The organism is Denitratisoma sp. DHT3, assembly GCF_007833355.1.
In the GTDB taxonomy this organism is placed as follows: Bacteria; Pseudomonadota; Gammaproteobacteria; order Burkholderiales; family Rhodocyclaceae; genus Denitratisoma.
In genome coordinates this window covers 3,233,226-3,289,912 of record NZ_CP020914.1, presented here as the reverse complement: position 1 = coordinate 3,289,912, position 56,687 = coordinate 3,233,226, and the positions used below count along the sequence as shown (strand labels likewise).

Sequence of the window (56,687 nt, the reverse complement as noted above, 5' to 3'; positions counted from 1 at the left end):
CAGCTTCGTCGAGAAGGTGGTGGCCGAGCACGGCGACGTCGATGACGTCTTCGTCTACGGCGTGCCGGCGGCTTCCGGCGCCCCCGGCGAGCGCGACGTGGTCGCCGCCGTGGTGCCCCGCGACTCGGCCAGCTTCGATCCGCGCGCGGTGTTCGCCCATTGCCGGCAGGGTCTGGAACCGAATTTCGTGCCCAGCTATCTCCAGGTGGTGGACGAGATTCCGAAGACAGCCTCGGAAAAGCCGCAGGAGCGTTTCCTGCTGGAATTGTTCGCCCTCGATGCGCCGGGCGTCCACCGGGAACGATGAGCGGCGCGGGGCTTCCCTTCGCCCCCTCCCCCAACCCCTCTCCCGACGGGAGAGGGGAGCCTCCAGAAGTCGCCATGCGGCTTTCACGTGAATGACGATGTACGTCGAATTGCAGCGTTCCGGCGACGGCCCGCTGCTGGCGCCCCTGCCGCCGGCGACCCTCGCCGCGCTCTGCCGCCGCGCGTTCGGCCCCATGGAACCCATGGCGGCGGCGGAATTGCTGCGCTCCGGCCGTTTCAACACCACCTACCGGATCACCCTGGGCAGCGGCCGCACCGTGATCCTGCGCGTCGCCCCGCCGTCCACGGCGCACCTGTTTTCCCATGAACGCGGCCTGCTGCGCCGCGAATACGCGGTGCAGCCGGTGCTCCGGGAGGCGGTGCGCCAGGTGCCGCGCCTGCTGTTCCAGGATTTCTCGCAACAACTGCTGGCACGGGACTACGTGTTCCTCGAATGTCTTCCCGGCCGCCTCTGGGACGAGCTGCAAGGCAGCCTCTCGCCGCGCCGGAACGAGGCGCTGTGGCGCCAGTTGGGCGGCCTGGTGCGCGCCATCCACGACCGCGCCGGCGCGGCCTACGGCCGGCCCGGCGCCGAGGCCGGCTTCGCCTGCTGGAGCGCCGCCGTGCTGGCGGACATCGACGGCCTGATCGGCGATTTGCGGCAACTCGGGCTGGACACGGCGGCGGCCGAGGTGTTCCGCGCCCAGGTGCTCGCCCACGAATCGGCGCTCGACCGCTGCGGTCCGCCGCGCCTGCTGCACGGCGACCTGTGGCCGAAGAACATCCTGATCGATCCGACGGGCGAAGTCCCCGTCATCACCGGGCTGCTGGACGCGGAACGGGCCCGCTGGGGCGATCCTGCGGCGGAATGGATCTTCGGCTTCCTGGCGATACCGGAGGCCTTCTGGACCGCCTATGGCGCCAATCTCTCGGGCCCGGCGCTGGCGCCGGAAGCCCTGCCGCGCCGGCACATCTACAACGGACGCGGCGCCCTGCAACTGATGCTGGAAGCCTGGCGCTGGCGACTCGACGACGGCTTCGCCCGGCGCATCCTGGCGGAGAGCATCGACGGCTTGCGGGCGACGACCCGGCCGCCGATACGGAACCGGGATGCGGGCGACGGCAGGAGCGCCACCGCGCCGCGCTCAGGTTGCACGCCCCCGCCGCTGGTGCCCGCCCTGCCGTGACTCAATGCGGGAGATAGGCGCCGCCATTCACGTCCAATGCAGCGCCGGTCACCATGCTCGAATAATCGGAAGCGAGGAAGATCACCGGCTTGGCGCATTCGGTATCGGTCGGAATGATGTTCAGCGCGTGCATCCTGGCGATCTCCCCCTTGATGGCGTCCTCGGGCACGCCCAGGGTTTCGGCCTGGCGCTTGACGTGGCCCTCGACCGCCGGCCCCCACATCCAGCCGATGAACGCCGAGTTGATGCGGATGCCGGCCGGGCCGTATTCGAGCGCCAGATGAGCGGTGGCGCTGGCCAGTGCCGCCTTGGAGGCCGCATAGTCGATCTGGCCCAGCATCGGCTTGTGCACCGTCATGGTGTTCACCATCACCACCGAGCCGCCACCCTGCCGCTTCATGATCGGCAGCACCGCCTGGGTCAGGGTGAGGGTGCCGAACAGATTCACCTTGAAAGCCTGCTCCCAGTCCGCCAGCGAACTGCCCTCGAACGGCGCTTGCGTGCCGCCGTGATAGGCGCTGTTGATCAACGCATCGATGCGCCCGAAGCGCTCCATGGTCCGCTCCACGACCCGCGCCACGTCGTCGGCATTGCTGATGTCCGCCGGCGTCTTCAGCACCTCGCAGCCGGGAATCTCGCTCCCGATCAGGCGTTCCGTTTCGTCGAGCCGCTCCGCGGTCCGCGCCAGCAGCACGACCTTGGCACCCTGGCGGGCCGCCTCCTGCGCGAGCTTCACGCCCAGGCCGGGGCCGATTCCGCTGACGATCGTCACTTTGTCCTTGAGCAGCATGATGAGTCTCTCCTGTTGTCCTGAAAATCCCGGTTTGAATTTGAACCACGGCGATGTGCTCCAACGCTCGTGTCATCGCATCCATCAGTAGCAACCTTCAGCGGCAAATAGCCTTCACCTGCTGATACAGCCCCGGCAGATCGCCCTGAATCGTCTTCCAGACGATTTCCAGATCCACCTTGTCGTAGCCGTGCGAGACACGGTTACGCATCGTGTACATGACGAGCCAGGGGATGTCGTCGTGCTGGGCCGCGAACTCCGGCGCTACGCGCTGAATGTTGTTCGACGCCTCGCCGATGATCTCGATGTTGCGGATCACCGCGTCCTGCACCAGTTCGCTGTTCAGGAATGTGGTCTCATCCATGTCCGCCGTATAGCGGTCGATGCGCTCGATGGCCTTCAGGATGTGGCTGAGATAGTCGGGGACGCGCAGGAGCTTGGTCATACCGGCACCGCCTCGGCCAGTACTACGCTGCGGAATTTGTCAGGCAGCGCCCTGGGCGTCAGCACATCGACCGACACGCCAAGCAGGCGTTGCAGTTCGACTTGAATGGCGGCCACGTCCATCAGCGTCGTCTCCGGCGTCGGGTCGACGAGGATGTCAAGATCGCTGCTGTCCGTGTCCTGCCCGCGCAGCACGGAACCGAACACCCGAGCGTTGCGGGCGCGGTGAGACTCGACCACACGCCGAATGGCGGCACGGTTCGCAGCCAAGGCTTCAGATGGCTTCATGCGTTCTCCCACGACATAATCCAGTCCATGATAGAGCAACGCCGGGCACAGCAGACAACAACGGAATCCGGTTTCACATCAGGATGATGGGAGACGGTTCAGACACCGGAAACGCACTCGAATCCGAATCTATTTCCTCACGGACCATTGAAAACAATGCGGCCGCCAGCGGCCGGACGCCGAGGCAATCTCGTGATCAACAGACAGCCCCGGCCGCGTGGCGGCCGGCCCGGCGGCCGCTGAAAACGCAGTCCGCCAGCGAGAGGCCGCTGATGTAGGTGTGGGAACAGATGCCGACCGCGCTGCGGCCCGCCGCATACAGCCCGGCGATGGTGCTGCCGTCCTCCCGCAGCACCCGGCCGCTGGCCTCGTCCACCCTCAGACCGCCCAGGGTCAGGGAAAAGCAGGGGTTGCCGGCGGCGCCGATGCTGACCTCCACGGCGTGCCAGGGCCCTTCGGCGAGCACGCTGCGATAGCCGTCCGGCTTGCGGAATTCGTCCTCGCGGCCGTCCTCGATGCGCTGGTTGTATCCGGCCAGGGTCCGCGCCAGTTCCGCCGCGTCGATGCCGAGGCTCGCCGCGAGGCCGTCCAGCGTCGGCGCCGATGTCCGGCAGCGCGCGAGGTACAGCCAGCCCATGATCTTCTGGGCGACGGGCATTGGCTGCTTCATATCGTTGCGCACCTTGTCCAGGGTTTTCTGGTCCAGGATCAGCCAGCCCCGCCCCGCCGTCTGCTCGATCATCCGGTCGGCCACCGTCGCCCCGTACAGCGCCTCGTTGCAGATGCGGCGCCCGTCCGGCCCCACCAGCACGGCATTGAGGAAATGCACCGGCGGCGCATAGAAGCGCCAATAGGTGAGCCGGTCCATCTGGCCGACGGCGCCGCCCATGCTCTGGCCCAGCTTGATGCCGCTGCCGTGGCACTCCTCGCCCAGGGGCATCGGCGAGTAGACCTTGCCCCGCGTCGCCTCCGCCACCATCTCGCGATTGAAGACGAAACCGCCGCTGGCGAGAATCAGCCCCCGGCGGGCCCTGACCGTGAACGTCGCGCCGCCGCCGCCGAAGTGGCGCGCCAGGCGGCGGATGGCGCCGCCGGTGCCCGGCATGCCCATCATGAAACCGTTGGCGACGCGATTGATGAGGCGGCGAACGCTCAAGAGCGGGCCGCCGACCCGCCGGCAGCGCAGGCCCAGCAGCCTCCCCTGGGCATCGGTCAGCAGTTGGAACGCTTCGCAGTGATCGATGACGCCGACCCGCTCCCGCAGGCGCCCCTTGAGCGTGCCGATCAACGCCTTCATCAGTCCGTGGCCGGTGGCGTAGCCGCTGGCCTGGACGATGTGGCCGCGCGGCGCGGGATCGGCCTTGTCCGAGAACGGCGCATAAGCCTCGTTGCCGGAGTAGTACAGCCCCCAGGCACCGCCGGGAAAGGAATTCTTCTGGGTCATCAGGTGGCTGGAGAAGCGCGCACCCTGGGCTTCGAGCCAGGCCAGGTTGGCGGCGCTGCCGTCGCAGAAATCGCGCAGCGTGCCGTCGGCGACGATGCCCGCCACCTGCTCCTTCAGGTAGCGGAACATGTTGTCGGGATCGTCCTCGATGCCGGCCTCCCTCTGCTGGCTCGTGCCGCCGCCGGCATACACCACGCCGCCGGAAATCGCCGACGCGCCGCCACCGTTGAGCCGGTCCAGCACCAGCACGCCGGCCCCCTGGTCCGCCGCCTCGATGGCCGCCGCCGCGCCGGCGGCACCCAGTCCCACCACCACGACATCCGCCGTCCGGTCCCAGGCGATGTCATCCGCCGCGACGGCGGGCGCCTCGACAAAATCAAAAGTGTTGCGTACGTTCATCCTTCAAACCTCGCTTGGTCGCCGGCTATGCCGGTGAGTGGGTCTTGAGCCAGTCCTTCAGGGCGGCGTTCATGCGCGTTTGCCAGCCCTTGCCGGTAGCCTTGAAGGCTGCCACCACGTCGGCGTCGTAACGCACGGTCAGCGCCTGCTTGGGGGTTTCCGCCTTCGGGCGGCCACGGGAAAGCGCCTTTCGCAGTGCGGCAGCGCCCTCTTGCGTCGACACCGGCCGCTCACCGATTTTCCACTCCCCCTGCTCGAAGAAGTCATCCGTCAACTCCGGCGCGTCGTCCGGATCAATCCAGGGCTTGGGCGAATTTTTCGATTTCGCGTTCATCGGCTTTCATCATGCTGACCCGGGCCCCGCTCGGTGAGGGTCTTGGCGCACTTGTCCGGATCGAAATCGATCTGCATGCCGATTATTGTAGTTACAGAAAATGAGGCGATCAAAGATTTTCTGTAACTACAACAACCGCAATGCCAATGCCTGAGCAAGCGAGGGCAAGGAAGTTGCCCGATTGGGCCGGCCCGCCCCCTTCCCCGCGGGGCCGCCGCTATTTCATGAAGCGCGCGACGCCCGCCCTGAATTTGTCGCCGTAAGGTGCCCGCATGCCGAACACGCTGGACAGGTCCACCCGGGTCTGACGGTAGATCGACTTGGCGTGGGAGAACTGTCGGAAGCCGTCGCGGCCGTGGTAGGCCCCCATGCCGCTGGGGCCGACACCGCCGAAAGGCAGGTTCTCGCAGGCGGCATGGGCGCCGATGTCGTTGATCGCCACGCCGCCGGAGATCGTCCGCTTCAACACCCGCTCCACCTCCGGGCCGGAAGCCGGGCCGAAGTAGTACAGCGCCAGCGGCCGGTCGTGGCGGTTGATGTAGTCGATGGCTTCGTCCATCTGGCGGTAGGTCTTGATCGGCAGCAGCGGACCGAAGATCTCCTCCCGCATGATCAGGCGCTCGTCGTCCGGGTTGATGAACAGGCGCGGCATCATCTTGTGCTGGCCTTCGGGCTGGACGGCGAAGGACTCGCCGGCCGGATTGATCTCCACGCACTGGACGCCGGCCGCCAGCGCATCGTCCACATAGCGGTCGAGGCGGTCGAAGTGGCGCTTGTTGACGACCGAGGTGTAATCCGGGTTTGCCAGCAGCGTGGGAAAGAGCTTCGCCGCCGCCTGCTGCAGGGCCTGGATCATCGCCTCCAGGCGCTCCTCCGGCACCAGCAGATAATCCGCGTTGATGCAGGTCTGCCCGGCGTTGGACAGCTTGAAATCCATGATCTTCACCGCCGCGTCGGCGAGATCGGCTTCGCGGCTGATGATCACCGGCGACTTGCCGCCCAGTTCCAGGGTCAGCGGCACCAGATTCTTCGCCGCCGCCGCCATCACGTGCTTGGCGATGGCGCCGGCGCCGGTGAACACGAGGTGGTCGAAAGGCAGCTCGGCGAAGGCCGCGCTCACCTCGGCACCGCCGGTCGCCACGGCGATTTCCCTCTCGTCGAAATAGCGCGGGAACAGCGTGGCGAACTGGTCGGCGACGCGGGGCGTGAATTCCGAGGGCTTCACCATCGCCCGGTTGCCCGCCGCCAATGCGCCGATCAGGGGGCCCATGGCGAGATAGATGGGAAAGTTCCAGGGCACGATCACCCCGACGGAGCCGAGCGGCTGATACTGGATCCAGGCCCGCCCGCCGAGCAGCGTCTGCAGCCAGGGCAGGGACCGCTTCTCGTCCTTCATCCACGCCCCGATATGCTTGTGCGTGGCCCGCACCTCAGCGATGGGCACCGCGATTTCGGTCAGGCGTGCGTGCTCCATGGATCGATGGCCGAAGTCCGCGCAGAGGGAATCCAGCAGCGCCTGCTGGTTTTCCCGCAACAGCGCGGCCAGGCGATCGAGGCGGTCGAGGCGGGTCTTGGCGTCCGGCAGCCCGGCAGCCAGAAAGTCGGCCTTCTGCCGATCCAGGGTCTGGCGCATTTGATCCGGTGTCATTGCGATGCTCCTTATTGGTTCTCAGGAAAACGAAGGACCGCCCCGAGTTTTCCTTACCCTCTCGATGGGGTGTGGAAACGGGATGCGTCGTTTCCCGGGGGTAGTCAAATTCCGCCGAAAGGCAGGTCCCCCGAGGGCTTCAGCGAGGCCGTGCCGTGGCGCGCCTCCAGTTGGGCGAGGTCCCAGGCCAGCAGGCGCCGCAGCAGTTCCGTCAATGCCAGGAACAGCGGCATGGGCTGCATGGTGCGCAGCTTGTCCTCCATGATCGGCAGCCAGCGCCCCGGATGGCGGGCGATGAAGTCGCGCCGCGCCAGGCGATAGGCGACGGCGGATTCGCCCCGCGCCTCCAGCAGGTGTTCGCCGTAGGCCAGGAAATGGAGGAAATTCAATTCGGTGGTGAGGTGGTCCGGCAGTTCCTTCTGCTCTTCGGTCAGGGTCAGGCCGAAATGGGTGTAGAAGCGCACCGCCTCTTCCATCACCTTCATCTGCGGCCCGTATTGCAGGCCACCATTGAGGGAGCAGCCAGTACCATGGGCGCCGGCGTCGAACAGCCGGGTGTATTCGACGGCCAGGTCATCCAACGCAGCGGCGGGGTCGGCCAAGGCGTCGATGTTCAACTCCTGCAGCAGCGCCGGCGCCACGGCATCGCACAGGCGCTTCACCTGCGCCAGCAGGGCACCGCTCCTGAGACTTCCCACCAGTTCGGCGTCCGGGTAGGCGAAGCACTCACCCAGCAGACCGTAGAGATAGCTGCAAGCGGCGGCCGGCGATGCCAGGCCGTCGATGATTTCGGTGTCGGCCACGGCGTTCAAAATACGATCACTCCCCGTGCATTGAGGCCGGACTTCAGATCATCGAAGGCCTGCGGCGCCTCGTCGATGCGGTAGGTGCGGGTGATCATCGCGTCGAGGTCGAGGCGCTTGGCCAGATAGAGTTCCAGCAGGTTGGGCATATCCACCTTGAAGTTGGTGTTGCCGTACATGCAGCCGACCACGGTCTTGGCGTCGGCGGAGAAGCCGCAGGCATTGAGGGGAAAACTCTCGGTGTAGTGGCCGATGCCGATCACGCAGACCGTGCCGCCGCGCCGCGTGGCCGCGTAGGCCTGTTCCATCACGGGCACCTTGCCCGTCACCTCGAAGCTGTAGTCGACGCCCCAGCCCCCGGTCAATTCCTTGATCGCCGCGACGGGATCGTCCTTGGCATTCACCGTGTGGGTGGCACCGAAATGGCGGGCGTATTCCAGTTTGGAGTCCAGCATGTCCACCGCGATGATGCGCTTGGCGCCCACCAGGCGCGCGCCCTGGATCGCCGACAGGCCGACGCCGCCGCAGCCGAACACCGCCACCGTGGCGCCGGCCCTCACCTTGGCGGTATTGACCACGGCGCCGACGCCGGTCATCACGCTGCATCCCACCAGGGCCGCCCGGTCGAGGGGGATGCCGCGATCGATCTTCATCGCGCTGATCGCCGGCACCACCGCGTATTCGGCCATGCAGCCGAGCATCGCCATGGCGCCGATCTCCCGGCTGCCCAGATGCAATCGGGTGCTGCCGTCCAGCATCCGTCCCTCGGGCGAACCGGCGGCGCAAAGATGGGGCTCGTGGTGGTCGCAGAAAAAGCATTCGCCACAGGCGGGAATGAAGGACAGCACCACGTGGTCCCCCACCGCCAGCGAAGTGACACCGGGACCCACCGCCTGCACCACGCCCGCGCCCTCATGGCCCAAAACCAGAGGCACGGGCATCGGAATCGTGCCGTTGAGCACGGAAACGTCGGTGTAGCAGACGCCCGCCGCCGCCATCCTGACCATCACCTCGCCGGCGCGCGGCGGGTCCAGGGTGACGTCCTCGACGCTCAGTTTTCCGTAGTCCAGGGCTAGGGCGGCTTTCATGGCGAACCTTTCGGAGGCGGTGGGTGTGGTGGATGGGCTGAGGTCACCCGCGAAAACCGCGGGTGCCGGGAAGGCCGGCGTCAGGTCTCGGACGCCAGCATCTGCACGACGGATTGCTTCAGGGCGACGAGTTCGCGCTTGAAGGTCGGCCGCCGATGGGTGATCAGGCGCATCAGCGACAGGCCCTGCAAGGTCGCCAGGGTGAAGTTGCGGGCGGTCTCCAGCTTGGGCACGGGGAGGTCGAACTCGCCGAAAAACTTGTCCCAGACGATGCTCATCTGTTTGTAGGAGAGGTCCTCCTGCTGGCCGATGATCTTGGCGTTGCTGCTGGCCCGGTTGTGGATGATCAATTCGTTGAAGGCGAAGGCCGCCGGCTCGTTGATGTATTTCCAGGTAACGTCGACCAATGTCTCGACCCGCTCCGGCAGGGTGGCGCCGGCCTTCTTCAAGGCCGCGTCGAGAAGTCCGCGGTACATCTCGGCATTGCGCTCGACGACCGCGAACAGCACGGAGTCCTTGTCGCCGAACTGGTGGGCGATCGCGCCCCAGGTGACGCCCGAGCGCGCCGCGATGCGCGCCGCGGTGGTGTTGTGCAGCCCTTCCTCGACGATGCAGTCGATGGCCGCCTGGATCACCTTCTCCCGGGTGGTGGCGCTGCGCTCTTCCTGGGTCCGACGGCGGCCGAGCGGCCTCCTGCCCGATTCCACTGTAGTCATTTTCGTTCCAACCTCGCCAATGAACATTGCAAGCCGTCGATTTTAAATGGCACCGATGGCGGCCGCCGCCACCGCGCTCGACGACTTGGAACCCCCGCGCTGCTCTTGCATGGCCGATGGAACGTCATGCTATACTCGCCGAAAAAACAAAGCAAGTGCACGGGATGTTTTTGTGACGGGGTATGGAGGAGGAGATAAAAAATGAATGCCACACAACAGCTTTTCGACCTGACCGGCAAGGTCGCCCTCGTCACCGGCGGCAGCCGCGGTCTGGGCAAGGCCATCGCCCTCGGTTTCGCGGCGGCGGGCGCGGACGTGATCGTCACCAGCCGTACCCTGTCTTCGCTGCAGGAAGTCGCCGGGCAGATCGAGGCCATGGGGCGCCGCTCGCTGGCGATCGCCTGCGACGTGAGCCAATGGGCGGAAGTGGATCGCCTGGTGGCGACGGTGTATGAGAAGTTCGGCCGCTGCGACGTGCTGGTCAACAATGCCGGCATCGTCCAGACCATGACCCCGCTGACCCAGACCAGCGAGGAAATGTTCGACCGCTTCTACGGCGTCAACACCAAAGGACCGATGCATCTGGCGGCGGCCGTGGCCAACCGCATGATCCCGGCCGGCGGTGGCGCCATCGTCAACATCGTCACCATGGGCGGCCTGCGGCCCGCCGGCTACCTGGCCCTGTACTGCTCCAGCAAGGCGGCGCTGATCGCGCTGACCCGCAGCATGGCGGACGAATGGGCGCCACAGGGCGTCCGCGTCAATGCGATCGCACCGGGCCCGTTCCTGACCGAGATGATGGAAGACCTGGAGCAGCAGTCGCCCGGCTTCATCAAATACTCGGAGGACGTGACGATGCTGAAGCGCGCCGGACAGCCCGAGGAAATCGTCGGCCCCGCGGTGTTCCTCGCCAGCCAGGCATCGAGCTACATGACCGGGCAGACCATTTCCGTCTGCGGCGGCGCCATTTGACGCCTTTCCATTTGTCGAACTTGAGGAGCACCACCCCATGGTGACCCGCGAACAGACCCAGGCCCGGATGGACATCATCTCGGCCGGGATGATGAAGCACACCCCCGAGCAGCGCTACACCGTCGCCGACCGGCTGGAGGAATGGGCCGAGCGAGCGCCCGACAGCCCGTTCCTGATCTGGAACGACCGGCCCCTGAGCTACGCCGAGGTCAATGCCCAGGCCAACCGCTACGCCCATTTCGCCCTGGCCGAGGGGCTGCGTCCCGGCGACGTGGCGGCCGTGCTGATGGAGAACCGGCCGGAATTCCTCTACATCTGGTTCGCCCTGGCCAAGATCGGCTGCGTCTCGGCGTTGATCAACAACCAGATCAGCGGTGACGCCCTGCGTCACGCGCTGGCCACCACCGGCAGCCAGCGCCTGTTCGTCGGCACCGAATGCCTGGGGCGCCTGGCGCACACGGCGGACATTCCGGACAAGCTCACGACCTACGCGGTACCCGACGACCAGCCCCGTGACGTCCCGGCTTCATGCCGCGTGCTCGACCGGCAACTGGACGCGCAGCCCGCCGCCAACCCGGACCGCTCGCTGCGCGACGGCATCATCGGCCAGAGCACCCTGTGCCTGGTGTTCACCTCCGGCACCACGGGCCTGCCCAAGGCGGCCAAGGTCACCCATGCCCGCTGGCTGGGCGTCGGCGAAGGCTGGCGCGGCTTCCTCGGTCTCGGCCAGGACGACGTGTTCTATTGCGTGCTGCCGCTCTACCATGTGGCGGCCCTGATGTCCCTGCTCTCCAACGCGCTCGCCAGCGGCGGCCGCGTGATCCTGAAGCAGCGTTTTTCCGCCAGCCGCTTCTGGCAGGACGTGCGCCACTACGGCGTCACCGTCGCCCAGTACAGCGGCGAGATGTGCCGCTACCTGTTCAACCAGCCGCCCCATCCGGACGACCGCAGCCACAAGCTGAAAGTCATGACCGGCTCGGGCCTGAGTCCGACGATCTGGCAGGCCTTCCAGGACCGCTTCGGCGTCACCCAGATGATCGAAGGCTATGGCGGCACCGAGCTCAATGTCGGCATGATGAACATCGACAACCGCATCGGCTCCTGCGGCCGCATTCCGTTCAGGGAACGCAGCAACGCGCGGCTGGTGAGGTACGACCGCGACAACGACTGCTACATCCGCAATCCGGACGGCACCCTGATCGAATGCGGGCCCAATGAGGTCGGGGAAATGCTGGGCATGATCCTCAACGTGCCGGGCATCACCGGCGGGCGCTTCGACGGCTACACCGACCCGGAGGCCACGGAGAAGAAGATCCTGCGCAACGCCTTCCAGCCCGGCGACGCCTGGATGCGCAGCGGCGACCTGTTCCGCCGCGACGAGGACGACTACTACTACTTCGTCGACCGCATCGGCGACACCTTCCGCTGGAAGAGCGAGAACGTGTCCACCACCGAAGTCGCCAACGCCCTGAGCGACCTGCCGGGTCTGGAAACGGTCACGGTCTACGGCGTAGCCATCCCCGGCCAGGAAGGCCGCGCGGGCATGGCCGCCCTGGTGATGCAGCCGGGGCAGCGCTTCGACCCGGCGGTCTGTCACCAGCTCGCCCGCGGCACCCTGCCGAGCTACGCGATTCCGCTGTTCGTCCGCGTCAGGATGGATGCCGACATCACCGCCACCTTCAAGCTGCGCAAGGTCGATCTGCAGAAGCTGGGCTACGCCACGGCGGCCGGCGACGAACTGTACGTCGCCGATGCGGCGGCCGGCCGCTACGTGCCCCTCACCGAAGAGAGCCTGTCCCGCCTGGGCATTCCGCCCCAACCGCCGATCTGACGAAGGAGCGCGCCCGATGGCAATGGACCAGGAGCGGCGACTGCGGACAATCGAGGACCGCTTCGCGATCCTCGACCTGGAGGCCGAATACGCCTACGCCTGGGACATGGGCACACCTCGCCAGTGGGCGGACGTTTTCACCGAGGACGGCGTCTTCGAAATGCTGCCGACCGGCCACACGCCGCACACGCGGATCGAGGGGCAGGCGGCGCTGGAAGCTTTTTGTTCTCAGATTCGGCAGCACTGGTCCGGCCTGCATTACATGCATCCGCCGCGCCTCAAGATCGAAGACGACCGGGCCGAGTCGGTGATCTTCTTCGAGTTCCGCCACGCCATGCGGACGGATACCCATGTCCGCCAGGGCGTCACCGCCGGCCATTACCGCACCCACTACGTTCGCACCGCCGCAGGCTGGCGCATCCGGGAGCGGGTCGAGCAGGCGATCGGCGAGGAAACCAGCCACTTCTACCCGGCCAGCATTCCCTCGCCTTAGTTCTGATCGCTGTTCAGCCGCGCTGTGAGGAAATGTTCCCCCCGTCCACCACGATCTCGGCGGCGGTGATGTAGCTGGCCTCGTCGGAGAGGAGGAAGCGCACCACACGACCGATTTCCGCCGGTGCGCCCATCCGGCCGAGCAGGATGCGCTTTTCGTAAGTCCCCTTGGGCAGCGCATCGACGGAAGGCTGCAGCATCGGCGTGAGAATCTGGCCCGGGGAGATCGAGTTGATGCGGATGCCGTCGTCGCCGAGACGATCGGCCAGTGAACGCACCAGGGACAGCACCCCGCCCTTGGCAGCGGAATAGATCGGATTGATCCGGTTGCCCAGGGTGGCGTTGATGGAGGCGAAGGCCACCACTGCCGAACCGGGATTGGTCTTCAGGTCCGGATACAGCGCCTGCACCAGCAGTGCCACCGGGCGCAGATGGATATTGATCCCCTGGTCCCAGTTCTCCGGTGTGACGCCTTCCAGGGAGCCGATATCGACGATGCCGGCGGCGTGCACCAGACCGCCGATGGAACCCAAAGCCTGGCGCGACTTCTCGATCGCGGCGGAATAACCCGCCGGATCGCCGATGTCCAGCCCCAGGCCGATGGCGGCCACGCCGTACTGGCCGCGGACTTCGTCGGCCACGGCGAGCGCCCGGCTTTCGTTGATGTCCCAGATCGCCACCGGCCGCCCGACCGCGGCCAGGGCATGGGCGGAAGCCCGGCCCAGGCCGGAGGCCCCGCCGGTGATGATGACGCCGGTGGCTGGCGATGCGAGCGCAGGCTGCATGTTCATGTCAGTGTGTGAGTTCATAGTGGATAGGTAGGCTCTTGTAACCGCCCATGATGTTGGACTGGATGAGCTTGGGGTCGCCCCCGAACTCGACATGGCGCAAGCGGGGAATCAGCTTGCCGAAAAAGGCATCCATCTCCGCGAGCGCCAGTTGCCGCCCGACGCAGCTATGGATGCCGAAACCGAAGGCCAGGTGCCCCTCGACCTTGCGATCGACGCGGAACGCGAAAGGATCGTCAAAGCAGGTCTCGTCACGGTTGCCCGAGACGTAGAACAGGGCCACCGAATCGCCGGCCCGGATGGTGGCGTCGTGCAGAGCGAAGTCGGCGGTGGCGGTGCGCATGAAATGCTTGACGGGAGAAACCCAACGGCATATTTCACCACTGGCGTTGCGCAACAACTCGGGCGAGGGCGAACGCAGCTTTTCCCGTTCCGCGGGGTTCTGGATCAGGGCATGCATGCCGCCACTGATGGACCCGGAGGTGGTGTCGTGGCCGGCGGTCACCATGATCAGGTAATAGGACATCGCCTCCAGGGCATCCATCGGCTTGCCATCCACCTCAGCGGTGGCGATGGCGCTGGCCAGGTCGTCGCCGGGATGGGCCCGCTTCTCCGCCAGCAGACGCCCCAGATATTCGAGGAATTCGGGGATCACATCGGTGCCCCCCAGGTCGGAGCGCTGCAGGTCCGGATCGCTGGCGGCCAGCAGGTTCTGGGTCAATCGCAACAGGTGGGGCGCATCCTCCTCCGGCAGGCCGAGAAGGGAGAGGATCACATGCAGCGGATACCACATCGCCACCTCTGCGGCGAAATCACATTCGCCACCCTGCGCCGCCATCTTGTCCACGAATCGCCCGGCGATCGTATCGACCCGATCCAGCAGTTTCCGCAGGCCGGAACCGACGAACCAGCGGGAAGAAATTTCCCGGTATTTACGGTGGTCCGGTTCGTCCATGTCGAGGATGGTGCGGATGCCGTAGCGGCGACCACCGAACATCTTGGCCGAGGCCGCCTCGGCCTTGCGGGTCTGTAGGGTCAGGCGCGGCTCGTTGATGAAAATCTCGTGGTTCTTTTCGATCAGCTTGATGTCGGCGTTGCGCACCACGGCCCAGAACGGCCGATAAGGCTCGCGATCCACCCAGGTGACGGGCATTTCATTTCTCAATCGGGAAAACTCGGCCTGGATCCGGGCTTCGTCCAGATAGGCCTCCGGGCTGGAAATGTCGATCTCCGACGGAAGTATGGGAACGGACATGATGGAACTCCTTGCTCTCTTGGGGTTGCACTGGCCCGTGATCGGGCTCTGGTCGATGCCTTGTTGTGGGCAGAACCGGCCGGCATCTTCACCGGAACTGTCCTGGGCCGGGCATTCGCCGCATCCGGCCACGGATGCTGAGACAGGGGCGGCGCCGCGACTGCTCCTGTCGCGGCGCCGCCGTTCGCTACGTCAATAGTTGTAGATCAGGTCGATGCCGTAGGTGCGCGGCTCGCTCCAGGTGGTGACCTGGTCCGCGCTGGTGTTGGTCAAGTTGAAGTTGTGATACTTCTTGTCGCCCAGGTTCTTGCCCCACAGTGCGACGGTCAGGTCACCCTCGCCCCTCGGCCCCACCTTGATCTGGGACAGGGCAATGCGCCCATTCACCACGTCGTACTTCGGTGTCGTGATGTACTGCGCCGACACCGGATTGCTCAGATCGATCGGGGTCGACTGGGAATCCTTGTGGGCGAAGTTCAGGCTCGCATCGAGCTTGCCGGGCAGACCCAGGTCGGGGAAGCGGTAGTCCAGATTGACCGAGTAGGACACTTTCGGCACCACCAGCTTGCGCAGCCGCGAAATATCGGTGCCGTAGGTGGGGCTGGTCGGGTCGGTGTCGATCCACCGGGAGTAGGTGTGATCCAGCCAGGTGGCACTGGCCGACACGCGGAAGCGCTGGGTCACCATGGCCGTCACGTCCAGTTCCATCCCCTTGTACTTGGACGTGCCGACGTTCTCGATCGCCCAGATGTTGCCCGGATGCACCACCGTCTTCTGCTCGTTCTTGTACTCGCTCTGGAACACCGCGCCATTGACCCGCAGCCGGCGATCCAGGAATTCGCCCTTCAGGCCGAGTTCATAGGAGGTGATGGTCTCCGGGTCGAAGCCCTTGGCGAAACCCGCCGCCGTTCCCTGCTGGTCGTCGAAGCCGCCCGTGACGTAGCCCTTGGCCACCTTCGCATAGACCATCAGGTCGTCCTTCCAGTGGTAGTTGAGCGACACGGTGGGCGTGGTCTTGGAGAAGGTGTTGTCCCCCGCCACGTTGGTGTAGGCCAGGGGGTTGGGCGCCGAGAACAGCAGGTTGTATACGCCGGTCGCCGGATCGGTCGTGACGAAGTAGGTGGTACCGCGCAGATTGGTGCCGACGGCCTGACGGTGGTCGCGCGTGTAGCGGATGCCCGGCACGATCTCCAGCTTGCGCTCAAGGATGTCGGGGCGCCAGGAAACCTGGCCGAACACCGCCCAGGTGTCGTTCTTGGCGCTCAGTGCGCGCCGCTCCAGGGACAGCATATCGACACCGGGTCCGGTGCCGGCGTAGAACATGCCGCCATCGGGAACAGTGAAGAAAATGCCCGGCCCCTGGCTTTGATGACCCTTCTCGGTGGCGTAGTAGAAGCCGGTGGTGTATTTGAAGTTCGGGCTCACGTCGCCCAGCAACTGGAACTCCTGCGACCAGGTCTCGTTGTAGACCACCCAGGGATGATCCTTGCCGTCGAACGGTGCCACCGGCGTGGTGAAATTGACGGCCATGCCGTCGCTGCGCACCAGATACGGGTTCCCTGCGCTGCCGACGCCGGTGTAATAGACGTTATTTGTTGCATCCCGTGTGATCATATCCCGCTTCGTAGCTGGCCACTCTTTCGAGCAAGAGAAGTGATGCGTGGTCTGATTGAAACCTTGAAAGCGAAGCAAGCGACATGAGTGAAGTCCACGCCCAAGCCCGAACGACCCCTCGAACGCGAACAGAGATCAAGCAGTCATCCGCATCGCTGGCTGAGTTGGCAGAACGCTACAACATCAGCGTAGCGACCGCGCGTAAGTGGAAGCGGCGCGATAGTCCGGAGGATTTATCGCACCGCCCGCACAAGCTCTGTACCACGCTGACGCCTGCGCAAGAGGCGATTGTCGTGGCGTTACGGCGCCTGACGCTGCTGCCGTTAGATGACCTGGTGGCTGTGGTGCGCGAATTCATCAATCCGGAAGTCTCGCGCTCGGGACTGGATCGCTGCTTGCGCCGCCATGGCGTGGCCAACCTGCGCCAACAACAAGCCGAGGCACTGGCCGATGCAGGCGAAATCCAGCCCTCTGTCAAAACCTTCAAGGATTACGAGCCAGGCTTCCTGCACATGGATATCAAGTACTTACCGCAGATGCCCGACGAAAAAGAGCGGCGCTACCTGTTTGTGGCTATCGATCGCGCCACACGCTGGGTGTTCATGCATATCTATGCCGATCAAAGCGAGCGTAGCAGCGTGGATTTTTTGAACCGCCTGGAACGCGCCGCACCGATGAAGATCGTCAAACTGCTCACGGACAACGGCAGCCAGTTTACCGACCGCTTCACAAGCAAAAAGCGTGAGCCCACAGGACGCCACGTCTTTGATGTACGCTGCGCGGCGCTGAACATCGAGCACCGCCTGTGCCCGCCACGCCACCCGCAGACCAACGGGATGGTCGAGCGTTTCAATGGCCGAATCAGTGAGGTGGTGAGCCAGACCCGATTTGCTTCAGCCGCTGAGTTGGAGACGACGCTTGCGCGCTATGTAAAAACCTACAACCAGCAGATTCCGCAGCGCGCACTCAACCATCGTTCTCCCATTCAGGCGCTCAAGGAATGGCAGCAGAAAAAACCAGAATTGTTCAAAAAACGTGTTTATAACCAGGCGGGACTAGACAGTTATTCTTGGTGTCCACCTTGCGATAACCGGTGATGGAACGGAAGGTCAGGGTCGGGCTGACGTCCCAGTTGACGGTCAGGTTGTGGCCTTCCGCGATGTTGCGGTTCTTCGGCATGTGGAAGGGTACGTTGAGCGAAGTCAGCTTGCTCAGGCTGCAACCGTTGATCATTGATGAGACGCGCGGATCGATCGGGGCGATCATCGGCAGGGTGCTCGACATGAACGGCACCAGGCACTGGTTGGGCACGTCGATGGAGTCGGTCTGCGAGCGGTCGTAGCCGTAGTCCACCATGACGTTGTTGGAGGCCCGCCAGCGCAGGTCCAGGCGCCAGGAGTCGGCGGTCTTCTCGCCCAGTTTCGGGCCGTTGGGCGCGGAGTTCTTGATGCCGATGTTGTCACGTTCGCTGTGCAGGTAGGAGATCTTGGCCGCGAAATCGTCGGTCACCGGCACGTTGACCACGGTCTTGGACAGCCACTGGCCGTGCTCGGCGACGGTGACCTGCTGCTTGAAGCCGAAACGGCCCAGCTCCGGCCGCGCGGTGACGATGTTGATCGCGCCGCCGGTGGCGTTGCGCCCGGCCAGCACGCCTTGCGGTCCCTTCAGCACTTCGATGCGCTCCAGGTCGGCGCCCGCCAGGTTCAGGCCGGCCAGTTGGGTCAGGGCCACGCCGTCGAGGTGGATCGCCATCGGGATGGGCACGCTGGTCTGGATCGAGTTGGGTACGATGCCGCGGATCGACGGGTAGAGCATTTCGCTGCTGCCCGGGTAGCTGTCGATGGTCAGGCCCGGCACCTGGGCCTTGATGTCGGACAGGCTGATGATGCCGGCCTTCTCCAGCGCCTTGGTGTTCAGCGCCTGCACCGAGATCGGCACGTCCTGCAGATTCTCCGAGCGCTTCTGTGCCGTGACGATGACTTCCTCCAGCGCCGCGCTCTGGGCATGGGCCGCGCTCATGCCAAAAGCCATCAAGCCGGACACCAGGAAGGGGATGGGACGAACCGAAAAACACTTTTCCTTGCTGCGCATGTTTCCTCTCCTTTTATAAACGTTTATAACGTTCGGTATGTTTTGAAGCGGACCAACGGGATTACGGATTACTGGAGATCATGGGGGTGAAGCCTAATCGTTACCGGTTACCGCGAACTGCCAGATGCTCAGGGTGCTGTCGCCAGCGTGGAGACCTTGACCACCTGGGCCTGGAGGTCCGGCACCGGCAGTCGGGTTCTCGACCAGCGAAGAATCATCGATCCTTCGAGATGCCCCAGGGTATCGATCCAGTTGGGGACGCCGGGATCCTTCGCAGCGATGACGACTCTAACACTCCCATCCGCTTCATACCGCGCCGTCTCGTTGTTGTAGTGGGAGCTGTGTTGCGTATACGTCACAGGTTCGAACCAGTAGTTGGTGATCGCCAGCCCCCAATAGGGAACCTCCGCGGGCTTGAAGGTCACGACCAGGGCCTCGTCCTCCGCGAGGCGGAAATATCCCGAGGAGAAACGGTGGCCGACCGGCATCTCGGGAGCTTCTTCCTCGCCCTTCTGTTTCTGCTCTTCCTCGAAAACGAAGAAACGGTTTGGCGGCGCGGCGCGGCGTTGATCGACGATGGCCTTCCAGATGTTGACCGAACGCGCCACATAGACCGAGGTGCGGCTCATCGCCCGGCCGACCTCCTCCACCGTGAGCGGCGGGCGGCCGCCCTTGGCGCCGACCCGCTCGATGTGGAAGGTCGCGTCCTTCGTCTTGCGCCAGTCGTGGGTGTATTGGCGGATGAAAAGCACCGTGGCTTCCGGCGTGGTGCGAATCCAGTTGCCCGGCTGGGGCTCGGGGGACAGCATCAGCTCATAGCCGCCATCCGGATCGACCTTCAGCTCGGCCTCGGTCATCGCGCCGACCACGGCGCTGCCGCTGTCCAGGCCGATCTTGCCGGCATAGACGGTGAACTCGATGAAAGGCGCCTCGCCGCGCCGACCTGTGATGCGATAGGTCTTGCTGCCGTCGAGCATCGCCTGGTGGTAGTGGGCGTCCGCGTTCTCGCCCTCCCCCACCGTGGTGGGCGTCACCAGTTGATAGACCTCGGGGAAATCCGTATTGCCATATTCCAGGCTGGCCTCGAAACCCATGCGGATCATGCGCACCAGCTTGCGCAGCCCTTCGGCCTGGACCAATTCATCCGCCGGGGTCGCATCCTGCACCAGCACGGCGCCCGCCTGCTTCAATTGATCGCAAAACGCCTCCCATGCCGCCACGCTCTTCTGCTTGGTATTGCTCATCGAAACTCCTTTGGGAAAAACGAAGGGCCGCCCCGGATTTTCCTGCCCATCGGGGGAAGACCGCCGCGATGCGGCGATTTCGGGGTCGGCTTTCTGGGTTTTGGATTGATCCGACGCAAAAGCGGTACCGGCATCACAGAATGCCAGTACCGCCAGTCCTAAGAAAAGAAAACGCCGCATCAACCTTCGTTGGGGACGTGGAAGTAATCCTGGTAGAAACCGTAGCGCTGCCGCTCCTGCGCGGGGTTTACGCCAAATTGTTCCGGCGTGTAGCGGTGGATGCCATGGCGCTCCTTGGGCTTGTTGACGATGAAGTCCCGCATCCTCTGCTCGGTGGCGGCCGACAAGGGCAGATCGAAGTGAGCATAAATGCGCTTGACCATCGCCAGCTGGTCCTTCACGAATTCGGAGAACTGCATGTCGAAGGCATTCACCGCCTTGCCACTCCTTCTGAACTCGACGAAGCGGCGCATGGCCTTCTCCCAGGTCTCGCCCCAGAACTCGCCGATCTCCGTATCCTTGATCGAGTCGCTGCCCATGCTATAGGTCATCGAGACGTTGGAGAAAAACGAGGAGGTCAGCTTGATCGGATCGCGGTGGGTCATGATGATCCGGGCGTCCGGATAGACCGACATGATCGCGTCCAGGCCCCAGAAATAGCCGGTGCTCTTCAGCACCCAGCGCGCCCGGGGGGTCTTCCACTGCATGTACTGGAGCTGGCGCTTGTGGGTGCGATACACCGACAGGTTGCTGTCGTTCTCGACCCAGCGCTGGTAGGTGGGCGTCCAGAACTGGTTGGCGAAGATCTGGGTCTTGAAGTCGAAGGCATTGAGCATCAGGCACTCCTGGGCCAATTGGGCGCCCATTTCATGGATGGCCTGGTACTCGGGAATCAACTGCCCGGCGGTCCGCGCCAGATGGGCCTCGCAGTCGGCGATGCGCGGGTCCGTCTCATAGGTGGCCGCTTCCGGCGGCGGCGACATGTAGTTGCATTCCCAGGTCATCGGCACCCGGTTGTCCGGGTCCTGGGCCATCAGGTCATGCAAAAACGTTGAACCCGTGCGGGGCAGGCCCATCACGAAGATCGGCTTGACGATCTTCACGTCCAGGATTTCCGGATGGCGCTTGATGTCGTCGGTGACCCGCAGCCGATTCGTGAGGTGGCGCAGAATCTCGCCGAAGGCGATGATGCGCCCCGTCTTGTTCAGCCGCGCCTCCTCGTTCAGCCCCTTCAGGAACAGCGTGAGGCCCTCCTTCCAGTCCGCCTCGTCGCCGAAGTCGGACAGGCCGGTCGCCTCCCGGGCGGCGGCCAGCACGGCTGCCTCCGTCAGCTCCACGTCGGGCACTTTGGAATAGTCGAAAGTCGATTGTGCGCTGGTCATGCTGTTTCCTCCTCCTTTGTATTCTTGCAAAACGTCTCTTGGCGAGAGCGCGACAGGTTCAATGATTTCCTCCGGTCGGCAACTCCAGGGTCGCGGTGCCCTTGACGTGATCGCCCAGACTGTTGGCACCCCGCAGGTCGAATGTGACGATCCCCTTGCCATCCACCACCTGTTTGTCGGTGACGGATGCGGACAGGGTCATGGTATCGCCGACCACGTTGGGCGTGCCCAGGCGGATCGCCACGCCGGTCACACGCGCGTCGGGGCCGGCCCATTCGCCCAGGTAGCGCCCGCACAGGCCGTTGCTGGTGAGCACGTTCATGAACAGATCCTTGAGGCCGGCACGCCTCGCCGCCGCCACTTCGTGATGAATGTCCTCGAAGTCGCGGGTGGCGATCGCGCCGCCGACCACCAGGCGCGTCGTGACGTCGATGGACCACGGCGGCAGCCGCTCACCCACCGCGACCTCCTCATAGCGCCGGGTGGTGGCGTTCCTCACCGGCGGGGCGGGACGGGCCATGGGATCGGGCATGGACACAAGCTCGGAAACAGCCTCCGCCGGTCCGGCCTGCTGCTCCTGCCCGGTCCGATGCCGCGCCCGCTCTTCCGCCGTCGTCTCGCGGGGCTTGAAATGGAAGGTGCGGAACGTCCAGGTGCCGGCGGGCTCGCCCCGCTGATTGGCGAACTCGGTGAGCGCCGTGAGGAAGTAACCCGAACCCAGTCCCGTCGTCTTCAGGTCGGAAATCTCGACCACCGACAGGGTGCCGCTCAACTGCTCGCCCAGCCTCAGAGGCCGCGGGTAGCGTTCCTCGGTGTAAGCGCCGATCGTGGAAGCGTAGCCCGTATCGGCCAGCAGTTTCATGGCCTGGCTGCGCGGGCAGCTTGGATCGGGGACGCGCGGAACGTTCCCCGCCAAAGTCCACACCCCCAGCATCGACGGGGGCGCCACGACCTCGCCATACGGCGAACGGGCCGCCGCGTCCGGGTCCGTGTAGATCGGATTCGTCTCGCCAATGGCGTCGCACCAGTTGCGGATGGTGGGCTGATTGACCGGATCGCGTGCCCGCTGGGGCGTGCCTTTCCGCCCGATCAGGGCGCGCAGCCGCGTCAGCAGTTCGGCCTCGTCCATGTTCGACATCTTGCTTGTTCCCTCGCTCGTCATCAGTGAATCTTCTCGATCTCCACCCGCGTCGCCCGGTCGGTGGAGCCCGGCGTGTGTTCGGTTTCCCTGGGCTGGATATGGAAATAACCGCCCGCCAACTGCAACGGATTGATCGGGTTGGGCGTCACCGAGGTATAGGTGGTGCGGCCCTTGGACATGAAAGGCTCCCAGGCGTGGTACACGGTGACCTGGCCCGGTCGGTGGGCCGGCGCCACTTTCGCCATCAATTCGGCGGAGCTGACGTCGTTGAACAGACGCACCCGGTCGCCATCCTTGATGCCCCGCGCCGCGGCATCCTCGACGCTGACGTAGATCACCGGCTGGCCGCGGTTCAGCTGCTGCATGTGGCGCTGGTCGCGCCAGGAGGAATGGATCGACCAGCGCGTATGGCCGCCGGTGAGGTGCAGCGGGTACTTGCCGCCGATGTCGGGCGGGTCCTTATGCACCGGCAGTACCTCGCCCAGTTCCTCGTAGAAGGGATGGTCGATGCAGAACTGCATGCGCCGGGTCAGGGTCGGCCAGGGCATCTTCTTCTCGGTGTGCCACAGGCCGGCGGTGATGGTTTCGTTCTCCTTCACGTCGGTCGCGTTGCCGATGTTCAGGTAGTCGTTCTCGCCCAGCGCGGTGAAGCGCTTGAAGCCTTTCTTCTTGAGCTTCTCCCAGTTCACGTCGCCGACGTTGGTGGATACGTCCAGGATCAGATCGAGGAACTCGGCGATGTTGTTCTCCGTGTAGCGCCCGCCGAAAGTGAATTCGTCATAGACGTCGAAGGTACGCTCCTCGCCGTGGCGATCCTTGAAGTGCTTCAGACCCCGCTCGGCGGCGCGGCGCTGGATGGTCTTCAGAATCAGGCAGTGGATTTCCCAGTCGGGCTTGGCCTCGGCGATCGGCTCCGCGGCGCGGGTCACCACCTGGGAGAAGGGCGACAGGGGCGTGGCCCAGGTGATGTCGTCCTTCTCGTACCAGGCGGCGGCGGGCAGCACGTAGTCGCTGTTCAAGGCCGTGTTGCTCATGCGCCAGTCGATGGTCACCATCAGGTCCAGGGTCGGCAGCAGGCGGTCCGCCACCTTGTCGAAGGCGCGGAAGCGGCGCAGGATGTTGCCGCCGGCCTCGAACAGGATGCGCGGCCGGGCGGTGGGCTTCGCCTGCCAGCCCTTGTCCACCGCTTCCTTCATGTAGGAATCCAGCGGACGCTTCATTTCCGGATCCCATTTCTCGCTTCGGCCGTAGGTGTCTTCCATGCCGCCCAGGTTATAGAGCCAGAGCAGGCTGGCGATGGATTCGCCGGCCTTGTACTTCTCCCGCCCCAGGTCGAACATGGTCATCTCGGTGGTGTAGCCCTTCCATTTCCGTTTCAGGATCTCCGGCGCCATGGACAGCCCCAGGGCCGCCAGGGCCAGCTTGGGATTGCGCTGGCCGCTGGCCTGGGACAGGGCGCCCACCGAATCGACCGAGAGGTAGGGGAAGCCCATGTAGCCGGCGCCCTTGCGCCCCATCTGCCCCGCCAGGGCGAAGCAGAGGATCTGTGCCCGCTCCATCTCGATGCCGTGATAGAACTTGGAAAAGTTGGACTGGGTGACGCAGGTGGCGGCGCGCGCCTTGGCCAACGCCCGGCCCAGATCGCGGATGGTTTTCGGGTCGGTGCCGCAGATATTCACCGCCTTCTCCGGCGCGTATTGCTGGAGGTGCTGGCGCAGGCGGGCGAACACCGGCGTCACCTTGAGCTTGCCGGCCACGCCCTGCACCTCGAACTCGCCTTCCAGGGCCGGGTCCAGCTTGTCCAGCGCGAGGGTGGTCTGGGAAGCCAGCACCGCGGCCTTGCTCGTACTGTCGTAGAAATAGAAACGATCCTCGGCGCCACCCGACTTCATGTCGGATTCGCGCAGGAAACGCCCGTTGTCGACGCGCACCAGCAGGGGCAGATCGGTCTGCTCCTGGACGAACTTGCGGTTGTAGATGCCCTCCTCGATCATCACGTGCGCCATCGACAGGCCCAGGGCCGCGTCGGTCGCCACCTTCACCGGCACCCACTGGTCGGCATGGACCGCGGAGGCCGAATAATCCGGGGCGATGGTGATGATCCTGGCCCCGTTGTAGCGGGCCTCGGTGATGAAGTGGGCGTTGGGAATCTGGGTGTAGATCGGATTGCCGCCCCAGATGAAGATCAGGTCGGAATGGAACAGATCGTCCGAGGAACTGCAGAACGTCATCTTGCCGATCGTCACCCCGAGACCGGGCCGATGGTCCCCGATCTCGGTGTTCACGTCGAGCACCGGCGTGTCCAGCACCAGCGTGGTGCGCAGCATCGCCAGGCCGGCGCCGCCGTTGGTCTGCGCGGTGCCCTGGTCCCAGACGATGGAACCGGGGCCGTCGCTGCTGATCATCACGTCGATCATCTTGTCGGCGATATCGGTCAGTGCCTCGTCCCAACTGACCCGCCTCCAGCCGCCGCCGCCGCGCTCGCCCACCCGCTTCAAGGGGTGGCGCAGGCGCGACTCGTCGTACATCCGTTCCGAGTAGCAGGCGCCCTTCTGGCAGCCGCGCGGATTGTAGTCGGGAATCTTGGGGTCGATGGGCTCGTAGATGCCCGCCTGCTCCTCGCGCCAGACCACGCCGTCCTTCACATACACGTTCCAGTTGCAGCCGCGCTGGTACCAGCAATTGACGAAGTGGGTGCCCTTGGCCACGCTGTCCCACTTCCACTTGCCCCGATACACGTCCTCGAAGCCGGTGTAGGTGACCCCCGAGAATTTGAAGGGAGTCGCCGTCCCGGTGCTGCCTACGCCACCTTTCCACTGCAACTGCACAAGGGAAAGGGCCAGGGCACCGCCGGAAAGGGCCAAGGCGCCACCGATGAAACTACGCCGCGTCAATGTCATCGCCGTATTCCTCTTAAAGGTTCGCCGGGTCCTGGACGAAGTCCGGGAAGATGTTTTCGGGCCACTTGTAGACGATCAGGGTGTCCATCAACTCCGAGGGCAGCCCCTTGGCTTTTTTCTCCTTCTCGGCCTCCAGCACGGCCAGCACGTCCTTGACCCGGGGACCGAACAAACCTTCCAGGTATTCCGTCGGGATGCGCGGCTTGGAGGGGTCCACCTTGCCGTGCATGTCGACGGCGGGCGGCGACAGCGGCGGCACGTAATAGACGTTGGGCTGGGTGCCGTACTCCTGGTGCAGCGGCAGGGCCACCTTGAACTTGTGCACCAGCTTGTGGATCGGGCCGTTCTCGTCGTCCAGATAGCCGACGAAGCGCAGCCGGCCGGGGCACTGGCGCGCGCAGGCCGGGGCGACGCCCTTTTCCACGCGGGGGAAGCAGAAAATGCACTTCTGGGTCACGTCGCGCACGTGGTTGTAGTAGATGCGCTTGTAGGGGCAGGCTTCCATGCAGAAACGGAAGCCCTTGCACTGCTTGTCGTTGATGAGGACGACGCCGTCCTCGTCGCGCTTGTAGATCGCGCCGCGCGGGCAAGCCTCCAGACAGGCGGGATGGGTACAGTGGTTGCAGATGCGCGGCAGGTAGAAGAAGTGGGAGTTGGGGTATTCACCGCCCCCCTCGTCCTCGTCCCAGTTGGGGCCCCAGTCCGGGTCTTCGCCCTTGGTGTTGACCGGCTTGAGGTAAACGGTCTTGCCCTTGCCGCCGTGGAAGACCTCTTCCTTGTTGAACTTCCAGGCGTCGCCGAACTCGTCCCGGGTCGGGATCTTGCTGGGCCGGGGCTCACCCTTCTCGTCCCAGCCGCCGCCCATGCCTTCCCAGTTCTTCGGCGTGCCCTTGCCGGGCATGGTGTTCACCACCGCCCACCACATGTTGTCCATGCCCTCCTCGCGGGTCCATTGCCGCTTGCAGGAAATGGAACAGGTGTGGCAGCCCAGACACTTGTTCAGATCGAAGACCATCGCCAGTTGGCGCTTGGGCTTTTGCAGAACGCCGTCGAGTTCGCGGCCGATGTCGGTTTTTTCGCTCATGAAATTCTCCTATTCATGAAGGCCGCCCTAGCGAGCAACCTCGATGTGAAATCCAGCTTTCCCGGCGAGCCGTACAGGGAACGAAAGGGGAAGAGCCCGACGAAGCTTTCCCGCCGGGCCGCCTCGAACCCCCCGGCGGGGGACGAAGGGGGGCGAGCCACCTCATGCCTCGATCTGTAGTTCCAGCCAGGCCGGCGAGAACGCCTTGATCCCGGCGCGCTCCAGGTTGCTCCCCTCCCACACCGCGAACGTGGTGCGCAGGGTCTGCCCCGGAACGATCTGGATCGCGCTCGCCGCCTCTTTTTCCACGCGCAGGGCGCGGCGCATGACGACGGTCCAGCGCCCGTTGGCATGCACTGCCTTCGCGGTGATCGAGGTATCGTCCATCACCCGGGAAGTGCCGATCCCGGTCGCCATGTCGCTCCGAGCGCGGGACGGGTGATCCGCCCGCCAGTACCAGAGATTCACCGGCGCCCCCTCCATGCCCATGAACAAGGGGGCGTCCTCGGACAGGGGAAACAGCATCGCCGCCGCGTCCGGGAAATCGGTGTTCTCGATGCGCTGCTCGTTCTTCGTCGGATCCTGCCACTCCAGGCGGAAGGCGATCTCGTCGGCGTTGCGCAGGGCCTTCACGGTCAGGCTCTTGGTCTGCCCATAGGGTTTGTCCTGCCATTTGGTGGTGATGTACTTGGTGGGTTGCATCGCCGCCGGCGCCTGCATCAGCGCCACCGTCTCGCCCTTCGCCGTACCCCAGACCGAGGCCGCCGGATCGCCCAGCGCATCGCCACCCACATCCATTCGCTTGACCAGCATGACTCCTCCTCCTTCTCATGGCGTCGGACCGACATGCCCGCGCACACGATCCACACACATATCGATCAGTCGTTATGTTTGTATTATTCTGCGGTCGCCCGCAACTTGCAAGCCCTTTTCGCGAAAAACGCGCTTTTCCGCCGGATCGGCCTCTATGAAGGGAGGAACCGGTTTGCGGCCGGCAAAGCAAACCACGGCGACACGGCGAGAATCCCCCCAGTCCCGGCCCGCCCCCTCACCCCGGCCCCGCTCCGCGCCCCACAAGGGGAGAGGGAGAGTTCTTGCGACGACCGATGCAGCAGGTTCCCTCTCCCCTTGTGGGGCGGAGGCGGGGTTTCGTGGAGCGTGCTCCACGCCGCCGCAAGGAAAAGCGGCACGCGCCGCCAGCCGCAACGCATCGGTGCCGCCACAGCGCTCCCCCAAACACCCGAGCGCAGCGAGCCAATGAGAACCCCCCGGAGGGAGGCGAAGGGGTGGAATGCCGAAAAAGCTTTTCCGCCGGGCCGCCTTTCCCACGATGGGGAAAAGCGGCACGCGCCGGAGGCGCAACGCATCGGTGCCCCCACAACGCTCCCCCAAACACCCGAGCGCAGCGAGCCAATCAGAACCCCCCGGAGGGGGGCGAAGGGGGGCGAGCCTAAACCCCTGCCTTTCTACGATAAGCGGTCGGCGTCTCGCCCGCCCACTCGCGGAAGGCGCGGCGGAAGGCACGGTCGCCGCTGAATCCCAGGCGCTCGGCGATGTCTTCGGTCGGCATCTCGGTCTGCCGCAGCAGGCATTCCGCCATTTCGTACCGACAGCCGGCGCGCAGTTCGATGTAGGACGTGCTCTCCTCGTCCAGGCGGCGGCGCAAGGTCGCCGGGCTCACGTGGAACAACTGCGCGACGGTGGCGAGCGTGGGCACCTGGTTGCGGTGTTGCAATGCGTCCAGGAACAGCAGGCGGATCTGGTCGCTGAAGGCGGTCTTGCGCGCACCGCCCAGGGACAGGTCGAACGGAAAGAAATCGACGATGCTCTCCAGCTCGGCATTGGAGCGCACCACGCGTTGCGCCAGCTGGCGCGCCGGAAAACTCAGCGAGTTCGCCGGCTGGTCGAACTTCAACGGCACGCCGAACACGTCGAGCAGCGGATGCGGCCGGTCCGGCGCGCCATAGGCGATGCCGGCCCCGCTCAGTTGGAGGCGGCTGCCGATCAGCCAGGAAAATAGCTGATAGTAGAAATACAGGCCCGTGAGCGCCACCAGCAAGGCGGCGCTGTCACGGTTGCGGCCGGGCACCTGCAAGGTGAACTGCGCGACCTCGCCTTGCTCACGCACGCGCAGTTCGCCGCCGCGCTCCTCCATCACGGCGTTGAATTCCGCGGCGCGCGCGATCGCTTCGCCCAGGGTGCCGCAGGAGACCACGCAATAGCACAGCATATTCACCGCGCGCTTGCCCATCGGCCGGCGTCCCTCGCGCGCGCAGCAAAGCCGCTCCAACTCGCCCGCGCCATACCGGTATATGCGGGTGAACTCGGTGGCGGGCAGCGCGGCCACGCTGCCGTTCAGCACGGAGGACAGCGGCGTCTCGATCGCCGCCTGCCGCCACAGCGATTCCAGATCGCCGCCCAGGCGTGCCAGTTCCTCCAGCAGGGGACGCGCGTAGTCGGCGGGTATGGACAGGAAGGTCCGGTGCGTGTTCATGGGCGATTCCGAGCAGTCGATCCGACGCAACTTGCTGGAAATACCGCTCGCCTGTCAAGCGGTGAGCATGCTCCCGGAATGCCTCGCAGGTGTCGGCGCGGTGGTCGAGCGTGAGCAGCCCGTGGTCGGGTTGGGCACCACGGCGGCAAAGACCCGTAGGTCGGGTTAGCGCAGCGTAACCCGACATCGGTGTCTACGACGGCTGTCTGTCGGGTTACGCCCTGCGGGCTAACCCGACCTACGCGACTGATTGTCGCTCATTTGGCCGATCATGGCGCCCAACGCGAAGCTAATCCGATCTATGCGACCATCAAATAGTGAGCGATTGCGTCCCCCTACTGATCGCCTTGCATTACCGCTCATATCCCGCCATTACTGAACGTCATGGAAGCCCACTGGGCGAAGAGCGGAAAATTGAGCGAATTTGTCCCATGCAATGAGCGTTGCCGGCCTGTGCCCGGGTTGTCGTCCCGACCATAATGGGCATCAAGGGTTTTCGCCGTGCCCGCCGTGCTCGCCATGGTTTGAACCGAGGCTTTCAGAATGATCGTCGTACAGGACCGAATCAGCGTGGCGGCCGCCGACCTGCCCCGGCTGCGCGCGCTGCTGGAGCAACGCTACCTGCCCGCGGCCCGCGGGCGGGGTCTGACGCTGGTGGACAGCGGCGTCTCGCCGCCGTTGGACCGGGGGCGGCAGCCCTGCACTTTCTGGCTGCGCTGGCAACTGGCGGACGTGGGCGCCTTCTGGACCATGCGCGCCATGGCCGGCATGGATCCCGGCGTGGCGGCCTTCTGGGCCGAAGTGGACGGTTTCTGCCCCGCCCGGACGCGGGAATTCCTCCGTCCCGACGCCTTTGCCGACGCGCCCCTGCCCGGTCCCGTTCCCCTTGCCGCCTTCCTCGGCCAACCCCGAGGCTGGCGCGAGACGGCCCAACTGCACCTGCGCTCCGGGATCGGCGCCGAACAGCGGACGGCGCTGGAAACCGCCCTGGCCCGGATGGCGGAACAGCCCGGCGTGCTGGACGCCCATCTGGGGCACAACATCGCAGTGGCCCACGGCGCCGGGCATTACACCTGGGACGTGCGCTACCGTGATGCCGAGACCGCCGCCGCGGCCAAGGCATCCGCTTTCTGGACCGGAACCCTGGCGCCGCTGTTCGACCGCTGCCTGGAGCGCATGGACTTGATGGCGCTGGAAACCGTCGCCGCCGGGGCGCGGCGGCCGGACCTGAGAACCGGCATCAAGCGCACCGCCCTGTTCCGGCTGATGGACGGCGTCGACCAACGCGGGCGGGACGAATTCGAGCGCGATACGCTGGAGATGCCGGCCTACATCCCGCAAATCCTCAACTGGCGTCTGAGCCGCGCGCTGCCCCCCGCCGGCGGTGGTGCCACGACCATTCCCTGGAGCCATGTCTGGGAGCAGGAGTACGCCCGACTCGACGACCTCAACGGCCCCTACATGATCCACCCCCATCACTGGGCCTTCGTCGATACCCTTTTCGATTTCGAATCGGGCCGCCAGATCGTCGATACCCGGATCTGCCACGCCTACTGCCCCCTCGACGGCGGCATGCTGGGCGCGGAACTGGCCCAGTCCAGCCAACACGGGAAGGAAACCCGATGAACCTGCTGCAAGACAAGATCGCCCTGGTCACCGGCGCCAGCCGCGGCATCGGCCGCGCCATCGCCCGGCGCCTGGCCAGCGAGGGCGCCACCGTGGTGGTGACGGCCCGCAGCCTGGATCGGGCCGGAGAGTTCGCCGGCACCCTGCATGAAACCGTGGCCCTGATCGAGGCCGCCGGCGGCCGCGCCATCGCCCTGGCCGCCGACCTGGAAAAGCCTGCCGAACGGGACGGCCTGGTGGCGCGCACCGTGCGGGCGGCCGGCGGGCTGGACATCCTGGTCAATAACGCCGGCATCGCCGACTACGCGCCCACGGCGGAGATGCCGATGGCGATGTTCGACGCCACCCTCGACCACTACCTGCGCGCGCCCTTCGCCCTGATCCAGCAGGCCGTGCCGGAAATGCGCCGGCGCGGCGCGGGCTGGATCGTGATGGTGGGCTCCTGCACCGCCCTGCCGCCGGGCAAGCCGTACGACATCTTCGCCCGCCTTGGCGGCGCCACCGTCTACGCGGCCGCCAAGGCGGCGGTGCATCGCTTCACCCAGGGCCTGGCGGCGGAATTGCAGGCCGACGACATCGCGGTCAATGCCGTGGCGCCCAGCACGGCCATCAGCACGCCGGGTGCCGACCGCTGGACGCCGGCGGACTACCCCACCGAACCGGTGGAATATCTGGCCGAGACGGCCCTGGCGCTGTGCCACCGGCCGGCCGCCGAGCGCACCGGACTGGTCACCTACAGCCTGCATTTCCCCCTGGCCATGAACCTCCCGGTGCACTCCCTGGACGGCCGCGAATTGCTGCCGCCGCCCGTGATTCCCCCCTATGCCCATACCGGCATCTCCGGCACCGGCGAATGAAAGGACACATCGTGACATCCAGCATCTGCTTCAAGGGCGGCACCGCCGTCATCACCGGCGCCGCTGGCGGCGTGGGTGGCGGCCTGGCCCGCAAGGCTGCCGCTTTGGGAATGAACCTGGTGCTGGCCGACCTGGATGCCGGGCAGCTCGACGCCTTCGCCGCCACCCTGGATGCCGAGGTGTTGACCGTGCCCACGGACGTCACCGATCCCGCCGCGGTGGAAGCGCTGGCGGAACGCGCCTGGCAGCGCTTCGGCCGGGTGGACCTGTTGTTCAACAACGCGGGGATCATGAGCGCCGGACTGCTGTGGGAAATCTCGCCCGAGAATTTCCGGCGCTGCCTCTCCATCAACGTGCTGGGGATACACCATGGCATCCACGCCTTCGTGCCCCGGATGCTGAAGGCGGGAATCCCGGCCCACATCGTCAATACCGCGTCGATGGGCGGCTTCGTCTCCAGCCCGATGATGGCCCCCTACAACGCCGGCAAGAGCGCGGTGGTGTTCCTGACCGAAGCCCTTTACAGCGAACTGAAGATGGTCCAGGCCCCGATCGGGGTTTCCGTGCTGGACCCCGGGCCGGTGCAAAGCGGCATCTTCGACGCGCCCTTCGGCGATGGCGGCGGCAACCCGGCGGTGCGCCGGTTCATCGACGACATCCATCACCACATCGCCAGCGACGGCGGCATCACCCCCGACCAGTCGGCGGAAAACACCTTCGCCGCCATCCAGGCCGGGGAATTCTGGATCCTGCCCTACCGTGAACCGCTGGATACCCTCCTGCGGCAGCGGACGGAAGGCATCCTGGCCCGCCGCGCCCCGGGCGCCGCCACCGAATAGGAGCGACCAGGATGCGCGCGATGATCATCGAACGGACCGGCGGCCCCGAGGTCCTGCAACTGCGGGAGGTCCCCACGCCCGAGCCCGGCCCCGGCCAGGCGCTGATCCGCATCGCCTGTGCCGGCGTCAATCCGGCGGACTGGAAGGACCGCCAGGGCATGCTGGCGATCTACCAGCCTTACCGCTTCCCCTACATCGTCGGCTTCGACGCGGCCGGCGTGGTGGAGCGGGTGGGCGCGGGCGTCGACGGCCTGCGGCCGGGCGATCGGGTGTTCACGCCCGGCAACCACGGCCAGGGCGCCTGGGGCAGCTATGCCGAATACCTGGTGGCGGACGCCGACCGGGTGGCCCTCATCCCTCCCGGCATGAGCTTCGAGGCCGCCGCCGCGATCCCGGTGGCGGCGCTGACCGGCTGGCAGGCGCTGTTCGACCGGGGCGGGCTGAAAGCCGGGCAGCGCGTGCTGATCCACGGCGGCTCCGGCGGCCTGGGCAGCTTCGCGGTGCAGTTCGCCCGCTGGGCCGGCGCCGCCGTGGCCGCCACCTGCGGCACGTCCAACCTGGACTATGTGCGCGAACTGGGGGCGCAGCGGGCCATCGACTACCGGCGCGAGGACATCGCCGCCACCGTGGCGGACTGGGCGCCCGGCGGGCTGGATCTGCTGATCGACGCGGTGGGCGCGAGCACCCTGCCCGACGGGCTGGCGCTGGTGCGTCCGGGCGGCGTCTTCGTCAGCATCCCGACCCTGACCGACGACGGCGACATCGAGGCCAGCTTCGCCGCCGCCGCGGCGCGGGGCGTCACCCGCATCTTTTCGACGATGACCGACAAGGGCTGCGGCGTCCAACTGGCGCGCATCGCCGGGCTGGTCGCCACCAGCGAGGTCCGGCTGCCGCCGATCCGGACCCTGCCCCTGGCCCAGGCGGCCGACGCCCACCGGCTGATCCAGGAAGGCCACACGCGGGGCAAGCTGGTGCTGAAGGTGGCGGAGCCCTGAGCGCCGCCGCACGGCCGCCGGCCCGCCATCGATGCGCCGGTCAGGAGCCGAGCATCATGAAGCCGCCGTCGACGGCGATGGTCTGCCCGGTGATGAAGCGGGAATCGTCGCCGGCGAGGAACACCAGCACCGGCGCCAGATCGCGCGAGGGATCGCCCAGTTTGCCGCCCAGCGGAATCAGCCTGGCCAGGCCCGCGTCCATGGCCTGAAGCGTGGCCGCGTCCATGGTCTGGCGCTGGCGCTGGAAAATCTCGGTGGCGATCACCGGCGCCACGCAGTTGGCGCGCACGCCGTGGCAGCCCCATTCCTGGGCGATGCTGCGGGTCCAGGCCATCACCGCGCCGCGCGAGGCGGCATACACGGCGTTGCCGGCGTTGCCGCGAATCCCCTCCACCGAGCCCATGTTGACGATCGAGCCGCCGCCGGCCTTCAGGTGGCGGAACGCGGCCTGGTTGGTCCACACGGCGGCCTTGCCGTTGAGATCGAACATGCGGTTCCAGTTCGCCGCATCGACCTGGTCCGCCGGACAACTGCCATGAACGCCCGCCGCATGGACCAGGGCGTCCAGTCCGCCCAACTCCGCCGCGAAGGCATCGAAAACCCGGAACACGTCCTCCCGGTCGGCGACGTCGCAGCGGCGGCTCGACACCCCGGCCGGCAATTCCGGCCGCGCGTTGTTGTAGGTGCAGGCGACCCGCGCGCCCTCCGCCGCCAGCAGCCTGACGGCGGCGTTGCCGATGCCGCCGGCGCCGCCGGTGACGATGATGCGTTTTCCTTCCAGCTTGCCCATGCCGGCTCCCCCTCGATCGATCTTGATAAGATTAATCCTGTAATTTTAAATTGAATTCCAAATTCGAGCGCCGCGGATTCGGCGGCGCGGGCCAGTTCTTCCCATCGTCCTGACAGGAGTTGCAGCATGAATCATTCATCGAACGGCAAGGTCGCCATCGTCGCGGGCGGCGGCGGCATCGGCGGCGCCACGGCCCGCAGGCTGGCACAGGCGGGCACCGCCGTGGTGATCGGCGACCTGAATCCGGACGACGCCGAGGGCATTGCCCGAGGCATCGTCGCCGCGGGCGGGCGCGCCGTGGGCGTCGGCTGCGACATCGGCAGCGAAGCCTCGGTCCAGGCCATGGTGGCCCAGGCCGTGAACACCTTCGGCGGCCTCGATCTGATCCACGTCAACGCCGCGGACCTGTCCGTCATCTTCCGGGACAGCAACGCCGTGGACGTGGACCTGGCCGTGTTCGACCAGACCATCGCGGTGAATCTGCGCGGCCACCTGCTATGCACCCGCGCCGCCATCCCCGAGCTGCTCAAGCGGGGCGGCGGCGCCATCGTCTATACGACCTCGGCCGCCGCCTTCATCGGCGAGGAGGAGCGGCCCTGCTACGCCATGGCCAAGGCCGGCCTCAACGCATTGATGCGCCACGTCGCCTCGCGCTGGGGACAGCACGGCATCCGCGCCAATTGCGTGGCGCCCGGCTTCGTGGTGACCGAGAACAATCTCAAGACCCTGCCGGAAGGCTTCGCGGATGCGGCGGTGAAGCGCACCCGCAGTACCCGTCTTGGCAAGCCGGAGGACATCGCCGCGATGGTGGCCCTGCTGCTCTCCGCAGAGGGCGAATGGATCAACGGCCAGGTGATCAGCGTCGACGGCGGCTCGACCATGCGCTGATCGTCCGCCCCCGCCCCCTCCGAACGATGCCCAGGCTCGCCGCCCAGCCTTGTGGACTTGGCGCAACAATCACGAACATCGATTTATTGTTCTTTAAATTCATTCGATTATTTGCAACAAACGCTTGCAGGCACCCAAACGGAAGGTTCATTGCGCGCCTTGGCAATTAACTGCTCAGGCAGCAGTGTCCGCATACTCATTACAGGTACCCCTATCATCGCCGGCGGCACTTTTTAGTGTTTCAGGTGGCGTTCCTCCCCCAAAACGATGACTGACGGGGGTAGCCATCTCCTCAGTTTTTCGACTCGAAGGAGAATTGCAATGCGTGACAAGAAGAGCGCACTACCCACCCTCGCAGTACGCGCACTACCCCTGCTGATCGCCGCCGCCTACGCCGGCGGTGCGATCGCGGACGAAACCAAGCTCGAAGAAGTCATCATCACCGCCCAGAAGCGCGCCGAACGCCTGCAGGACGTGCCCATCTCCATCTCCGCGATCAGCGGCAGCCAACTGGAGACCCGCGGCATCGAAGGCAGCAAGGATCTTTCGTCCCTCGCCCCCAACCTGATGGTGAGCTACGGCAACTCCGGCAACAGCACCATGTCCATCATCTCGATCCGCGGCAGCGGCTCGGGTTCGCCCTCGATCTTCCTCGACACCGCGGTCGGCACTTACGTCGATGGCGTCTATGCCGGCAAGAACCAGGGCGGCCTGTTCGACATCGTCGACCTGGAGCGCGTGGAAGTGCTGCGCGGCCCCCAGGGCACCCTGTTCGGCCGCAACACCCTGGCCGGCGCGATCAATTTCGTGACCAAGAAACCCAGCGGCGTGTTCGGCGGCACCGTGAGCCTGGACGTGGGCAATCATGGCGCCAACGTCCAGCGCGTCGCCATCGACCTGCCGCGCATGGGCGCCCTGAACCTGAGCCTGGCCGCCCGCAACGAGACGCGCGACGGCTACGTCAGCAACGCCACCACCGGCAAGGACGCGGGCAAGGTGGACAAGCAGTCCTATCGCCTCGCCGCCACCCTGGACGTCACGCCCAAGTTCCAGGCCAACTACACGTTCGATCACACCGACGTCGACAACACCCCGCTGCCGGTTTCGCTCTATACGCCGTATGGCTGGAAGGGCCCCGTCACCACCAACACCTCGGCCAACAACGCCTACGCCCAGCGCGCCGCCATCATCGCGGGCGCCTCCACCAGCTTCCCCTCTTCCCGCAACACCACGCCCGGCATCGCCGAATGGGAAAAGATGAAGACGGACAACCACGCATTGACCTTGTCCTACCAGGTGAACTCCAACAACACGGTCAAGTACATCTATTCCAACCGGCACATGGACTGGTCCGACTCACTGGATCTGGACGGCGTGACCGCCAACATCTACGCCTATCGGCGCACGACCCAGCTCCAGACCGACTCCCATGAGCTGCAATGGGTGGGCAGCAGCGGCAACCTGAACTACGTCGCCGGCTACTATGCCTACAAGGAGCGCAGCCACACCTACAACCCGCAGACCAGCGGCGGCGGCTTCAACTTCGCCACCGACTTCTCCGGCAGCGTCGAGGCCAAGGCCCTGTTCGCCCAGTTGGACTACGCTTTCAACGACAAGTGGTCGGGCAGCCTGGGCGTCCGCCGCTCCATCGACGAGAAGGGCGTCGACTCCAGCCAGTACGGCACCGGCACCACCTTCGACGGCGCGATGACGGCCGCCGGCCTGCCCGCCTTCATCAACCTGGGCACCCTCATCCCGGTCACCACCTCCCTCGGCGATCCGCTTTCCGTAATAGCGCCGGGCGTGGCGCTGGACTACGCCAAGCAGCCGACCGGCGCCACGACGGTCGCCTACCCGGCGGTGTTCCATGCCGTGGCGAAGAAGTCCTTCGCCTCGACCACGCCGGCGCTGAGCCTGACCTACAAGTTCAATGACGGCTTCAACGTCTATGGCCGCATCGCCAAGGGCTTCCGCTCCGGCGGCTTCGCCGCCGAGGCCGGCGGCGGTTCGGTGGCCCAGGTGACGGCGGCCCGCACCACGCCGTTCAATCCGGAGAAATCCACGACGACGGAACTGGGCTTCAAGGCGACCCTCCTGGACGGCAAGGCGAAGATCAACGGCGCGCTCTACCAGAACAAGATCACCGACCTGCAGACCAACCAGCTGGTGGCGGGCACGACCAGTTCGATCATCGTGAACGCGGGCAAGGCCACCTACCAGGGCCTGGAGCTCGAAGGCCAGTTCGTGGTGGCCGACGGCTGGCGCGTCGGCGCGAGCTGGGGTTACATCGACGCCAAGTTCGACCAGTACATGGACAACGGCCTGAACAACGGCGGCGCACTGATCGACACCGCCAGCAACCGGACGCCGGCCTACGCGCCCAAGCACACGATCAACCTGAACGTGGATGGACGCATCGCCAAGACGGCCTGGGGCACCCTGCGCGGCGTGGTGGACGTCACCTATACCGACAAGATGTACAACCTCGCGGGCAACAAGAGCCTGGCCGCGCCCAACGCGGGCGGCGCCAACGATGCCGAGATGTGCCTGATTCCGTCCAAGACCCTGGTCAACGCCCGCCTGACCCTGGCCGGCGTGCCGGTCGGCGGACCGGGCCGCGCCGACGTGTCGCTGTGGGTGCGCAACCTGGCCAACGTCCGCAAGCCGGTGAACTACATCGACCTCAGCTATTACCGCGTCGCCACCTGGACCGAGCCGCGCATGGTCGGCCTGTCCTTCGGCTACAAGTGGTAATCGCCGCGCGGGCGGATTTCCGCCCGTAGCCGGCAACACCTTGCGGGCGCCGATGGTCGCATGACCATCGGCGCCCGTTTTTCATTCGTGGAAAACGGAAATGCGCGTCTGCCGCCCCCCATTGCCGCCACCGAATGTCGCGGCAATACAACAATCGTGAACTTCAATTCGATACCGCTATTAATCAAACGATTAAAAAAGAACACCGGCCCGGCAGACGGATAGTCGCAAGTCGATATCGAGCCACTTTTTCCTGCCTATGCAGGCATCACCCCAACAACGAATCACCACGATCTACCATCCGCGTCCGGCCATGGCCTTGGCAAGATTCCTCCATGCCCATGGACCTCCATTTCGAACCGGTAGGAGAGAATTTCAATGCGTTACCGTAAGAGCACGGCCATCGTGCGCGCACTTCCCCTGATGATCGCGGCCGCCTATGCCGGCGGCGCCACCGCCGACGAAGGCAAGCTGGAAGAAGTCATCGTCACCGCCCAGAAACGCGCCGAGCGCCTGCAGGATGTGCCCATTTCCATCGCCGCCATCGGCGGCGCGCAGTTGGAGACCCGCGGTCTGGAAGGCGCGAAGAACCTGGACGGCCTGGTACCCAACGTCACCATCAAGCCCAACAACAGCTCTCCCCTGATTTCGGCGGTCGCCATCCGGGGTCTGAACTCCGGCCAGCCCGGCATCTGGGCCGACCCCGCCGTGGGCCTCTACCTCGACGGCGTCTTCGTCGGCAAGAACCAGGGCTCCCTGTTTGAAATCGCCGACCTGGAACGCATCGAAGTGCTGCGCGGTCCCCAGGGCACGCTGTTCGGCCGCAACACCGAGGGCGGCGCGATCAACTTCATCACCCGCAAGCCCGCCGGCGTCTTCAGTGGCAATGTGGGCATCGAGCTGGGCAACCGCCATCGCCACGTCGAGCGGGCGTCCATCGACCTGCCCAAGGTCGGCGCGATGAGCCTGAGCTTCGCGCTGCGCAACGAAGAGCAGGATGGCTTCATCAACAACCCCACAGGCAAGAAGTGGGGCGACAAGAATCGCCAGTCGGCCCGTCTGGCGGCGAACTTCGACATCAGCCCGAAGTTCAAGATCGACTACGCCTACGACACCAGCACCATCAACGAAATGCCGTCGTCGCCCAGCTCCCTCATCAGCACGACGGGTTACAACAAGCTGTACACGTCGCCGCTCGTCACCGGCACCGACCCCTATTTCAACGGTCTGCGGGCGCAGATGGCCCAGTACGTGAATGCGGGCTATCCCTCCTCGGTGGGCTCGGACCCCAACCGCCAGTATTTCCAGAAGCTGGATGTGTCCGGCCACATGCTGACGGCCAACTACGAGCTGAACGCCAACAACAGCCTGAAGTACATCGGCAGCTACCGCAAGATGCGCTACCAGGACAGCACCGACCTGGACGGCACGCCGCTGCCCATCTTCAACGCCGGCAAGGACACCCACTACGACACCTATTCGCACGAGTTCCAGTGGATCGGCAACACCGAGCGCATGAACTACGTGCTGGGCTACTATCAGTTCCGGGATGACGGCAACACCCTGAGCTTCCAGAACGGCCTGTTCTACAACTTCGGCATGGACCCCCGCGGCCCCTACTACCAGATGCCGTACTACCGCGTGAAGACCGATGCCAAGGCGGTCTTTGCCCAGGTCGACTACAAGCTCACCAACGCGCTGACGGCCACCGTGGGCGTACGCCGCACCACGGAGGAAAAGGGCGGCGACATCTGGAAGATCTACACGACTTCCGGTTTCGCCATGCCCGGCCCCAACACGCCGGTAGGCGCCAGCGCGGGAGCCGCTTACGGCACCGTGGCCTATCAGCCGACCTGGACGCCCCAGAGCAATACGGCCAGCTTCTCCGCCACGACGCCGGTGATGGCCCTGAGCTATCGCCTGAACGAGAGCGTCAACGTCTTCGGCCGCGTCGCCAAGGGCTTCAAGAGCGGCGGCTTCTCCCTGGAGGCCCCGACGTCGGCGCAAGCGATGACGCCCTTCCAACCCGAGCGCTCGACCGCCTATGAACTGGGCGTGAAGACCAGCTTCTGGGACGGCAAGGCCCAGGTGAACGCCACCGTGTTCCGCACCGACGTGAAGGACTTCCACGTTTCCCTGCTGCCCCCGGGCGGCACCACGCCGGTGATCGTCAATGCCGGCAAGTCGCGGAGCCAGGGCTTCGAACTGGAAGGCAGCTTCGTGCTGGCGCCGGGCTGGAAACTCCAGACCAACTACGGCTACCTGGATGCCAAGTTCAAGGAGTACCTGGGCCGCAACCAGTGGGGCGCCCTGGTCGACGTGGCGTCCAACACCGTGCTCGGCTACGCGCCCAAGCATCAGTTGAGCGTGAGCCTGGACGGCCGCCTGGCCAAGACCCAGTGGGGCACGCTGCGCGGCATCCTCGATGTCAACTACTCGGCCAAGTACTACAACTACAGTGGCCAGAAGACGGCGGTCGGCACCAATGTCAACGTGGGCAACTCGGTGGATGAGTCGACGATTCCGGCGATGACCTTCGTCAATGCCCGTCTGCTGCTGTCCGGCGTGCCGGTGGGCGGCCCGGGCGCCGCGGACCTGTCCCTGTGGGTGCGCAACCTGACCGACCAGAAGAAGATGCTCGGCCACATCGACGTCGGTGGCTACTATCGCGTCGCCCAGTGGACGGAACCGCGTACCTACGGTGTCTCTTTGAACTACAAGTGGTAAGAATTCCGGAGGGGCGGATCTCCGCTCCCCGGACGGCAACATCTTGCGGGCGCCGATGGTCGCATGACCATCGGCGCCCGTTTTTCATGGGGTGGCGGCAACGGTTATAATCCGCCGCCTCCGAGGAGCGCTGCGAGGGTCTCCCCCCAGGCTCGGACATTTCAGAACGGCGCTCGCCTGACCCGACCGGGGAGGGTGAGCCGCATCCTTCCCGGTCACAGCCATAGGAGTACCACGCTGTGACTCAAGCTACCCAGGATTTCGACTACGTCGTTGCCGACCTCGCGCTCGCCGACTGGGGCCGCAAGGAAATCCGGATCGCCGAGACCGAGATGCCCGGCCTGATGTCGATCCGCGACGAATACGCGAAGAGCCAGCCGCTCAAGGGCGCGCGCATCACCGGCTCGCTGCACATGACCATCCAGACCGCCGTGCTGATCGAGACGCTGACCGCGCTCGGCGCCGAGGTGCGCTGGGCCTCGTGCAACATCTTCTCGACCCAGGACCACGCCGCCGCCGCGATCGCCAAGGACGGCATCCCCGTGTTCGCCGTGAAGGGCGAGTCGCTGGAGGACTACTGGGACTACACCCATCGCATCTTCGAATGGAAAGATGGCGGCTACTCCAACATGATCCTCGACGACGGCGGCGACGCCACGCTGCTGCTGCACCTGGGCAGCAAGGCCGAACGGGATCTCTCGGTGCTCGACAAGCCCGACAGCGAGGAGGCCACCGTGCTGTTCGCCTCGATCCGCGCCAAGCTCAAGCAGGACCCGGCCTGGTACTCGACGCGGCTGGCCCAGATCAAGGGCGTCACCGAGGAGACCACCACCGGCGTGCACCGCCTCTACCAGATGCACGAGCGCGGCGAGCTGAAGATTCCGGCGATCAACGTCAACGACTCGGTGACCAAATCCAAGTTCGACAACCTCTACGGCTGCCGCGAATCGCTGGTCGACGGCATCAAGCGCGCCACCGACGTGATGGTCGCCGGCAAGGTCGCCGTGGTCTGCGGCTACGGCGACGTCGGCAAGGGCTCGGCGCAGGCGCTGCGCGCGCTCTCCGCGCAAGTGTGGGTCACCGAGATCGACCCGATCTGCGCGCTGCAGGCGGCGATGGAAGGCTACCGCGTCGTCACCATGGACTACGCCGCCGACAAGGCCGACATCTTCGTCACCTGCACCGGCAACGTGCACGTGATCGACCACCACCACATGGTGAAGATGAAGGACCAGGCCATCGTCTGCAACATCGGCCACTTCGATTCCGAGATCAACGTCGCCTCGCTCGAACAGTACCCGTGGGAGGAGATCAAGCCGCAGGTCGACCACGTCATCCTGCCCAGCGGCAACCGCATCATCCTGCTCGCCAAGGGCCGCCTGGTGAATCTGGGCTGCGCCACCGGCCATCCGTCCTACGTGATGTCCTCGTCGTTCGCCAACCAGACCATCGCCCAGATCGAGCTGTTCACCCGCACCGCCGAGTATCCGATCGGCGTCTACACGCTGCCCAAGCACCTCGACGAGAAGGTCGCGCGTCTGCAATTGAAGAAGCTCAACGTCCAACTGACGACGCTGACGCCGCAGCAGGCCGCCTACATCGGCGTGCCGGTGGAGGGGCCGTACAAGACCGAGCACTATCGGTATTGACGTACCGCGATTGATGGGTCGTCATCGAGCCGCTGCCCAACCGCCATGGCAATGAACTCCTTCCATTCCCGCGCGCCGAAGCGCAAGCCGCCCCGGCACGAGCGGGAGGCGGTGCCAGCACCCGTGCCGGCGCAGGCGCAGGGCGACGCGCTGCGCGCCGACGCCTGGCTGGTGGCGCACGGCCTGGCGGCGTCGCGCGCCGCCGCGCAAAGGATGATCGAGGCTGGGCGCGTCTCCTGGGACGGCGTCGCGGTGGTCAAGCCTGCCCAATCGCTGCCCGCGAACGCGGAGGTGACGGTGGCCGACGACGATGCCGACCGCTACGTGTCGCGCGGCGGCCTCAAGCTGGCCGGCGCCCTGGCGGCGAGCGGCATCGACCCGCGGGACCGGGTCTGCCTGGACCTGGGCCAGAGCACCGGCGGCTTCACCGACTGCCTGCTCCAGGCCGGCGCCGCCCGGGTGGTGGGCGTGGACGTGGGGCACGATCAACTGCATCCGCGCTTGCGGGAGCATCCGCGAGTCGTCCGCCTGGAAGGCATCAATGCCCGCTTCCTCGACCGCGGCGCGCTCGACACGCGGGGCGCCCACTGCCCCGCCGCCGGTTTCGACCTGATCGTCGGCGACCTTTCCTTCATTTCCCTGACCCTGGTCCTGCCCCGCCTGCCGGCCCTGCTCGCACCTCATGGGCAGATGCTGCTGCTGGTCAAACCCCAGTTCGAAGTCGGCCCACAACACGTCGGCAAGGGCGGCATCGTGCGCGACGCCGCGCTCTATCCGCAAGTGGCGGCAAAATTGAGCGAGGCCGCCCGCGCGGCCGGGCTGCGGGTGCGGGGCTGGTTCGACAGTCCCATCGCCGGCGGCGACGGGAATCGTGAATTCTTTCTCTGGACATGCCATGAGCAAGCCTGAACTTTCGATCGAGTTTTTCCCCCCCCAGACGCCGGAAGGCGCCGTCAAGCTGCGGGAAGCGCGTGCCCGGCTGGCGGCGCTGAATCCGGCCTTCTTCTCGGTGACCTTCGGCGCCGGCGGCTCCACCCAGGAGCGCACCCTGGACGCGGTGCTGGAGATCCAGCGCGAAGGCCATCAGGCCGCGCCCCATCTCTCCTGCGTCGGTTCCACCAAGGGCAGGATCCGCGACATCCTGGGCCGCTACAAGACCGCCGGCATCCGCCGCATCGTCGCCCTGCGCGGCGACCTGCCTTCCGGCATGGCCCATCCCGGCGAGCTGCGCTACGCCAATGAACTGGTGGAATTCATCCGCCAGGAAACCGGCGACTGGTTCCAGATCGAGGTCGCGGCCTACCCCGAATGGCACCCCCAGGCGAAGAGCGCGCAGGAGGACATGAGGAACTTCAAGCGCAAGGTGGAGGCCGGCGCCGACGCCGCGATCACCCAGTTCTTCTACAACGCCGACGCCTACGAGCATTTCGTCGGCGAGGCGCGCGCGCTCGGCGTCGCCATCCCGATCGTGCCCGGCATCATGCCGATCGGCAGCTTTTCCAAACTGTCCCGCTTCGCCGACGCCTGCGGCGCCGAGATTCCGCGCTGGATGCGGCGCAAGTTCGAAGGCTACGGCGACGACGCGGAATCCATCCGCGCCTTCGGCCTCGACGTGGTGACCGAGCTCTGCCAGCGCCTGCTGGACCGCGGTGCGCCCGGCCTGCATTTCTATTCCCTCAACCAGTCCGCTCTGACCACCGAGATCGTGCGCCGCCTGGGCTTGTAGTCATCATTGCCGGACATGTCCCCTGGGCTATAAACGGAATGTATGTCCATTCCGTGAAGCGCGAAGGGGGTGTGCCATGTCGGACCATGTCTACAAGATCATCGAGGTCACCGGGTCGTCCAGGCTGGGCACCGAGGACGCCATCAAGAACGCCATCGCCCGGGCCGACAAGACCCTGCACAACCTGCGCTGGTTCGAGGTGACGGAAACCCGGGGCTGGCTGGAGAACGGCCACATCGGCCAGTGGCAGGTGACGCTGAAGGTGGGGTTGCTGCTCGACGAGTAGGGCGTCCGCCTCAGCCGGCCCGCCTCAACCGGCCCGGCTGACCCGCAGAATGCCGGCCACCACCAGCGCACAGCCGGCCAGTTGCCAGAGGGACATGGCCTCGTCCAGCACGGCCCAGCCCATGCCGATGGTCAAGAGCGGCCCCAGGGTGCCGATCAGCGCCGCGCGGCCGCTGCCGATGCGGCGGATCGCGGCGGACTGGGCGAACACCGGGAACACGGTGGACAGCAGCGCCATCGCCAGGGCATAAACATAGACCGGCCAGGGCTGGACCAGGGCCGCCACGGGCTGGGCGAGGAAAAAGTGCGTCAATGTCGCCAGCCCCGACACCAGCAGGGCGAGCGCGGTGAAGCGGCTGGCGCCCAGCAGTGGAATCAGGTGCCCGCTGCCCGCCAGGTACAGCGCGTAGGCGATGGAGGACAGCAGCACGAAGCCGCCGCCGATCCAGACCGCCAACGAGTCGGCGCTGGTGTGCAGATCGTGCGCGAAGGCCGCGCCGATGCCCAGGTAGCACAGCGCCAGCGCGCCGATCTCGCGCCGGCCCACGCGCTGGCCGAAGAACAGGGCGCCGATCAGCAGGGTCAGGGTCGGATAGGTGAACAGGATCAGCCGCTCCAGGCCCGCCGAGATGTAGCGCAGGCCGATGAAGTCGAAAATGCTGGCGCAGTAATAGCCGAGCAGGCCCAGCGCCAGCACCGCCAGCCATTGGCGCGGGCTCAGGGGCCGCGAGTTGCTCGACTCGCGCAGCGCGATGAAGATGAAGAACGGCAGGGAAAAGGCCATGCGCAGGGCCAGCAGGGTGATCGGCGCCACCGGCTGGGCTTGCGGCGTGGCATAGGCCAGCTTGACCAGGATCGCCTTCATCGAGAAGCCGAAGGCGGCCAGCACCGCCAGCCAGACGCCGGCGCGGTAGGTCGCCGGCGAAACCGAGGACGACGCGGACACGATCAGCGGCGGCGGCCGCCCAGGATGGAACCGAGCACGCCGCGGATGATCTCCCGCCCCATCTGGGAGCCGATGGCGCGGGCGGCGCTCTTCGCGGCCGACTCCAGGATCGAGTCGCCCCGGCCGCCGCCCCTGCCACCCCCCTTTGCGCCACCGCCGCCCAGCAGGTCGCCCAGGATGGTGCCGAAGCCGCCGCCGGCCGGCGATCCGGTGCCAGGCGAATGCGGCGCACTTGTCGGCGCACTTGCCGGCGCATTCGCCGTCCCCGACCCGGCGCCCCGCAGCCGTTCGTAGGCCGACTCGCGGTCCATCGCCCGCTCGTAATGGCCATACAGCACGGATGCCTTGATCAGGGCGTCGCGCTCCGCGGCCGTCAGCGGGCCGATGCGGGAGGCCGGCGGCAGCACTAGGGCGCGCTCGACGACGCTGGGCGTGCCTTTGGCGTCGAGAAACGAGACCAGGGCCTCGCCCACCCCCAGTTCGGTGATCGCCTGTGCCGCATCCAGCTTCGGATTCGCGCGCAGGGTCTCGGCGGCGGACTTCACCGCCTTCTGGTCGCGCGGCGTGAACGCGCGCAATGCGTGCTGCACCCGGTTGCCCAACTGGCCGAGCACGGAATCGGGTACGTCGAGCGGATTCTGGGTGACGAAATAGATGCCGACGCCCTTGGAACGGATCAGGCGCACCACCTGCTCGACCTTCTCCAGCAAGGCCGGCGGCGCCTCGTTGAACAGCAGGTGGGCCTCGTCGAAGAAGAACACCAGCTTGGGCCTCTCCAGATCGCCCGCCTCCGGCAGTTGCTCGAAGAGCTCGGCCAGCAGCCAGAGCAGGAAGGTGGCGTAGAGGCGGGGCGAGTTCATCAGCTGCTCGCCGGCCAGGATGTTGATCACGCCCCGGCCTTCCGCGTCGGTCTGCATCAGGTCGGCCATGTCCAGCATCGGCTCGCCGAAGAACCGGTCGCCGCCCTGCTCCTCGAGACCGAGCAGCCCGCGCTGGATGGCGCCGATCGAGGCGGCGGAGACGTTGCCGTATTCGGTCTTGAACTCGGCGGCGTGCTCGCCCACGTGCTGCGCCATCGCCCGCAAGTCCTTCAGGTCCAGCAACAGCAGGCCCTGGTCGTCGGCGATCCTGAACACCAGTTGCAGCACGCCGGCCTGGGTCTCGTTCAGGTTCAGCAGCCGTGCCAGCAGCAGCGGCCCCATGTCCGAGATGGTGGCCCGCACCGGATGTCCGGCGGCGCCGTGGATGTCCCAGAACGCCACCGGATTGGCGTGCGGCCGCCAGTCCGCCAGCCCCAACTGATCGAGCCGCGCCTTGAGCTTTTCGCCGGCCGCGCCGGCGGCGCCCAGCCCCGACAGATCGCCTTTCACGTCGGCCATGAACACCGGCACGCCGATCGAGGAAAACTGCTCGGCCAGCCGTTGCAGGGTCACCGTCTTGCCGGTGCCGGTGGCGCCGGTGATCAGGCCATGGCGATTGGCCAGGGCGGGCAGCAGGCAAAGGTCGCCGTCGCCGTGGCGGGCGACGGACAAGGGGGGCGGGGAAGCGGTCATGGCGGCAGTGGGGGCGTGTAAAATTCGTCCCGATTCTAGCCCTCTTACCAACAAAGGACTCACTCATGGCCGGACACTCCAAATGGGCCAACATCCAGCACCGCAAGGGTCGCCAGGACGCCAAGCGGGGCAAGATCTTCACCAAGCTGATCAAGGAAATCACCGTCGCCGCCAAGATGGGCGGGGGCGATGCCAGCACCAACCCGCGCCTGCGCCTGGCGATCGAGAAGGCCAAGGGCCAGAGCCTGCCCAAGGACAACATCGACAACGCCATCAAGCGCGGCACCGGCCAGCTCGAAGGCGTCGTCTACGAGGAAGTGCGCTACGAGGGCTACGGCATCGGCGGCGCCGCGGTGATGGTGGATTGCCTGACCGACAACAAGACCCGCACCGTCGCCGACGTGCGCCACGCCTTCAACAAGAACGGCGGCAACATGGGCGCCGAGGGTTCGGTGGCATTCCAGTTCAAGCACTGCGGGCAGATGATCTTCGCGCCCGGCACCGACGAGGCCAGGCTGATGGACGCCGCGATCGAGGCCGGCGCCGAGGACGTGGTGACCAACGACGATGGCTCGATCGAAGTGATCACGCCGCCCAACGATCTGGCGACGGTGCTGGAGGGCCTGGAGGCCGCCGGCTTCAAGGCCGAATTCGCCGAGGTGGTGCAAAAGCCGCTCAACGAATCCGTGATCGGCGGCGACGACGCCATGAAGATGCAGAAGCTGCTCGACGCCCTGGAGTCCCTGGACGACGTGCAGGAGGTCTACACCTCGGCGGTGATCGACGAGTGAGAAGGCTCGCCCCCCTTCGCCCCCTCCGGGGGGTTCGAGTCGGCTCGCTGCGCTCGGGTGTTGGGGGGGCTTCGTGGCGGCACCGATGCGTTGCGGCTTCGCCGCGTGCCGCTTTCCCTTGGGTCTGCCCGGCGGAAAAGCTTTGTCGTCAAGGAAGCACGGGCGTTCTGATCTCGTAGGAGCGGGCCATGCCCGCGAACCGGTGGTAGACAATGCGCTGGTCGCGGGCATGGCCCGCTCCTACGAGACGAGAAGGAGTTCCGCCGTGTCGCCGTGGTGAACTGCTTTTTCCAGGATCAAAGACTCGAAAGATGTGTGCATGCGGTAGCCTTGAATGGGAGGAAGACAGGGGCCTCATGCAGAATTGTTTCCTCCATGGCTACAAATAAAGACGAAGCAAAAATGGGCAAAAGCAACCTTCAGACTGGGAGCGGAGAGACATTGATGCATCCATATCCCCCTGCCCTCTGGAGCCTCGATTGTTTCCGAAATTGAAACAATGATGACGCGCATCCTCGGCATCGACCCCGGGCTGCGCGTGACCGGCTTCGGCGTCATCGACAAGGTCGGCGGCAAGCTGGGCTACGTCGCCAGCGGCTGCGTCCGCACCGACGACAAGGCCGGTCTGCCGGAACGGATCAAGACCATCCTCGACGGTCTGGCCGAGGTGATCGCCACCCACCGTCCCGACGAGGCGGCGCTGGAGATCGTGTTCGTCAACGTCAATCCCCAGTCCACCCTGCTGCTGGGCCAGGCCCGTGGCGCGGCGCTGGCCGCCCTGGTCGGCGCCGGGCTGCCGGTGGCCGAATACACCGCGCTGCAGATCAAGCAGGCGGTGGTGGGTCACGGCAAGGCCGCCAAGGAACAGGTGCAGCACATGGTGCGGCGCCTGCTTTCGCTGCCCGGCGATCCCTCGCCCGACGCCGCCGACGCCCTGGCCTGCGCCATCAGCCACGCCCATGGCGGCCAGGGCTTCGGCGCCATGGGCACGCGCGGCTACCGGGTGCGCAACGGGCGGCTGGTCTGAAGCCGCCGCCGGGATCGCGAAGTCGCCCGCCATGACCTCGACCTCCGCCCGGTTGCCGTCCGAGCCGACCGCCGCGCTGCGCGCCCGGCCGCTGCGCTGCCTGTTCCTGGCCACGCGCCCGGCCTTCCTCAGCGTCACCCTGGTCGCGGTGGCGATCGGCCTGGCCGGCGCTTTTCACGACCTGGGCCGGCTGGCGCCGGCGACCGCCCTGACCACGCTGCTGTTCGCCCTGGTGGCGCATGCCGCGGCCAACGTGATCAACGACTATCACGACGCCGCCGGCGACGCCCTCAATCGGGAGCGGCTGTTTCCCTTCACCGGCGGCAGCCGCTTCATCCAGAACGGCGTGCTGTCGACGGCCACCACCGGGCGCCTGGGCTACGGCCTGCTGCTGGCCGTGGTGCCGGCCGGACTCTGGCTCGCCGGGCGTTCCGGGCCGGGCCTGGTGCTGATCGGCCTGGCCGGTCTCGCGATCGGCTGGGCCTATTCCGCGCCACCCCTGAAACTGGCGGCCCGTGGCCTGGGGGAGCTGGCGGTGGCCGGCGGCTGGCTGCTGGTGACGGTCGGCGCCGACTACGTGCAGCGCGGCGCGTTCGCCGTGCCGCCGCTGGTTGCCGGCCTGGGCTATGCGCTGCTGGTGGCCGATCTGCTCTACATCAACCAGTTCCCCGACCGCCAGGGCGATGCCGCCGCCGGCAAGCGCACGCTGGTGGTGCGCCTCGGCCCGGCCCGTGCCCGCTGGGGCTATGCCGCCCTGGCGCTGGCGGCGCACGCGGCGCCGCTCCTGGCCGTGGCCGCCGGCCTGCTGCCGCCGCCGGCGTTGCTGGCGCTGGCCTCCGCCCCGCTGTCCTGGCGCGCCGCCCGCCTGCTGTGGTCCAATGCCGGGCGGCCCGGCGCCCTCGCCCCGGCGATCAAGCTGACGATCGCCGCCGCCCACTGCCACGGCGCGCTGCTGGCGCTGTCGCTTCTCTCGAAAGGATTCCCGTCGTGATCGGTCGCCTTGCCGGACTGCTGCTGGAAAAGAACCCGCCCATGGTGGTCGTCGACGTGGGCGGCCTGGGCTACGAAGTCGATGTGCCGATGAGCACGTTCTACAACCTGCCCAATGCCGGCGAACGGGTGGCGCTCTACACCCATCTGGCGATCCGCGAGGACGGGCACTTCCTCTACGGCTTCCTCAGCGAGGACGAACGCGGCGCCTTCCGCCAGTTGCTGAAGATTTCCGGCATCGGCGCCCGCACCGCCCTCTCGGTGCTCTCCGGCCTGTCGGTCGCCGAACTGGCCCAGGCGGTGGCCCTGCAGGAGGCGGGACGGCTGGTGAAGATCCCGGGCATCGGCAAGAAGACCGCCGAGCGGCTGCTGCTTGAACTGCGCGACAAGCTGCCCAGGGCCCTGGGCGGCATGGGTGGCGCGGGCGGCGCCAGCATTCCCGCCGCGCCCGACGCCGGCAGCGACATCCTCAACGCGCTGCTGGCCCTGGGGTACAACGAGCGGGAAGCGCTGGCGGCCATGAAACAACTGCCCGAGGGCTGCAATGTTTCCGACGGCATCCGCCAGGCCCTGAAGCTGCTGTCCAAAGTCTGAGGTGCCTCCCGTGTCCGCCCAACGCCTGCCCCACTTCATCGAAACCGAGATCGTCATCGACCTGCCGCCGGCCCAGGCCTGGGAGCGGCTGCGCGACCTGTCCATTCCCCAGTACTACGTGCCGGGGCTGATTCGCACCACCTTCAACACCGAGCGCAGGGAGGGGATCGGGGCCAGCCGCAAGGTGCATATGAAGGACGGCCTGCTGCTGGACGAGACGGTCATCGACTGGCGCGAAGGCAGCGGCTTCACCATCCGCCTGCACCAGGGCGACAAGCCCCTGATGCCGCTGTGCCGGGAGGCCCGCTTCCTCTACCGCCTGGAGGACGCGGGCGACGGCAGAACCCGCTTCCGGCCCGCGATGGCCTTTGCCATGGGCGCGCGTCCCCTCGGCGACTGGTTTTTCGCGGCGCTGGTGAAGAAAACCATGGTCCGCAACCTGGATGCCGTCGCCAGGGGCATGAAACGGTTCTACGAAACGGGCCGCTCGGCCAACCCGGACTTCGTCAGCGAGTAAACTGCCGCCATGACCGTCCAGACCGACAAGTTCGCGCCGGCGCCCCCCGAGCGCCTGATTTCCGCCGGCCGCGAGTCCGCCCAGGAAGACGTCCTGGAGCGGGCGCTGCGCCCCAAGCTGCTGGCCGACTACGTGGGTCAGCAGAAGATCCGCGGCCAGTTGGAAATCTTCATCGAGGCCGCCAAGCGGCGCGGCGAGGCCCTGGACCACGTGCTGCTGTTCGGCCCGCCGGGCCTGGGCAAGACCACCCTGGCCCACATCGTCGCCCACGAGATGGGCGTGAATCTGCGCCAGACCTCCGGTCCGGTGCTGGAGCGGGCCGGCGACCTGGCGGCGATCCTGACCAACCTGGAACCGCACGACGTTCTGTTCATCGACGAAATCCATCGTCTCTCGCCGGTGGTCGAGGAAATCCTCTACCCGGCGCTGGAGGATTTCCAGATCGACATCATGATCGGCGAGGGGCCCGCCGCCCGCTCGGTGAAGCTGGACCTGCCGCCGTTCACCCTGGTCGGCGCCACCACCCGCGCCGGCATGCTGACCAACCCGCTGCGCGACCGCTTCGGCATCGTCGCCCGGCTGGAGTTCTACACGCCGGAGGAACTGGCGCTGATCGTGCGGCGCTCCTCCCAGCTGCTCAACTGCCGCATCGCCGACGCCGGGGCGACGGAGATCGCCCGCCGCTCGCGCGGCACGCCCCGCATCGCCAACCGGCTGCTGCGCCGGGTGCGCGACTTCGCCGAGGTCAAGGCCGAAGGCCACATCACCCGCGAAGTGGCCGACGCCGCCCTGACCATGCTCGACGTGGATCATCTCGGTCTGGACATCATGGACCGCAAGCTGCTCGGCGCGATGCTGGAAAAGTTCGGCGGCGGCCCGGTCGGCGTGGACAACTTGGCCGCCGCCATCGGCGAGGCGCGCGACACCATCGAGGACGTGCTGGAGCCGTATCTGATCCAGCAGGGCTATCTCCAGCGCACGCCGCGCGGACGGGTGGCGACGGCCTCGATCTGGCGGCATTTCGGCTTGAAGTCCCCCGGCACCGTTCCTGAACTCTTCGATCCCGAGTGATGGCACCTGTCGAAATGCCTGCCCGGGAAAGCGGGATTGCGGCCGCCACTGCCCTGGCAAGCGCAGTGCTGCCGGTGCGGGTCTACTACGAGGACACCGATGCCGGCGGCGTCGTGTACTACGCCAATTACCTGCGTTTCGTCGAGCGCGGGCGCACCGAGTGGCTGCGCGCCCTGGGGTATGATCAGGGCCGGCTGGCCACCGAGCTGGGCGTGGTCTTCGCCGTCCGCTCGGTCGCGGCCGAGTACCTGCGGCCGGCGCGGCTCGACGACCGATTGAACGTTTGCACCGCCGTCGAGTCCCATGGTCGCGCCGCGATCGTCTTCGCCCAGCACGTGGAGCTGGACGACAATCCGGGCGGCGGGCGCCTGTTCGAGGCCACGGTCAAGGTGGTCTGTCTCGACCGCGAACGCTTCAAGCCGGTGGCGATTCCGCCGGCGCTTCTTGAACGCATCAGGAACTCCTCATGAACATCACCCAGGATCTTTCCATCATCGAACTGATTTCCCATGCCAGTCTGGTCGTCAAGCTGGTGATGGCGCTGCTGACCTGGGTTTCGCTGCTGTCCTGGTACTGGATCTTCCGCAAGTGGTTCGCGATCCGCGACGCCCGCGCCAAGACGGAGCAGTTCGAGCGCGACTTCTGGAGCGGCGGCGACCTCAACAGCATGTACCAGAGCGCGCAGAACGACCGCCACCACTCGGGCGCGCTGGAGCACATCTTCGAGGCCGGCTACCGCGAATTCACCAAGCTGCGCGGCCAGAAGATCCTCGACCCGACGGCGGTGGTGGACGGCATCCGCCGCGCCATGCGCGCCACCTACCAGCGCGAACTGGACGACCTGGACGCCCACCTGTCCTTCCTCGCCTCGGTCGGCTCGGTCTCGCCCTACGTCGGTCTGTTCGGCACGGTGTGGGGCATCATGCACGCATTCCGCGGGCTGTCCAACATGAGCTCGGCAACGCTCGCCGCGGTCGCCCCCGGCATCGCCGAGGCACTGGTGGCGACGGCCATCGGCCTCTTCGCCGCGATTCCCGCCGTCGTCGCCTACAACCGCTTCGCCCACGACGTGGACCGCCTGGCGGTGCGCTTCGAGAGCTTCATGGAGGAGTTTTCCAACATCCTGCAGCGGCAGTTGCGATGAACACACCGTCCACATCAAACTGCTGCGCAACGCGCAGCACCGATATCGTCACCCCCTTCCTCGGGAAGGGGGGCGGGGGGATGGCACTCGATGAACCAGGTCTTCTTTGTCTCATGGAGCTAGCTCCATGAGACAAAGAAGACAAATGAACAGCATCAACGTCGTGCCCTACATCGACGTGATGCTGGTGCTGCTGGTGATCTTCATGGTCACCGCGCCGATGATCCAGACCGGCAGCGTGGATCTGCCCAGCGTGGGCAAGAGCGCCCAGCCGCCGGTGGCTCCCCTGGAAGTGATCGTGCGCGCCGACCAGAGCCTGGCCCTGAAGAACCGCGCCAAGGGCGACGCCGAACTGGCCGTGACCCGGGAAGAGCTGGCCGAGCAGATCCGCGCCGCGCAGGCGGCCAATCCCCAGCAGGCGGTGCTGATCGCCGGGGACCGCCAGGTGAAGTACGAGGCGGTGCTGAACGTGATGAGCGAATTGCAGCAGCAGCAGGTCACCAAGATCGGCCTTTTGGTGCAGCCGGGGAAATGAGCGCCCTGCCCGGCCGTCCGCAAGGGCGCATGTCATTCTCCGGAGCCGCCTTGCGGCGAACCGCCGTCACCCCCGCCCCTGGGGCGGGGGCCGGGGGGTGGGCCGTCCAATGAACGCCGACGCCGCCCTCCTCGATCGTCCCGAAGAGCCGGGCAAGCTGGTCTCGGGCCTGCTGGCGGCCGGCGTCCACATCCTGCTGGCGCTGTTCCTGTTCTACGGCGTGCGCTGGCAGACCACCGCGCCCGAGGCGGTGGAAGTGGAGCTGGTCAGCGCCCCGCCATCGGTCGCCGCGCCGGAACCCCAGGCCGAGCCGGCGCCGCAGCCCGAGCCCAAGGTGGAGCCAAAACCCGAACCCAGACCTGAACCCAAGCCCGTGGCCAAGCCGGACATCGCGCTGAAGGAGAAGGAGAAGGAAAAACCCAAGCCCGCGATCAAGGAGACGCCGCCACCGAGCCGGGTGGATGCGCTCAAGTCGGCCCTCGACAAGGAATTCGCCCGCCTGACCGGACGCAAGGCCGCCGCCTCGGCCGAGCAGGATCTGGCCCGGCACAAGGCCGACCTGGCCGCCGCCGCCCGCAGCAAGGGCATCGCCGACTATCTGTCGCGCATCCGCGGCAAGATCCGCGGCAACATCGTGCTGCCGCCCGGCGTCCAGGGCAATCCGGAAGCGGTGTTCCTGGTGACCCAGTTGCCCAGCGGCGAGGTGCTCTCGGTGAAGCAGAAAAGATCCTCCGGCAATCCGGCCCTGGACTCGGCCATCGAGCGGGCGATCCTCAAGTCCAGCCCGTTGCCGAAACCGGACAACACCGAATTGTTTTCCCGCGATCTGGAACTGAAGTTCCGGCCGATGGAAGAGTGACCGTTATAATTCACGCCATGAAATATTCACGCTTTCTCGCCATCGCCCTGACCGCTCTGGCAGGGTTGGCGCTCCAGGCCCAGGCTCAGCTTTCCATCGAAATCACCGGCGCCGGCGCCAACCGCATCCCACTGTCCATCGCCACCTTCGACGGCGAGCGGATCGTCTCCCAGGCCCTGGTCTCCGTGATCCGCGCCGACCTGGAGCGCAGCGGCCTGTTCCGCATGGTCGATCCGGGAACCACGCCGCTGGGCGTCAATGCGTCGGTCCGCTATGGCGACTGGCGCGGCCAGGGCGCCGACGCCCTGGCGGTGGGTTCCGTCGCCGCGAGCGCCGACGGGCGCTACGAAACCCGGTTCCGGCTCCACGACGTTCTCAAGCAGGCGGTCCTGGCCGACGAAGCCTACAGCCACACCTCCACGCCCTATCAACTGCGCGCCACCGCTCATCGCGTCGCCGATGCCATCTACGAAAAACTGACCGGCGAACGGGGCGTCTTCGCCACCCGCGTGGCCTACGTGGTCAAATCCACCGGCCGCTACGAATTGCAGATCGCCGACGCCGACGGCGCCAATCCGCAGGCGGCCCTGGCCTCCCGGGAACCCATCATCTCGCCGGCCTGGTCCCCGGATGGCAGCAAGCTGGCCTACGTGTCCTTCGAGTCCAAGAAACCCGTGGTCTATGTCCATGACCTGGCCACCGGCCGCCGCCACGTGGCGGCCAACTTCAAGGGCTCCAACTCGGCGCCGGCCTGGTCCCCGGACGGCAAGCGCCTGGCCGTGGTGCTGACCAAGGACGGCAACTCCCAGTTGTACGCGGTCAATACCGACGGCAGCGGCGTGACCCGGCTCGCCACCTCCACCGGCATCGACACCGAACCGCGGTATTCGCCCGACGGCGAGTGGATTTACTTCACCTCGGACCGCGGCGGCAGCCCGCAGATCTACCGCATCCCGGCCAATGGCGGGAACGTCGAGCGGATCACCTTCGAGGGCAGCTACAACGTGACCCCCCGGCTCTCCCCCAATGGCAGGAGCATGGCCTACATTTCGCGGGATGGCGGGCGCTTCCAGCTCACGCTGATGGACCTGGCCACCCGGCAGATACAAATACTTACAGATTCCGCCAAGGATGAATCCCCCAGTTTCGCGCCCAACGGCCGCATGATCATCTATGCTACCGAGATCGGGGGGCGAGGCATTCTGGCGGCGGTATCGGCCGACGGTCGGGTGAAGCAGAAGTTGTCCGTCCAGGCCGCCGATATCCGTGAACCCGCCTGGGGCCCCCTCGCCAAATAACCCTTGCGTCAACCAAAGGAGATCGAAATGCGCAATACCGTAGTCCTCGCCGCCCTTGCCACCTTCTTGCTGGCCGCCTGCAGCAGCCAGCCGCCCGCCCCCGAGCAGCAGCCCGCTCCGGTGGCGGCTCCCGTCGCCGCCCAGCCGATGCCGGTTACGCAGGAGGATCCCAATGCGTTGACGATCGCCAATCTGAAGAATCCCAAGAGCATCCTGTCGAAGCGGGAAGTGTTCTTCGACTACGATCAGTACGTGGTGAAGGACGAATTCAAGTCCCTGATCGAGGCCCATGCCCGGTTCCTCAAGGCCAACCCGACGATGAAGATGCTGATCCAGGGCAACGCCGACGAGCGCGGCAGCCGCGAGTACAACCTGGCCCTGGGCCAGAAGCGGGCCGAGGCGGTGAAGAAGGCCCTGCTGCTGCTGGGCGGCCGCGAGGATCAGGTCGAGGCGGTGAGCCTTGGCAAGGAGAAGCCCCGCTGCACCGGCCATGACGAAAGCTGCTGGTCCCAGAACCGTCGCGACGACATTCTCTACACCGGTGAGTATTGATGCGGCGCATCGCCGTTGCGCTGCTGACCCTGGCCTGCGCCCTCCCGGCGCGGGCCGGGTTGTTTGACGACGACGAGGCCCGCGCCGGCGTCGCCAAGCTCCAGGGCGAGGTCGCCGAACTGACCCAGCGCGCGGAGAATGCCGCCAAGAACCAGGTGGACTTCGCCAACCAGGTGGAAACCCTGAATGCGGAGCTGGCCAAGCTGCGCGGCCAGATCGAGGTCCTGACCTACGAACTGGACGCGGCCCAGAAGCGGCAGAAGGATTTCTACGTGGATCTGGACAACCGTCTGCGGGCCCTGGAAGCCGGCGCCACGGAAAACCAGGCGGCGGAAAGCGAGCAGCCAGCCGCCGACCCGGCCGCGGAGACCAGCACCTACGAAGCCGCCCTCAAGGCCCTGAAGGCTTCGCGCTTCAAGGAGGCGCTGGCCGCCTTCAACGCTTTCATCAAGGGCTACCCGAACAGCAGCCTCCAGGCCAGCGCCCATTTCTGGGCCGGCTATTGCCTCAACCAGCTGCGCGAACCGGCCAAGGCCGCCGACATGTATGGCCGCCTGGCGGCCCAGTGGCCCGACGACGCCAAGGCGCCCGATGCCCTGCTGGAGCAGGCCAACAGCCTGGAAGCCGCCGGCCAGCGGGCAGCCGCGCGCAAGGTGCTGACCGCGCTGGCGGCCCAATACCCGAGCAGCGAAGCCGGCAGGAAAGCCAAGCAGCAACTCAAGAAAAAGTAGTGGCGGCCGACCTTTCCGCGAAGCTGCGGATCACCGAAGTCTTTCATTCGATCCAGGGCGAGTCCACCCGCGTGGGCTTGCCCACCGTTTTCATCCGCCTCAGCGGCTGCCCCCTGCGCTGCACCTGGTGCGACACCGAATACGCATTCACCGGCGGCGAGACCATGAGCGTCGGCGAGGTGCTGGAACGGGTGGCGGCCCTGGGCGG

Annotated in this window: 55 protein-coding genes and 1 riboswitch (2 of these 56 cut by a window edge); of the genes, 32 read left to right on the top strand and 23 right to left on the bottom strand. The window is 66.2% G+C overall.

Going from position 1 to position 56,687, the window contains the following annotated elements; translation table 11 throughout:
• Together B9N43_RS15215 and B9N43_RS15210 are read left to right on the top strand one after the other, a co-directional pair.
• Positions 1–307, top strand: the final stretch of a protein-coding gene (locus B9N43_RS15215) for an AMP-binding protein (RefSeq protein WP_145843044.1). 1,313 nt of this gene lie to the left of the window's left edge; the window shows 307 of its 1,620 coding nt (coding positions 1,314–1,620); the start codon falls outside the window, past its left edge; it ends in the stop codon at positions 305–307.
• Positions 308–398: 91 nt separating this feature from the next.
• Positions 399–1,493: a phosphotransferase family protein gene (locus B9N43_RS15210; protein ID WP_145843043.1), complete on the top strand. Its 1,095-nt coding sequence runs from the start codon at positions 399–401 to the stop codon at positions 1,491–1,493.
• 1 nt (position 1,494) lies between these two features.
• On the opposite strand, the gene B9N43_RS15205 is transcribed toward B9N43_RS15210, so the two are convergent.
• The 9 genes from B9N43_RS15205 to B9N43_RS15165 all read right to left on the bottom strand — a co-directional run bounded on the left by B9N43_RS15205 (position 1,495) and on the right by B9N43_RS15165 (position 9,447).
• Positions 1,495–2,283 (bottom strand): SDR family oxidoreductase, encoded by a 789-nt coding sequence (locus tag B9N43_RS15205; protein WP_145843042.1) that lies wholly within the window; start codon positions 2,281–2,283, stop codon positions 1,495–1,497.
• A 97-nt stretch (positions 2,284–2,380) separates the two neighbouring features.
• Positions 2,381–2,728, bottom strand: coding sequence for a DUF86 domain-containing protein (locus B9N43_RS15200; RefSeq protein WP_145843041.1), 348 nt, complete (start codon positions 2,726–2,728; stop codon positions 2,381–2,383).
• Entirely contained in the window at positions 2,725–3,015 is a 291-nt protein-coding gene (locus B9N43_RS15195) for a nucleotidyltransferase family protein (protein WP_145843040.1), read from the bottom strand. Before B9N43_RS15195 ends, B9N43_RS15200 begins: the two co-directional genes overlap by 4 nt.
• Positions 3,016–3,211: 196 nt before the next feature.
• The gene (locus B9N43_RS15190; protein WP_145843039.1) at positions 3,212–4,858 is read right to left on the bottom strand and encodes an FAD-binding protein; all 1,647 of its coding nucleotides are present in this window, start codon (positions 4,856–4,858) and stop codon (positions 3,212–3,214) included.
• Positions 4,859–4,883: 25 nt separating this feature from the next.
• A complete protein-coding gene (locus B9N43_RS15185) occupies positions 4,884–5,192 on the bottom strand; it encodes a BrnA antitoxin family protein (protein ID WP_145843038.1) in 309 nt (102 codons plus the stop codon).
• Between the two features lie 217 nt (positions 5,193–5,409).
• Entirely contained in the window at positions 5,410–6,840 is a 1,431-nt protein-coding gene (locus B9N43_RS15180; protein ID WP_145843037.1) for a coniferyl aldehyde dehydrogenase, read from the bottom strand.
• Positions 6,841–6,944: 104 nt separating this feature from the next.
• Entirely contained in the window at positions 6,945–7,643 is a 699-nt protein-coding gene (locus B9N43_RS15175) for a molecular chaperone TorD family protein (RefSeq protein WP_186453858.1), read from the bottom strand.
• A 5-nt stretch (positions 7,644–7,648) separates the two neighbouring features.
• Positions 7,649–8,731: a Zn-dependent alcohol dehydrogenase gene (locus tag B9N43_RS15170; RefSeq protein ID WP_145843035.1), complete on the bottom strand. Its 1,083-nt coding sequence runs from the start codon at positions 8,729–8,731 to the stop codon at positions 7,649–7,651.
• An 80-nt stretch (positions 8,732–8,811) separates the two neighbouring features.
• The gene (locus tag B9N43_RS15165; protein ID WP_186453857.1) at positions 8,812–9,447 is read right to left on the bottom strand and encodes a TetR/AcrR family transcriptional regulator; all 636 of its coding nucleotides are present in this window, start codon (positions 9,445–9,447) and stop codon (positions 8,812–8,814) included.
• Between the two features lie 201 nt (positions 9,448–9,648).
• On the opposite strand from B9N43_RS15165, the gene B9N43_RS15160 reads away from it, so the two are divergent.
• The 3 genes from B9N43_RS15160 to B9N43_RS15150 are packed head-to-tail and all read left to right on the top strand — an operon-like array spanning position 9,649 to position 12,743.
• Positions 9,649–10,419, top strand: coding sequence for an SDR family NAD(P)-dependent oxidoreductase (locus B9N43_RS15160; RefSeq protein ID WP_145843032.1), 771 nt, complete (start codon positions 9,649–9,651; stop codon positions 10,417–10,419).
• Between the two features lie 37 nt (positions 10,420–10,456).
• Positions 10,457–12,250, top strand: a complete 1,794-nt coding sequence (locus B9N43_RS15155) for a long-chain-acyl-CoA synthetase (protein ID WP_145843031.1) — start codon at positions 10,457–10,459, stop codon at positions 12,248–12,250.
• A 16-nt stretch (positions 12,251–12,266) separates the two neighbouring features.
• Positions 12,267–12,743, top strand: coding sequence for a nuclear transport factor 2 family protein (locus B9N43_RS15150; RefSeq protein ID WP_186453856.1), 477 nt, complete (start codon positions 12,267–12,269; stop codon positions 12,741–12,743).
• A 13-nt stretch (positions 12,744–12,756) separates the two neighbouring features.
• Here B9N43_RS15150 and B9N43_RS15145 read toward each other — a convergent pair whose 3' ends face one another.
• The 3 genes from B9N43_RS15145 to B9N43_RS15135 form a co-directional block, all read right to left on the bottom strand.
• Entirely contained in the window at positions 12,757–13,533 is a 777-nt protein-coding gene (locus B9N43_RS15145; protein WP_145843029.1) for an SDR family NAD(P)-dependent oxidoreductase, read from the bottom strand.
• Position 13,534: 1 nt separating this feature from the next.
• A complete protein-coding gene (locus B9N43_RS15140) occupies positions 13,535–14,785 on the bottom strand; it encodes a cytochrome P450 (protein ID WP_145843028.1) in 1,251 nt (416 codons plus the stop codon).
• Positions 14,786–14,977: 192 nt separating this feature from the next.
• Complete coding sequence (locus B9N43_RS15135; RefSeq protein WP_145843027.1) at positions 14,978–16,399, bottom strand: TonB-dependent receptor; 1,422 nt, start codon at positions 16,397–16,399, stop codon at positions 14,978–14,980.
• Positions 16,400–16,482: 83 nt separating this feature from the next.
• Here B9N43_RS15135 and B9N43_RS15130 point away from each other — a divergent pair, with 83 nt between their 5' ends.
• Entirely contained in the window at positions 16,483–17,496 is a 1,014-nt protein-coding gene (locus tag B9N43_RS15130) for an IS481 family transposase (RefSeq protein WP_145843025.1), read from the top strand.
• On the opposite strand, the gene B9N43_RS15125 is transcribed toward B9N43_RS15130, so the two are convergent.
• The 8 genes from B9N43_RS15125 to B9N43_RS15090 form a co-directional block, all read right to left on the bottom strand.
• The gene (locus tag B9N43_RS15125) at positions 17,426–18,490 is read right to left on the bottom strand and encodes a TonB-dependent receptor (protein WP_145843024.1); all 1,065 of its coding nucleotides are present in this window, start codon (positions 18,488–18,490) and stop codon (positions 17,426–17,428) included. The genes B9N43_RS15130 and B9N43_RS15125 overlap by 71 nt on opposite strands.
• 128 nt (positions 18,491–18,618) lie before the next feature.
• Positions 18,619–19,734 (bottom strand): DUF1214 domain-containing protein, encoded by a 1,116-nt coding sequence (locus B9N43_RS15120; RefSeq protein WP_186453855.1) that lies wholly within the window; start codon positions 19,732–19,734, stop codon positions 18,619–18,621.
• A gap of 179 nt (positions 19,735–19,913) precedes the next feature.
• Complete coding sequence (locus B9N43_RS15115) at positions 19,914–21,116, bottom strand: sulfotransferase family protein (protein WP_186453854.1); 1,203 nt, start codon at positions 21,114–21,116, stop codon at positions 19,914–19,916.
• A gap of 58 nt (positions 21,117–21,174) precedes the next feature.
• Complete coding sequence (locus B9N43_RS15110; RefSeq protein ID WP_186453853.1) at positions 21,175–22,254, bottom strand: MaoC family dehydratase N-terminal domain-containing protein; 1,080 nt, start codon at positions 22,252–22,254, stop codon at positions 21,175–21,177.
• Between the two features lie 23 nt (positions 22,255–22,277).
• Positions 22,278–25,157 (bottom strand): molybdopterin-dependent oxidoreductase, encoded by a 2,880-nt coding sequence (locus B9N43_RS15105; protein ID WP_145843020.1) that lies wholly within the window; start codon positions 25,155–25,157, stop codon positions 22,278–22,280.
• 13 nt (positions 25,158–25,170) lie between these two features.
• Entirely contained in the window at positions 25,171–26,241 is a 1,071-nt protein-coding gene (locus B9N43_RS15100) for a 4Fe-4S dicluster domain-containing protein (protein ID WP_222428754.1), read from the bottom strand.
• Positions 26,242–26,403: 162 nt separating this feature from the next.
• A complete protein-coding gene (locus tag B9N43_RS15095) occupies positions 26,404–27,054 on the bottom strand; it encodes an ethylbenzene dehydrogenase-related protein (protein ID WP_145843019.1) in 651 nt (216 codons plus the stop codon).
• Positions 27,055–27,691: 637 nt separating this feature from the next.
• Positions 27,692–28,735, bottom strand: coding sequence for an AraC family transcriptional regulator (locus B9N43_RS15090; RefSeq protein ID WP_145843018.1), 1,044 nt, complete (start codon positions 28,733–28,735; stop codon positions 27,692–27,694).
• 543 nt (positions 28,736–29,278) lie between these two features.
• Here B9N43_RS15090 and B9N43_RS15085 point away from each other — a divergent pair.
• From B9N43_RS15085 to B9N43_RS15070, 4 genes are read left to right on the top strand one after another with little or no spacing between them, the layout of a single operon-like run.
• The gene (locus B9N43_RS15085) at positions 29,279–30,361 is read left to right on the top strand and encodes a Dabb family protein (protein ID WP_145843017.1); all 1,083 of its coding nucleotides are present in this window, start codon (positions 29,279–29,281) and stop codon (positions 30,359–30,361) included.
• Positions 30,358–31,218, top strand: a complete 861-nt coding sequence (locus tag B9N43_RS15080) for an SDR family NAD(P)-dependent oxidoreductase (RefSeq protein WP_145843015.1) — start codon at positions 30,358–30,360, stop codon at positions 31,216–31,218. Before B9N43_RS15085 ends, B9N43_RS15080 begins: the two co-directional genes overlap by 4 nt.
• 11 nt (positions 31,219–31,229) lie before the next feature.
• The gene (locus B9N43_RS15075) at positions 31,230–32,057 is read left to right on the top strand and encodes an SDR family NAD(P)-dependent oxidoreductase (protein WP_145843014.1); all 828 of its coding nucleotides are present in this window, start codon (positions 31,230–31,232) and stop codon (positions 32,055–32,057) included.
• A gap of 11 nt (positions 32,058–32,068) precedes the next feature.
• A complete protein-coding gene (locus B9N43_RS15070; protein WP_145843013.1) occupies positions 32,069–33,052 on the top strand; it encodes a zinc-binding alcohol dehydrogenase family protein in 984 nt (327 codons plus the stop codon).
• Between the two features lie 40 nt (positions 33,053–33,092).
• On the opposite strand, the gene B9N43_RS15065 is transcribed toward B9N43_RS15070, so the two are convergent.
• Positions 33,093–33,842 (bottom strand): SDR family NAD(P)-dependent oxidoreductase, encoded by a 750-nt coding sequence (locus B9N43_RS15065; protein ID WP_145843012.1) that lies wholly within the window; start codon positions 33,840–33,842, stop codon positions 33,093–33,095.
• Between the two features lie 126 nt (positions 33,843–33,968).
• Between B9N43_RS15065 and B9N43_RS15060 the strand changes: the two genes are divergently transcribed.
• The 8 genes from B9N43_RS15060 to B9N43_RS15030 all read left to right on the top strand — a co-directional run bounded on the left by B9N43_RS15060 (position 33,969) and on the right by B9N43_RS15030 (position 43,872).
• Positions 33,969–34,730 (top strand): SDR family NAD(P)-dependent oxidoreductase, encoded by a 762-nt coding sequence (locus B9N43_RS15060; protein ID WP_145843011.1) that lies wholly within the window; start codon positions 33,969–33,971, stop codon positions 34,728–34,730.
• Between the two features lie 321 nt (positions 34,731–35,051).
• Complete coding sequence (locus B9N43_RS15055) at positions 35,052–37,484, top strand: TonB-dependent receptor (protein WP_186453852.1); 2,433 nt, start codon at positions 35,052–35,054, stop codon at positions 37,482–37,484.
• 60 nt (positions 37,485–37,544) lie between these two features.
• Positions 37,545–37,709 carry a hypothetical protein gene (locus tag B9N43_RS17240; protein WP_186453851.1) on the top strand — a complete coding sequence of 55 codons (165 nt, stop codon included), beginning with the start codon at positions 37,545–37,547 and terminating at the stop codon, positions 37,707–37,709.
• 153 nt (positions 37,710–37,862) lie between these two features.
• Complete coding sequence (locus tag B9N43_RS15050; RefSeq protein WP_145843008.1) at positions 37,863–40,211, top strand: TonB-dependent receptor; 2,349 nt, start codon at positions 37,863–37,865, stop codon at positions 40,209–40,211.
• A 118-nt stretch (positions 40,212–40,329) separates the two neighbouring features.
• Positions 40,330–40,393: riboswitch (S-adenosyl-L-homocysteine riboswitch) on the top strand.
• A 57-nt stretch (positions 40,394–40,450) separates the two neighbouring features.
• Positions 40,451–41,860 carry an adenosylhomocysteinase gene (gene ahcY / locus B9N43_RS15045; RefSeq protein ID WP_145843007.1) on the top strand — a complete coding sequence of 470 codons (1,410 nt, stop codon included), beginning with the start codon at positions 40,451–40,453 and terminating at the stop codon, positions 41,858–41,860.
• 45 nt (positions 41,861–41,905) lie between these two features.
• Positions 41,906–42,769 (top strand): TlyA family RNA methyltransferase, encoded by an 864-nt coding sequence (locus tag B9N43_RS15040; RefSeq protein WP_145843006.1) that lies wholly within the window; start codon positions 41,906–41,908, stop codon positions 42,767–42,769.
• Positions 42,756–43,586 carry a methylenetetrahydrofolate reductase [NAD(P)H] gene (gene metF, locus B9N43_RS15035; RefSeq protein ID WP_145843005.1) on the top strand — a complete coding sequence of 277 codons (831 nt, stop codon included), beginning with the start codon at positions 42,756–42,758 and terminating at the stop codon, positions 43,584–43,586. The genes B9N43_RS15040 and metF overlap by 14 nt, the downstream gene beginning before the upstream one ends.
• A 76-nt stretch (positions 43,587–43,662) precedes the next feature.
• Positions 43,663–43,872: a dodecin gene (locus B9N43_RS15030; protein WP_145843004.1), complete on the top strand. Its 210-nt coding sequence runs from the start codon at positions 43,663–43,665 to the stop codon at positions 43,870–43,872.
• A 24-nt stretch (positions 43,873–43,896) separates the two neighbouring features.
• On the opposite strand, the gene B9N43_RS15025 is transcribed toward B9N43_RS15030, so the two are convergent.
• Both B9N43_RS15025 and B9N43_RS15020 read right to left on the bottom strand, forming a co-directional pair.
• A complete protein-coding gene (locus tag B9N43_RS15025) occupies positions 43,897–44,817 on the bottom strand; it encodes a DMT family transporter (protein WP_222428753.1) in 921 nt (306 codons plus the stop codon).
• A gap of 2 nt (positions 44,818–44,819) precedes the next feature.
• Entirely contained in the window at positions 44,820–46,370 is a 1,551-nt protein-coding gene (locus B9N43_RS15020; RefSeq protein ID WP_145843003.1) for a helicase HerA-like domain-containing protein, read from the bottom strand.
• A gap of 65 nt (positions 46,371–46,435) precedes the next feature.
• Here B9N43_RS15020 and B9N43_RS15015 point away from each other — a divergent pair, with 65 nt between their 5' ends.
• The 14 genes from B9N43_RS15015 to queE all read left to right on the top strand — a co-directional run.
• On the top strand, positions 46,436–47,161 hold the full coding sequence (locus B9N43_RS15015; protein WP_145843002.1) for a YebC/PmpR family DNA-binding transcriptional regulator: 726 nt from the start codon (positions 46,436–46,438) through the stop codon (positions 47,159–47,161).
• 499 nt (positions 47,162–47,660) lie between these two features.
• The gene (gene ruvC, locus B9N43_RS15010; protein ID WP_145843001.1) at positions 47,661–48,188 is read left to right on the top strand and encodes a crossover junction endodeoxyribonuclease RuvC; all 528 of its coding nucleotides are present in this window, start codon (positions 47,661–47,663) and stop codon (positions 48,186–48,188) included.
• A 31-nt stretch (positions 48,189–48,219) separates the two neighbouring features.
• Positions 48,220–49,179 (top strand): prenyltransferase, encoded by a 960-nt coding sequence (locus B9N43_RS15005; RefSeq protein ID WP_145843000.1) that lies wholly within the window; start codon positions 48,220–48,222, stop codon positions 49,177–49,179.
• Positions 49,176–49,772, top strand: coding sequence for a Holliday junction branch migration protein RuvA (gene ruvA / locus B9N43_RS15000; protein WP_145842998.1), 597 nt, complete (start codon positions 49,176–49,178; stop codon positions 49,770–49,772). Before B9N43_RS15005 ends, ruvA begins: the two co-directional genes overlap by 4 nt.
• A 10-nt stretch (positions 49,773–49,782) precedes the next feature.
• The gene (locus tag B9N43_RS14995; protein WP_186453850.1) at positions 49,783–50,289 is read left to right on the top strand and encodes an SRPBCC family protein; all 507 of its coding nucleotides are present in this window, start codon (positions 49,783–49,785) and stop codon (positions 50,287–50,289) included.
• A 9-nt stretch (positions 50,290–50,298) separates the two neighbouring features.
• Entirely contained in the window at positions 50,299–51,360 is a 1,062-nt protein-coding gene (gene ruvB, locus B9N43_RS14990; RefSeq protein WP_145842996.1) for a Holliday junction branch migration DNA helicase RuvB, read from the top strand.
• On the top strand, positions 51,360–51,830 hold the full coding sequence (gene ybgC, locus B9N43_RS14985; protein ID WP_261379347.1) for a tol-pal system-associated acyl-CoA thioesterase: 471 nt from the start codon (positions 51,360–51,362) through the stop codon (positions 51,828–51,830). The genes ruvB and ybgC overlap by 1 nt, the downstream gene beginning before the upstream one ends.
• A complete protein-coding gene (tolQ, locus tag B9N43_RS14980; RefSeq protein ID WP_145842995.1) occupies positions 51,827–52,504 on the top strand; it encodes a protein TolQ in 678 nt (225 codons plus the stop codon). The genes ybgC and tolQ overlap by 4 nt, the downstream gene beginning before the upstream one ends.
• 145 nt (positions 52,505–52,649) lie before the next feature.
• Positions 52,650–53,039, top strand: a complete 390-nt coding sequence (gene tolR / locus B9N43_RS14975; protein ID WP_261379346.1) for a protein TolR — start codon at positions 52,650–52,652, stop codon at positions 53,037–53,039.
• Positions 53,040–53,148: 109 nt separating this feature from the next.
• Positions 53,149–53,898 carry an energy transducer TonB gene (locus B9N43_RS14970; protein ID WP_145842993.1) on the top strand — a complete coding sequence of 250 codons (750 nt, stop codon included), beginning with the start codon at positions 53,149–53,151 and terminating at the stop codon, positions 53,896–53,898.
• Between the two features lie 17 nt (positions 53,899–53,915).
• On the top strand, positions 53,916–55,196 hold the full coding sequence (gene tolB, locus B9N43_RS14965) for a Tol-Pal system beta propeller repeat protein TolB (RefSeq protein ID WP_145842991.1): 1,281 nt from the start codon (positions 53,916–53,918) through the stop codon (positions 55,194–55,196).
• Between the two features lie 27 nt (positions 55,197–55,223).
• Positions 55,224–55,748, top strand: a complete 525-nt coding sequence (pal, locus tag B9N43_RS14960; protein WP_145842990.1) for a peptidoglycan-associated lipoprotein Pal — start codon at positions 55,224–55,226, stop codon at positions 55,746–55,748.
• The gene (gene ybgF / locus B9N43_RS14955) at positions 55,748–56,479 is read left to right on the top strand and encodes a tol-pal system protein YbgF (RefSeq protein WP_145842989.1); all 732 of its coding nucleotides are present in this window, start codon (positions 55,748–55,750) and stop codon (positions 56,477–56,479) included. The genes pal and ybgF overlap by 1 nt, the downstream gene beginning before the upstream one ends.
• Positions 56,479–56,687, top strand: partial view of a 7-carboxy-7-deazaguanine synthase QueE gene (gene queE, locus B9N43_RS14950; protein ID WP_186453849.1) — the start only. 460 nt of this gene lie beyond the right edge of the window; only the first 209 of its 669 coding nucleotides appear in the window; the start codon lies at positions 56,479–56,481; its stop codon lies beyond the right edge, outside the window. The genes ybgF and queE overlap by 1 nt, the downstream gene beginning before the upstream one ends.

Coding starts and splice junctions, on each gene's coding strand:
- B9N43_RS15210 (WP_145843043.1), top strand. CDS start 399: ATGACGATGTACGTCGAATTGCAGCGTTCCGGCGACGGCCCGCTGCTG.
- B9N43_RS15205 (WP_145843042.1), bottom strand. CDS start 2,283: ATGCTGCTCAAGGACAAAGTGACGATCGTCAGCGGAATCGGCCCCGGC.
- B9N43_RS15200 (WP_145843041.1), bottom strand. CDS start 2,728: ATGACCAAGCTCCTGCGCGTCCCCGACTATCTCAGCCACATCCTGAAG.
- B9N43_RS15195 (WP_145843040.1), bottom strand. CDS start 3,015: ATGAAGCCATCTGAAGCCTTGGCTGCGAACCGTGCCGCCATTCGGCGT.
- B9N43_RS15190 (WP_145843039.1), bottom strand. CDS start 4,858: ATGAACGTACGCAACACTTTTGATTTTGTCGAGGCGCCCGCCGTCGCG.
- B9N43_RS15185 (WP_145843038.1), bottom strand. CDS start 5,192: ATGAACGCGAAATCGAAAAATTCGCCCAAGCCCTGGATTGATCCGGAC.
- B9N43_RS15180 (WP_145843037.1), bottom strand. CDS start 6,840: ATGACACCGGATCAAATGCGCCAGACCCTGGATCGGCAGAAGGCCGAC.
- B9N43_RS15170 (WP_145843035.1), bottom strand. CDS start 8,731: ATGAAAGCCGCCCTAGCCCTGGACTACGGAAAACTGAGCGTCGAGGAC.
- B9N43_RS15165 (WP_186453857.1), bottom strand. CDS start 9,447: ATGACTACAGTGGAATCGGGCAGGAGGCCGCTCGGCCGCCGTCGGACC.
- B9N43_RS15160 (WP_145843032.1), top strand. CDS start 9,649: ATGAATGCCACACAACAGCTTTTCGACCTGACCGGCAAGGTCGCCCTC.
- B9N43_RS15155 (WP_145843031.1), top strand. CDS start 10,457: ATGGTGACCCGCGAACAGACCCAGGCCCGGATGGACATCATCTCGGCC.
- B9N43_RS15150 (WP_186453856.1), top strand. CDS start 12,267: ATGGCAATGGACCAGGAGCGGCGACTGCGGACAATCGAGGACCGCTTC.
- B9N43_RS15145 (WP_145843029.1), bottom strand. CDS start 13,533: ATGAACATGCAGCCTGCGCTCGCATCGCCAGCCACCGGCGTCATCATC.
- B9N43_RS15140 (WP_145843028.1), bottom strand. CDS start 14,785: ATGTCCGTTCCCATACTTCCGTCGGAGATCGACATTTCCAGCCCGGAG.
- B9N43_RS15135 (WP_145843027.1), bottom strand. CDS start 16,399: ATGATCACACGGGATGCAACAAATAACGTCTATTACACCGGCGTCGGC.
- B9N43_RS15130 (WP_145843025.1), top strand. CDS start 16,483: ATGAGTGAAGTCCACGCCCAAGCCCGAACGACCCCTCGAACGCGAACA.
- B9N43_RS15125 (WP_145843024.1), bottom strand. CDS start 18,490: ATGCGCAGCAAGGAAAAGTGTTTTTCGGTTCGTCCCATCCCCTTCCTG.
- B9N43_RS15120 (WP_186453855.1), bottom strand. CDS start 19,734: ATGAGCAATACCAAGCAGAAGAGCGTGGCGGCATGGGAGGCGTTTTGC.
- B9N43_RS15115 (WP_186453854.1), bottom strand. CDS start 21,116: ATGACCAGCGCACAATCGACTTTCGACTATTCCAAAGTGCCCGACGTG.
- B9N43_RS15110 (WP_186453853.1), bottom strand. CDS start 22,254: ATGTCGAACATGGACGAGGCCGAACTGCTGACGCGGCTGCGCGCCCTG.
- B9N43_RS15105 (WP_145843020.1), bottom strand. CDS start 25,157: ATGACATTGACGCGGCGTAGTTTCATCGGTGGCGCCTTGGCCCTTTCC.
- B9N43_RS15100 (WP_222428754.1), bottom strand. CDS start 26,241: ATGAGCGAAAAAACCGACATCGGCCGCGAACTCGACGGCGTTCTGCAA.
- B9N43_RS15095 (WP_145843019.1), bottom strand. CDS start 27,054: ATGCTGGTCAAGCGAATGGATGTGGGTGGCGATGCGCTGGGCGATCCG.
- B9N43_RS15090 (WP_145843018.1), bottom strand. CDS start 28,735: ATGAACACGCACCGGACCTTCCTGTCCATACCCGCCGACTACGCGCGT.
- B9N43_RS15085 (WP_145843017.1), top strand. CDS start 29,279: ATGATCGTCGTACAGGACCGAATCAGCGTGGCGGCCGCCGACCTGCCC.
- B9N43_RS15080 (WP_145843015.1), top strand. CDS start 30,358: ATGAACCTGCTGCAAGACAAGATCGCCCTGGTCACCGGCGCCAGCCGC.
- B9N43_RS15070 (WP_145843013.1), top strand. CDS start 32,069: ATGCGCGCGATGATCATCGAACGGACCGGCGGCCCCGAGGTCCTGCAA.
- B9N43_RS15065 (WP_145843012.1), bottom strand. CDS start 33,842: ATGGGCAAGCTGGAAGGAAAACGCATCATCGTCACCGGCGGCGCCGGC.
- B9N43_RS15060 (WP_145843011.1), top strand. CDS start 33,969: ATGAATCATTCATCGAACGGCAAGGTCGCCATCGTCGCGGGCGGCGGC.
- B9N43_RS15055 (WP_186453852.1), top strand. CDS start 35,052: ATGCGTGACAAGAAGAGCGCACTACCCACCCTCGCAGTACGCGCACTA.
- B9N43_RS17240 (WP_186453851.1), top strand. CDS start 37,545: ATGACCATCGGCGCCCGTTTTTCATTCGTGGAAAACGGAAATGCGCGT.
- B9N43_RS15050 (WP_145843008.1), top strand. CDS start 37,863: ATGCGTTACCGTAAGAGCACGGCCATCGTGCGCGCACTTCCCCTGATG.
- B9N43_RS15040 (WP_145843006.1), top strand. CDS start 41,906: ATGGCAATGAACTCCTTCCATTCCCGCGCGCCGAAGCGCAAGCCGCCC.
- metF (WP_145843005.1), top strand. CDS start 42,756: ATGAGCAAGCCTGAACTTTCGATCGAGTTTTTCCCCCCCCAGACGCCG.
- B9N43_RS15030 (WP_145843004.1), top strand. CDS start 43,663: ATGTCGGACCATGTCTACAAGATCATCGAGGTCACCGGGTCGTCCAGG.
- B9N43_RS15020 (WP_145843003.1), bottom strand. CDS start 46,370: ATGACCGCTTCCCCGCCCCCCTTGTCCGTCGCCCGCCACGGCGACGGC.
- B9N43_RS15015 (WP_145843002.1), top strand. CDS start 46,436: ATGGCCGGACACTCCAAATGGGCCAACATCCAGCACCGCAAGGGTCGC.
- ruvC (WP_145843001.1), top strand. CDS start 47,661: ATGATGACGCGCATCCTCGGCATCGACCCCGGGCTGCGCGTGACCGGC.
- B9N43_RS15005 (WP_145843000.1), top strand. CDS start 48,220: ATGACCTCGACCTCCGCCCGGTTGCCGTCCGAGCCGACCGCCGCGCTG.
- ruvB (WP_145842996.1), top strand. CDS start 50,299: ATGACCGTCCAGACCGACAAGTTCGCGCCGGCGCCCCCCGAGCGCCTG.
- ybgC (WP_261379347.1), top strand. CDS start 51,360: ATGGCACCTGTCGAAATGCCTGCCCGGGAAAGCGGGATTGCGGCCGCC.
- tolQ (WP_145842995.1), top strand. CDS start 51,827: ATGAACATCACCCAGGATCTTTCCATCATCGAACTGATTTCCCATGCC.
- tolR (WP_261379346.1), top strand. CDS start 52,650: ATGAACAGCATCAACGTCGTGCCCTACATCGACGTGATGCTGGTGCTG.
- B9N43_RS14970 (WP_145842993.1), top strand. CDS start 53,149: ATGAACGCCGACGCCGCCCTCCTCGATCGTCCCGAAGAGCCGGGCAAG.
- tolB (WP_145842991.1), top strand. CDS start 53,916: ATGAAATATTCACGCTTTCTCGCCATCGCCCTGACCGCTCTGGCAGGG.
- pal (WP_145842990.1), top strand. CDS start 55,224: ATGCGCAATACCGTAGTCCTCGCCGCCCTTGCCACCTTCTTGCTGGCC.
- ybgF (WP_145842989.1), top strand. CDS start 55,748: ATGCGGCGCATCGCCGTTGCGCTGCTGACCCTGGCCTGCGCCCTCCCG.